The following is a 57,671-nucleotide window of genomic DNA, read 5'->3' on the forward strand; positions in this document are numbered from 1 at the left end:
GCCCGCAGCCCGCAGCCCGCAGCCCGCAGCCCGCAGCCCGCAGCCCGCAGCCCGCAGCCCGCAGCCCGCAGCCCGCAGCCCGCAGCCCGCAGCCCCGCCGCGTTCCTACGACGCCACGATCCGCGGTCTCGTCGGCCGACGGCTCACGCCGGCACGACCGGCAACCCGTCGTTCCGCCACGCCTGGAATCCGCCCACCAGATCGGTGGCCCGGTGGAGGCCCAGCCGGTGCAGGGAGTCGACAGCCAGGCTGGAGGCGTAGCCCTCGTCACAGACGACGACGATCCGCAGGTCGTGGTCCGTCGCCTCGGTGACGCGGTGGCTTCCGCGGGGGTCGAGGCGCCACTCCAGTTCGTTGCGTTCGACGACGAGCGCGCCCGGGATCAGCCCGTCCCGCTCGCGCAGGGCCGCGTAACGGATGTCCACCAGCAGCGCGTCACCGTCACGCGCCGCCTCGTGGGCCTCCCGTGGCCCGAGGCGCTCGTAGCCGTCCCGCACCCGCTCCAGCAACTCGTCGATGCCGAGGGGTGGTCGACCCGGGCCCGTGCTGCTCGCGCCGGGTGCCTCCGGCGGCTCGGCGGTCGGTGTCACTGCCAGTCCTTCGGCAGTTCCACCTGCTCCAGCCGCAGCACCTGGCCCGCGCGGGTGTAGCGGCGGATACGCGGCAGAGGCGGGTAGTAGGCGTGGAGGGAGATCGCGTGGCGGTCGGAGGACTCGTTGAGGACCTCGTGCACGTGGTGTCGTCCGAAGGCGCGGCCCTGCCCGGCTGCCAGCCGTCGCTCCCGGTCCACGCCCTCGGTGAGCTCCAGGGTCTTCCAGCCGTCGGTGGGCAGGCGGGCGGCGAGTGAGTACTCCCGCAGTTCACCGGTCGCCGTGAGGAAGGCGCCGACCGAGTCGGCGTGGTCGTGCCAGCCGGTGCCCGTGCCGGGCGGCCACCCGATCAGCCAGGCCTCGCTGCCGCCGGGCCCGTCCAGCCGTAGCCAGGTGCGGCCCTCCGGGTCGAGCGGGAGGGAGTCGATCAGTTCGGTGTCGGCGGCGGTCCGCCGGACGAAGTCGAGCAGCTCGGCCTGCGTGGGGGCGGGACCGGCGGAGGCGGGGGCGGAGGTGGCAGACGCGGCGGGGCCGGGAGAGACAGACATGGAACCGTCCTGAGGAGATTCGCGGGGTCGCGCGTGGCCGAAGGGCGGCACTGCGCGCGAGGGATGGGCGAAGTCAGCAGGACGTACGACACACGCAGCCCGCATAGCGGACGAGGTCCATATGGACCCTCCGCCACAGGTGCGTAGAGGTGTCGGTCACGGTCCGGAGTAGACCACGGCCTTCCGGAATGGTCAACTCCCCGTCACCTTGCGGACACACGCCGACGACGGGCACGGTCAACCCGTCACACTGCGGACGCACGCCGAAGGCGGACCCGGCCGACTCCCCGTGCGCAGGAAGGCGACGGCGCGGGCGCCCCGCACCGTCCCCGACATCCTGCGCGCACCTCCAGCGACCGCAGGCACCACACCCACCGCCTCACCGTCCCCGCTCCCACCGCGGAGCTCAATGCGACCCGGCACGCTCCTCCGCTCCCGTGGCCGCGTCGGCGCCGCCGCCCACCGCAGCCTCGGCGGCCGTGTACAGGTCGGCCGGGCGTACTCCGGTCAGGGCCGTGACGAGATGGCCGTCGGGGCGGACCAGGAGCACCGTGTGGGCGCTCGCGCCCGGGTAACTGTCGGCGACGAGGAGTTCCGCGGTGTGCGGCAGCGCGGCCACCGCGGCGACCAGGCGGGGCATGATGCCGGCGCTCATCCAGTGTTTGCGCTCCCACACGCCCGTGCCCGGCGCGACGAGCACCACGAGCAGTGCGCCGCGCCCCAGCCGGTCCCGCAGCCGTACGAGTGTGCCGTCCTCCGCCGTCACCGGCACGTCGGTGACCTGCGCGCCGGGCGGCGTGCCGACCGGAGCCTCCCCGTCGAGGGGCGGGGCGGCGAGGGGGGAGGCGGCGTACGTGCCGGGCGCGCCCAGGGCGCCGCGCCCGAGGTGACCGTCGGTGAGCAGCGTGTCGTGGCCGCGGGCGGCGCCGGGGACGAACGAGCGCAGGCCTCCCGGGCCGCCCCGCAGTATGGGCAGCGACTGGTCGGCCGCGCGCAGCCGGGCGGCGACGGCGCCGCGCCGCTCCTCCTGGTAGCTGTCGAGGAGGGTTTCGTTCGGGCCGTGGTGCCAGGCCAGGGCCAGTTTCCAGCCGAGGTTGTCGGCGTCCTTGAGGCCCTCGTCGAGGCCGTGCGTGCCGAGCGCGCCGAGGAGGTGCGCCGCGTCCCCGGCGAGGAGGACGCGCCCGACCCGCCAGCGCCGGGCCAGCCGGTGGTGGACGGTGTGCACCCCGGTGTCGAGCAGTTCGTACGGCGGTGTGGTGCCGCCCGACCAGCCGGCCAGGGTCTCCCGGATGCGGGACACCAGCAGCTCGGGCGTGACGAGGTCCTTGCCCGGGGGGAGCAGCCAGTCCAGTCGCCACACCCCGCCGGGCAGCGGGCGGGCGGTGATCTCGCCGGCGGCAGGGCCGGTCATGCGCCATGGTGGGAGGCAGTGCAGCAGGGCCCGGCCGGGCCAGGGGAGTTCGGTGCGCAGCGCGGCGACGGCGTGCCGCTCGACCGCCGTACGGCCCGGGAAGCGGATGTCCTGGAGTTTGCGGACGGTCGAGCGGGGGCCGTCGCAGCCGACCACGTAACTGCCGCGCCACCAGGTGCCGTTGGGGCCGCGGGTGTGGACCGTGACGCCGGACGTCTCCTGCTCCACGCCGTCGACCCTGCTGTCCACGGCGATCCGCACCCGTGGCTCGCGGGCGAGGGCGGCGCGCAGGGCGCCGCTCAGCACGTGCTGTGCGAGGTGCAGTGGGGCGGGCTCGTCCTCGTCGAAAAGGACCTCGCGCATCACCTGCCTGCGCCGCATCGACCGCCATCCGGCCCAATGGGTGCCGGCCCGCGCGAAGGGCACCCCGGTGAGCCGTTCCAGCAGGGCGACGGTTTCCTCGCGCAGGACGACGGTGCGCGCCAGGCGCGGTTCGTCCGCTCCGGGGCCTTCGTCCAGAACGACGCAGGGCACGTCCTGACGCGCCAGCGCCAGGGCGAGCGTGAGCCCGACGGGCCCCGCTCCGACCACGATCACCGGGTCCACGGCGCGGCGCCCCCTGCCCGCAGTCGTGACCTGAGAGACGTAAGTGAACAGGACATTGGAGCAGGGTGCACGATCACAGAACGTATGCAACCCATTGCCGCTGCTTGCGTCAAGTGACGGAGGCAGCGGCGATCACGCCACTGCCTCCGTGCGGGTCACCAGGGGTTGAAGGGACGTCAGGGACGCCTGTCGGTCTTCTGCGGGGCGCCGATCTCGGCGGTGTTCAGCTCATCGACCTCGTCCGCGCCGAGAACCGCGCCCGTGCTCCGCTTGCTGCGGCGCAGCACGCCCTCCAGCCAGGAGGCGAAGGAGGTGAGCATGAAGTTGAGCACGATGAAGATGATCGCGACGACGATGAAGCTCGGGATGACGTTGGCGTAGTTGGCCGCCAGCGTGCTGCGCGCGTTCAGCAACTCGGTGAAGCTGAAGAACACTCCACCGAGGGCGGTGTCCTTCACGATGACCACGAGCTGGCTGACGATGGCCGGCAGCATGGCGGTGACGGCCTGCGGCAGCAGGATGGTCCGCATCGTCTGGCCCCTGCGCAGACCGATGGCGTACGCCGCCTCGGCCTGGCCCCTGGGCAGCGAGAGAATGCCGGCCCGGACGACCTCGGCGAGCACCGACGCGTTGTACAGCACCAGGCCGGTGACCACCGCGTAGAGGGGCCGGTCCTCACTGGAGACGTTCGAGTACCGGTTGTAGAGCTCGGCGGCGAACAGCATCATCATCAGCACCGGAATGGCGCGGAAGAACTCGACCACGACGCCGGCCGGCGCCCGCATCCAGCGGTGGTCGGAGAGGCGGGCGATGCCCAGCGCCGCGCCCAGCGGCAGCGCGATGACCACGGAGAGCGCCGCGGCCTTGAGGGTGTTGCCGAGCCCCGGCAGCAGGTACGTCGTCCAGGCCTGGGAGGTCGTGAACGGCTCCCACAGGGACCACGTCAGCTGGTTCTTCTCGTCCATGGTGCGCCAGATCCACCACAGGAACAGGGCGAGCAGGACGAAGAAGACGACCGAGACGAGCAGGTTGCGCCGCTTGGCGCGGGGGCCCGGTGTGTCGTAAAGGACGGAACTCATCGCTTCACCGCCAGTCGCTTGCTGAGCCAGCCGAAGAACAGGCCCGTGGGAAGGGTCAGCACCACGAAACCGAGGGCGAAGATCGCAGCGATCGGCACTACCTGAGCCTCGTTCTCGAGCATCACCTTCATCAGGGCCGCGGCTTCGGCGACGCTGATGGCGGAGGCGACGGTGGTGTTCTTGGTGAGGGCGATCAGCACATTGGCCAGCGGGCCGATGACCGACCGGAAAGCCTGCGGGAGCACGATCAGCTTCAGGGTCTGGGTGAAGTTCAGCCCGATCGCGCGGGCCGCCTCGGCCTGGCCGAGGGGCACCGTGTTGATGCCGGAACGGATCGCCTCACACACGAACGCCGCGTGGTAGACGGACAGCCCGAAGATGGCGAGACGGAAACCCTGGGCGTCGAAGTTGCCCTCCGCGCCCAGCGTCATGCCGAAGATGTCGGCGAGGCCGAGCGAGGCGAAGACGATGATGACCGTCAGGGGGATGTTCCGGACGAGGTTCACGTAGGCGGTGCCGAAGCCGCGCATCAGCGGGACCGGACTGACCCGCATGGCGGCCAGCACCGTGCCCAGGATCAGGGAGCCGATCGCGGAGAGGACGGTGAGTTTCACCGTCATCCAGAACGCCGCCAGAACGTCGTAGCCTTCAAGAAAGTCGAACACGATCTCCCCCGCTTCCGGGTGTGTGGCGTAGTGAAGGGTGTGGCGCGCCGCCGCCGCGGGGAGGCGTGGACGGCGGCGCACCCGCGGAACCCTGCGTTACCTGCCGGATTCCTGCTTCAGCGGAGTTCCGCGACTACTGGACGATCTGGCCGATCTTCGGCGCGGGCTCGTTCTTGTAGTTCGCCGGGCCGAAGTTGGCCTTGACGGCCTTCTCCCACGAACCGTCGGAGACCATTTTCTCCAGCGCCTTGTTGATCTTGTCGACGGTCGCGGAGTCGCCCTTCTTGACACCGATGCCGTAGTTCTCGTTGCTCAGCTTGAGGCCGGCGAGCTTGAACTGACCCTTGTACTTGTCCTGGGAGGCGAAGCCCGCGAGGATCGAGTCGTCCGTGGTCAGCGCGTCCACGGAGCCGGCCTGCAGGCCGGCGATGCACTCGGAGTAGCCGGGCAGCTGCTTGAGCTGGGCCTTCGGGGCGATGGTGTTCTTGACGTTCTGCGCCGAGGTGGAACCGGTCACCGAACACAGCTTCTTGCCGTTGAGGTCGGTGCCCTTGCTGATGTCCGAGTCCTTCTTGACCAGCAGGTCCTGGTGGGCCAGCAGGTACGGGCCGGCGAAGTCGACCTTCGCCTTGCGCTCGTCGGTGATCGAGTACGTGGCGGCGATGAACTTCACGTCCCCGCGGGCCAGCGCGGTCTCACGGTCGGCGCTCTTGGTCTCGACCCACTCGATCTGGTCCGGCTTGTAACCGAGTTGCTTGGCGACGTACGTGGCGACGTCCACGTCGAAGCCGGAGAAGGAACCGTCCGGCTCCTTCAGACCCAGACCGGGCTGGTCGTACTTGATGCCGACCTTGATCTTGTCGCCGCCGCCCGAGCCACTGGCGCTGTCCTTGTCGTCGCCGCCGCACGCGGTGGCGGTCAGGACGAGCGTGAGCGCCACGGCCGAAGCGGCGGTGATCCTGCGGAGCTTCATGGTGGAGATCCTTCGATGTGAGTAACGGATGCGGGCCGTCCGTGCCGGTACGGCGCGGTGATCAGTCGTACAGGGTCCTGATCAGTGGTGCAGGATCTTCGACAGGAAATCCTTGGCGCGATCGCTGCGCGGATTGCTGAAGAACTGGTCGGGCGCAGCCTCCTCGACAATCCGGCCGTCCGCCATGAACACCACGCGGTTTGCCGCCGATCGTGCGAAACCCATCTCGTGGGTGACGACGATCATGGTCATGCCGTCGCGGGCGAGCTGCTGCATGACCTCCAGGACCTCGTTGATCATCTCAGGGTCGAGGGCCGAGGTCGGCTCGTCGAAGAGCATCACCTTCGGGTCCATGGCCAGGGCCCGGGCGATGGCGACGCGCTGCTGCTGGCCGCCGGAGAGCTGCGCCGGGTACTTGTCGGCCTGAGTGGCCACGCCGACCCGGTCGAGCAGCTGACGCGCCTTCTCCTCGGCCGTCTTCCGGTCGGCCCTGCGGACCTTGATCTGACCCAGCATCACGTTCTCGAGCACGGTCTTGTGCGCGAAGAGGTTGAAGGACTGGAAGACCATGCCGACGTCGGCGCGCAGCCGGGCCAGTGCCTTGCCCTCCTGCGGCAGCGGATTGCCGTCGATCGCGATCGTGCCGGAGTCGATGGTCTCCAGGCGGTTGATGGTGCGGCACAGCGTGGACTTACCGGACCCGGAGGGTCCGATGACCACGACGACCTCGCCGCGGGCGATTGTCAGGTCGATGTCCTGGAGTACGTGCAACGCGCCGAAGTGCTTGTTGACGCTCTTCAGGACGACCAGTTCGCCGGTTGCGGCCACGTCTTCCTTGGCCACCGATACTTCGGTCATCGCTCTCAGGCTCCGTCCCCTCGGTTTCGGAGGACAGTAGTGACCTTCGCCACCAGCGTCATTACATCTGAGGTGAATCTGAGGATCACGATCCGATAGCAATCAAACGCGTGTCGTACCGTGGGCGAGCAGGGTGCGTTCCGGCCCCGTAACAGTGGGGATCCGCAACCCGCGACCCTCTTGACGCCGCCCTCGACCATCGGCGTGACTTCATGGGACGCACGCGCGCGTGCCCGTGCTGTTCCGCGCTGCCGGACAGCACGTATACCCGCCGAAATGGTACGGCCGATGAACCGAGAGGGGCCTGGATGAGACTGCTGCTCGTCGAGGACGACAATCATGTCGCCGCAGCGCTGTCCGCGATCCTGGCCCGGCACGGCTTCGACGTCACGCACGCGCGCAGTGGCGAGGAAGCCCTCCGGGCCCTGGTCCCCGAGAGCGACGGCTTCGGTGTCGTCCTCCTCGACCTCGGCCTGCCCGACCAGGACGGTTACGAGGTGTGCAGCAAGATCCGCAAGCGCACCGCCACTCCCGTGATCATGGTGACCGCGCGCGCCGACGTCCGCTCCCGCATCCACGGCCTGAATCTCGGCGCCGACGACTACGTCGTGAAGCCCTACGACACCGGCGAGCTCCTCGCCCGCATCCACGCGGTGAGCCGGCGCACCACGCAGGAGGACAGCTCCGGTGGCGTCGAGACGGCCCTGCGGCTCGGGCCCGTGCGCATCGAGCTGCCGACCCGGCAGGTCACCGTGGACGGCACGGTCGTCCAGCTCACCCGCAAGGAGTTCGACCTGCTCGCGCTGCTCGCGCAGCGGCCCGGCGTCGTCTTCCGCCGCGAGCAGATCATCAGCGAGGTGTGGCGGACCAGCTGGGAGGGGACCGGCCGCACGCTGGAGGTGCACGTCGCGTCCCTGCGGTCCAAGTTGGGCATACCGGCGCTCATCGAGACCGTACGCGGCGTGGGCTACCGGCTCGCCGCCCCGGCGTCGTAGCGGGCCGGGGTGCGCACACGTCTCCTGCCGCTGCTGATCGTCCTGATGGCGGCCGTCCTACTGGCCCTCGGCGTCCCGCTGGCCGCCGGCGTGGCCGCGGCCGAGCAGCAGAGCGTCGTCGTCGACCGGATCGACGACACCGCGCGCTTCGCGGCCCTCGCCCAGTTCGTCGCCGACGACCCCACGGCCAAGGACGAACGCCTGGAGACCCTCCGGCGCGAACTGCGCAGCTATTACCGGGTCTACGGCATCCGGGCCGGCGTCTTCTACGGATCCCGCACGCCCATGGCGCACGCCCCGGGCACGTGGCGCCTGCCCCGCTCCGGGCAGGTGCACGACGCCTTCGGGGAGGCGCTGCTCAGCCGCCGCAGCCACGACCAGGAGCAGATCTGGCCCTGGCAGCGCCACAACCTCGTCGTCGCCTCGCCCGTCATCCGGGACGGCGACGTCGTCGCGGTCGTCATCCTCGAGTCGCCCACCGACCGCATGCGGTCGCGCACCCTGCACGGCTGGCTGATCGTCGGCGCGGGCGAGATCACCGCGATGCTGCTGGCGGTCGGCGCGGCGCTGCGGCTGACCGGCTGGGTCCTCAGGCCCGTACGCATCCTCGACGCCACCACCCACGACATAGCCACCGGGCGTCTGAAGTCACGGGTCGCGGCCACCGGAGGGCCCCCGGAACTCCGGCGCCTGGCCCGGTCGTTCAACGAGATGGCGGACCACGTCGAGAACGTGCTGGAGCAGCAGCGCGCCTTCGTCGCCGACGCCTCCCACCAACTGCGCAACCCGCTCTCGGCCCTGCTGCTGCGCATCGAGCTGCTCGCGCTGGAACTGCCGAAGGACAACGCGGAGATCGCCTCCGTACAGGCCGAGGGCAGGCGGCTGGCGCGGGTCCTGGACGACCTGCTCGACCTGGCGCTCGCCGAGCACTCCAAGATCGAGCTGACGCTCACCGACATCGGCGCCCTGACCGCCGAGCGCGTCGCCGCCTGGGCGCCGAGCGCGGAGGCCAAGGGCGTACGGCTGGTGGGCGACTGCCCGGCCACCACCGCCTGGGTCGACCCCGTCACCCTGTCCAGCGCGCTGGACGCGGTCATCGACAACGCGGTCAAGTTCACGCCGGGCGGTGAGAGCGTGCGGGTCACCGTCTCCTCCGCCGCCGGGAACTCCAGCGTCGTCGTCGCCGACCACGGACCCGGCCTGACCGACGACGAACTCGGCCGCGTCGGCGACCGCTTCTGGCGCAGCGGCCGGCACCAGAACGTGAAGGGCTCCGGCCTCGGACTGTCCATCTCCCGCGCCCTGCTCGCGGCGGGCGGCGGCACCATCACCTACGACCACCACGAGCCGCACGGCCTGGAAGTGACACTGACGGTGCCACGGACGGGACCGGTGCCGTGACCCCCTGCGGAGGGCCGGCTACGGCTTGACCGAGCGGTAGTAGCGGCGGGCGCCCTTGTGCAGGGTCAGCGGGTCCGTGTAGATCGCGGTCCGCAGGTCCACGAGCTGCGCGGAGTGGACGGACTCACCGATGACGTCCCGGCTCTGGAGCACGGTCCGGGTCACCCACTCCACGAGCCGGGGGTCGAGGTCCGCGCGCGTGATCAGCACGTTGGACACGGCGATCGTCGGCACCGACGTGCCGGTCGGGATGACGGCATACGCCGAATCCGGGATGTTCCGCGCGCGGTAGTAGCGGGTGGCGCCGCCCTGCCGGTGCAGTTTCGCGACCAGGTCGTCCTCGATCGGCACGAACCGCAGCGCGGACCGTTCGGCCAGCGCGTTCACGCCGTCCGTGGGCAGCCCGCCCGACCAGAAGAAGGCGTCGATGCTCTTGCCGAGCCGCTTCGGGCCGGTGTCGATGCCGTCGGCCTCGGGTGAGATGTCCTTCTCCGAGTCGATGCCCGCCGCGCGCAGCACCCGGTCGGCGATCAGACGCACGCCCGAGCCGGGCGGCCCGATCGACACCCGCCGGCCCTTCAGGTCCGATACCGAGTGGATGTCCGAGTCCGGCGCCACCACGAGCTGCACGTAGTCGTCGTAGAGCCGGGCCACGCCACGCAGTGCGCCGGCGCCCTCCCGGCCGGACAGCCGGTACGTCTCCACCGCGTCGGCCGCCGCGATCGCGAAGCCGGCCTGCCCGAGCGCCACCCGCTTCACGTTCTCCTGCGAACCGGCGCTGGTCAGCAGCCGTACGTCCAGGTCCGGCATGTCCTCGTCGAGCTTCTCCTTCAGCAGCTTGCCGTACTTCTGGTAGACCCCCGCCTTCGTGCCGGTGCTCAGCGTCGTCCTCCCGCTCGGCGGTGCCTCGCCCAGCGGCAGCAGCCACCACAGCAGCAGTCCGAGCGCGACGACACCGGCCGCGGCGGCCCGGAGGGCCCGGCGGCCGGAGGGACGGGACACGACAGGTGACATGCGCGCGATCCTGCCAGCCGGGACGCGGTGGAGACCAGCACGGGACGCCACCCCAGACGGACGAGACCCGAAGAGTCCGGAAACGAACCCCCGGGCCCCGCCCTGGACGAGCCCCCGGCCGAGCCTCGGTGAAGCCCTTCACCCGGCCCCGGTCCGGGTTGTCCACAGGCGGCCGGACCACGTCCACGGACGGCCTACTCTTGTCTGCATGAGCAGCATCGACCGGAGCCAGTCAGTGGGCGGCACACGCACGTACGAGGTCCGCACCTACGGGTGCCAGATGAACGTCCACGACTCAGAGCGATTGGCCGGTCTGCTGGAGGACGCGGGCTACGTCCCCGCCCCCGAGGGCTCCCACGGCGAGGCCGACGTCGTCGTCTTCAACACGTGCGCCGTACGGGAGAACGCCGACAACAAGCTGTACGGCAACCTCGGCCACCTCGCCCCGAAGAAGGCGCAGCGCCCCGGCATGCAGATCGCGGTCGGCGGCTGCCTGGCGCAGAAGGACCGCGACACCATCGTGAAGCGGGCCCCCTGGGTGGACGTCGTCTTCGGCACCCACAACATCGGCAGGCTGCCCGTCCTGCTGGAGCGCGCCCGCGTGCGGGAAGAGGCGCAGGTCGAGATCGCCGAGTCCCTCGAGGCGTTCCCCTCCACGCTGCCCACCCGGCGCGAGAGTGCCTACGCCGCCTGGGTGTCCATCTCCGTCGGCTGCAACAACACCTGCACGTTCTGCATCGTCCCCGCCCTGCGCGGCAAGGAGAAGGACCGCCGTCCCGGTGACATCCTCGCCGAGGTCGAGGCCCTGGTCGCCGAGGGCGTCAGCGAGATTACGCTCCTCGGCCAGAACGTGAACGCGTACGGCTCGGACATCGGCGACCGCGAGGCCTTCAGCAAGCTGCTGCGCGCCTGCGGCACCATCGACGGGCTGGAGCGTGTCCGCTTCACCTCGCCGCACCCGCGTGACTTCACGGACGACGTGATCGCGGCGATGGCCGAGACGCCGAACGTGATGCCGCAGCTGCACATGCCGCTCCAGTCCGGCTCGGACCCGGTCCTGAAGGCGATGCGGCGCTCCTACCGCCAGGAGCGCTACCTGGGGATCATCGAGAAGGTGCGGGCCGCGATCCCGCACGCGGCGATCACCACCGACATCATCGTGGGCTTCCCCGGCGAGACCGAGGAGGACTTCGAGCAGACCCTGCACGTCGTACGCGAGGCCCGCTTCGCGCAGGCGTACACCTTCCAGTACTCCAAGCGGCCCGGCACGCCCGCCGCCGAGATGGACGGCCAGATCCCCAAGAAGGTCGTCCAGGAGCGGTACGAGCGGCTGGTCGCCCTCCAGGAGGAGATCTCCTGGGAGGAGAACAAGAAGCAGGTCGGCCGCACCCTGGAGCTGATGGTCGCCGAGGGCGAGGGCCGCAAGGACGACGCCACCCACCGTCTCTCCGGCCGCGCCCCCGACGCCCGCCTGGTGCACTTCACCAAGCCCGAGCAGACCGTCCGCCCAGGCGACGTGGTCACCGTCGAGGTCACCTACGCCGCCCCGCACCACCTGCTCGCCGAGGGCGCCGTCCTCGACGTGCGCCCCACGCGCGCGGGCGACGCCTGGGAGAAGCGGAACGCCGCGGAGGCGGCCGGGCCGAAGGGCGTACTGCTCGGGCTGCCCAAGGTGGGCGCACCGGCCCCGTTGCCGGTCGCCACGGGCAGCGGCTGCGGCTGCGACTGAGCCGACCGACCGGTCCCGGGGAGCGCGCTGCCTCCGCTGCGGCGGCCGTGCCCCGCGCCGCGCACGACGGCGGGGCCGGGGTTACGCTGCCGATCATGCTTGTCGCCGCCGCAGTCTGCCCCTGCCCGCCGTTGCTCGTACCCGAGGTCGCCGCGGGCGCCGCTGCCGAGCTGGACGCCGCGCGTGCCGCGTGCTCGGACGCGCTCGGCGTGCTCGCGGCCGCCCGCCCCGAGCGGCTCGTGGTCCTCGGCCCCACCCCGGGCGCCGGGACCGAGAGCTACCCGGAGGGCACCCCGGGCTCGTTCCGGGGCTTCGGCGTGAACCTCGGCGTACGTCTGGGGCGGGGCGACCGGCCGGACAGCGGCCGGGAGTTGCCGGTGTCGCTGGCCGTGGCCGCGTGGCTGCTGGAGCGGTGGCAGGGCCTGCCGGACGTGCCCGTCGAGGGCATCGGCGTGAGCGGGACGGCCGGGACCGAGCGGTGCGTGCGCCGGGGCCGGGACCTCGCCGCGGGTCCCGGGCGGGTCGCGCTGCTCGTCATGGGCGACGGCAGCGCCTGCCGCACGCTCAAGGCGCCCGGGTACTTCGACGAGCGGGCCGAACCCTTCGACGCGGAGATCGCCCGGTCCCTCGGCGCCGCCGACCTCGCCGCGCTCACCGCACTGGACGCCGGCCTCGCCCGCGAGCTGCAGGCCGCGGGCCGGGCGCCCTGGCAGGTCCTGGCCGGCGCTGCCGAGGGCACGCGCCTGGGCGGGGCGCTGCTGTACGAGGACGCGCCGTACGGGGTCGGGTACTTCGTGGCGGCCTGGTCGTAGACCGGACTCCGGCCGAACCTCGGCAGAACCCGGATCGGACCCGACTGGATTCCGGCGACGCCCCGGCGGACCCGTGCCGATTCCGGCGACAAGCCGGGCCTCTGCCGAATGACAACCGGGCAACAGCCGGATCCCGGCCGGGCCGCCGTCGGGTGCCGACCGGGCCCCTCCGGGTTCCGGGACGACGCGGTGGGCGGCGGAGCGTCTTCCGCCCCGGCCGCCCGTCGGTTGCGTCGTACCGGTCGTGTCCGGCGACTCGTCCCGGAGGAGGGCAGGTCAGGAGGTGGGCGGGGGACCGGCCGGCGGCGTCGTGCCGCCCGTGCCGCCCGGCGCGCCCGGTCCGCCGGTGCCGTCCTGCGGGCCCTCGTGGTGGGCGAGCCGGTCCATGGCCTCCTTGGCCTTGCCGGAACCCGACCGGATCCCCTTGCTGTACTTGCCCTTGGTCCGCTCGTCGACGGCTTTCGCGGCCTTGTCGATGCCGCTCTGGATCTTGTCCCCGTGCTGCTGCGCGAGCCCGGAGGCCTTGCCCTTGGCCGGACCCAGCTTGCCCTTCAGGTTCTCCATGAGGCCCATTCGTTCACCTTTCACCGGGACAATAGTGGGCGTAACGCCCGCTTCACTGACTACGCTACCGCCGTCCGGAAAGTGCCGCGCCGTGGAACTCGTACGAGGGTGGGCGCGGAGATTTGCGAGACTGGGGCCGTGAGCAGCGCAGCCCCCGCCCCCCGAGTCATCGCCGTCGTCGGACCCACCGCGGCAGGCAAGTCCGATCTGGCCGTCTTTCTGGCGCAGCGACTGGGAGGCGAGGTCATCAACGCCGACTCCATGCAGCTCTACCGGGGCATGGACATCGGCACCGCCAAACTCACCTCCGAGGAGCGCCGCGGCATACCGCACCACCTGCTGGACATCTGGGACGTGACGGTGACGGCGTCCGTCGCCGAGTACCAGCGGCTCGCCCGGGAGCGGATCGACGCCCTGCTCGCCGAGGGCCGCTGGCCCGTCCTGGTCGGCGGCTCAGGACTGTACGTGCGCGGAACCGTCGACAACCTGGAGTTCCCCGGCACGGACCCCGACGTCCGGGCCCGCCTGGAGGCGGAACTCGTCCTGCGCGGCTCCGGAGCGCTGCACGCCCGGCTGGCCGCCGCCGATCCCGAGGCGGCCCGCGCGATCCTGCCCAGCAACGGCCGCCGCGTCGTCCGCGCCCTCGAAGTGATCGAGATCACCGGCCGCCCCTTCACCGCGAACCTTCCCGGCCACGACGCCGTCTACGACACCCTCCAGATCGGCGTCGACGTGGCGCGAGCGGAGCTCGACGAGCGCATCGCCCGCAGGGTCGACCGGATGTGGGAAACGGGCTTGGTGGACGAGGTGCGCGCACTGGAGGCACTGGGGCTGCGCGAGGGGCGTACGGCGTCCCGCGCCCTCGGCTACCAGCAGGTCCTCGCGGCCTTCGCCGGCCGGTGCACGCTGGAGGAGGCGCGAGCCGAGACCGTCCGTGCCACCAAGCGCTTCGCGCGCCGTCAGGACTCGTGGTTCCGGCGCGACCCGCGGGTGCACTGGCTGAGCGGGGCGGCGGCGGATGTCACGGAACTCCCGCGGCTCGCCCTGTCCCTGGTGGAACGGCCGGTCACAGCCTGATCACGTCATGGCATCGGGACGCCCTGCCCGTCATCCGGGCCTCGGGGGGCGTGCCATCATCGAGCTTCGATCGACCGAGTTGAGCCGAGTTGGGAGGGCGCGTGGCGATGGAGGCCGGCCCTCACGACGCCGCACAGGACACCGGGGACCTCACCCCCGACCAGGGCGAACGTGAGACGGACGCGGTGGCTCTGAGCCCCGACGGACCCGATGACGTCCCCGGCGGAGTGACCGACGACGGGCCCTCCCCCGACGAGCTGTACGCGGCCGTCGACGAGGTCGAGGTGGAGCTGCGCCCCCAGCGCCGGCTGCGGATCTGGCAGCTCGCGCCCATCGTGGCGCTGGCCGCGGTCGGCTCGCTGATGTTCGCCTTCCCGCTCGCCTTCGACTTCGGCGACAGCGGCGCCGTGATCGCCATGCTGGGCCTGCTGATCTGTTCCTGCGCCGCCGGCTGGGGCATGACGGCCGCCCGACGCGTCGGCCACACCTGGCCCGGCCTGCCGCAGCGCGGCTCGGGATGCCGCCCCGACTGGCGGGTCGTCCTCGCGTACGTGGTGGTCGTGGCCGCGGTGATCGTCCTCGCCGTGTGGCGCGTGGCCCGGCTGCGCTGACCGCCGCACCGCCGCCGCCCCCCGCCGCCACGCCGTACGATCGAGGAATGAGCACGCGGAACGATCGAGGAACGGGCGCGCGGATCGCCTTCCTCAAGGGGCACGGCACCGAGAACGACTTCGTGATCGTCCCCGACCCCGAGAACACCGTCGACCTGCCGCCCGTCGCCGTCGCCGCCCTGTGCGACCGCCGCGCGGGTATCGGCGGGGACGGCCTGCTGCACGTGGTGCGGTCCGCCGCGCACCCGGAGGCCAAGGGCATGGCCGCCGAGGCCGAGTGGTTCATGGACTACCGCAACGGCGACGGTTCGGTCGCCGAGATGTGCGGCAACGGGGTGCGCGTGTTCGCGCACTATCTGGTCCGTTCCGGCCACGCCGCCGAGGGGGACCTCGCCGTCGCCACGCGCGGCGGCGTGAAGACCGTGCACGTCGCCAAGGACGGCGACATCACCGTCGGCATGGGCCGGGCCGGCCTCCCGGAGGGCGACGTCACGGTGAGCGTCGGCGGGCGCAGCTGGCCCGCGCGGAACGTGAACATGGGCAACCCGCACGCCGTCGCCTTCGTGGACGACCTCGCGCACGCCGGGGACCTGTACGCGCCGCCCCCGGTCGGCCCCGCCTCCGCCTACCCGGACGGCGTCAACGTGGAGTTCGTGGTCGACCGCGGCCCGCGGCACGTCGCGCTGCGCGTGCACGAGCGGGGATCCGGCGAGACCCGGTCGTGCGGCACGGGCGCGTGCGCGGTCGCCGTGGCCGCCGCCCGCCGCGACGGCACCGATCCGGCCCGGACCGGGACCCCCGTGACGTACACCGTCGACGTCCCCGGCGGCACGCTGGTCATCACCGAACACCCGGACGGCCACATCGAGATGACCGGACCCGCGGTGATCGTCGCCGAAGGCGAGATCGACGCCGAATGGCTGACGCGGGCCGTCGAACACCGGGTCTGACCAGGGCGCCCCGGCCGAGGGGGCGACGCCGGGGCACTGCGGCAATCCGGGCGAACCCGTCCGAACCGCGCCTCCCGGGGCTTCCCTCGAAGGAGTGATCCGTTTCACGCTCGGCGAGAGGCGGTCGGGCGCGGGTGGCGGGCTCGGTAGCATCAAGCACCGGCCCGGACGGGGGACCGACGCCGCCCCCTGAGCCGTTGTCCGCCCTGGGGCACCCCGTCCGCCGGTCCACGCAGCCGGAGGTGCCCATGAACGCGGAGGCCGCGAATCCCGCGAGCCCAGGCCCGGTGACGCCGACCGCAGTCGGCGCCGTCGCACCCACCGCGCCACGCAGAAAGGCCCGCTCCCGCCTTGACCTGCGTCGACTCGGCCGAGCCGCCCTGCTCGGCCCCGCGACCCGCGACCGGCTGCCCGACGCCATCGGCCACGTCGTCGAGGCGCACCGCGCCCACCACCCCGACGCCGATCTCGAACCCCTCCGACGGGCCTACGTCCTGGCCGAGTCCTCGCACCGCGGCCAGATGCGCAAGAGCGGCGAGCCATACATCACACACCCCCTCGCCGTCACCCTGATCCTCGCGGAACTCGGCGCCGAGAGCACGACGTTGACGGCGTCCCTGCTCCACGACACCGTCGAGGACACGGACGTGACGCTCGATCAGGTCGGCGAGCAGTTCGGCGAGGAGGTCCGCTATCTCGTCGACGGTGTCACGAAGCTGGAGAAGGTGGACTACGGCGCCGCCGCCGAACCCGAGACCTTCCGCAAAATGCTCGTCGCCACCGGCAACGACGTCCGCGTCATGTCGATCAAACTCGCCGACCGGCTGCACAACATGCGCACCCTCGGCGTGATGCGCCCCGAGAAACAGGCCCGCATCGCCAAGGTCACCCGCGACGTCCTCATCCCGCTGGCCGAACGGCTCGGCGTACAGGCACTGAAGACCGAACTGGAGGACCTGGTCTTCGCGATCCTGCATCCCGAGGACTACCGGCACACCCGGGACCTGATCGTCTCCAACGCCTCCCGCACCGACGACCCCCTCGCCGGGGCCGCCGAGCAGGTGCGTGCCGTGCTGCGCGAGGCCGGCATCCCCGCCGAAGTCCTCATCCGGCCCCGGCACTTCGTGTCCGTGCACCGCGTCGCCCGCAAACGCGGCCCGCTGCGCGGCGCGGACTTCGGCCGTCTGCTGGTACTGGTCAACGAGGACGCCGACTGCTATGGCGTGCTCGGCGAACTGCACACCTGCCTGACGCCCGTCGTCTCGGAGTTCAAGGACTTCATCGCCGTACCGAAGTTCAACCTGTACCAGTCGCTGCACACCGCCGTCGCGGGCGACGACGGACAGGTCGTCGAAGTCCTCATCCGCACCCACCAGATGCACCGGGTCGCCGAGGCCGGTGTCGTCGCGCTCGGCAACCCGTACGCGCAGCCGCCCTCCGAGGAGCACGACGGCGGGGAGGACGCCGACGGGGAACGCGTCGACCCCACCCGGCCCGGCTGGCTCTCCCGCCTCCTCGACTGGCAGCGGAGCGCGCCCGACCCCGACACCTTCTGGTCCACCCTGCGCGAGGACCTCGCCCAGGACCGCGAGATCACCGTCTTCCGTCCCGACGGCGGCACCCTCGGCCTGCCCGAGGGCGCGACCTGCGTGGACGCGGCCTACGCGCAGTACGGCGAGGACGCGCACGCGTGCATCGGCGCCCGCGTCAACGGCCGCCTCGCGACCCTGAGCACCGTACTGACCGACGGGGACAGCGTGCAGCTCCTCATGGGGCAGGACCCGGCGTCCGAGCCGTCCAGGGAGTGGCTGGAGCACGCCCACACGCCCACCGCGCGCATCGCCATCCAGCGCCGGCTCGCGGCCCGTCCGACAGCCTGCGACACCGAGCCCGAGCCGGAGAGACGGGCCGCCGCGCCCCGGCCCGCGCCCGACGACGCCGAAGTCCTGGCCGCGCGGCCCGCCGCGAGCGCCGTCGTCGACCTGCCGGGCGCGAGCGTCCGGCTCGCCGGGTGCTGTACGCCCGTACCGCCCGACGAGGTCACCGGCTTCGCCGTCCACGGGGGAGCGGTGACCGTGCACCGCACCGGGTGCGCCGCCGTGACCGACATGAAGGACGCGGGACGCGCGGAGGTCGGCGTGAGCTGGGGCGACACCGCGGACTGCCGGGTCACGCTGCTCGCCGAGTCGTTCGTCCGGCCCCACCTGCTCGCCGACCTCACCGAGGCGATGGCGGGCGAAGGCGCCGAGATCGTGTCCGCGACCGTCGAACCGCCCAGCCAGCAGCGCGTGCGGCACACCTACACCGTGCAGCTCCCGGACGCGGCGCGGCTGCCCACCCTGATGCGCGCCATGCGCGACGTCCCCGGCGTCTACGACGTGACCCGGTCCCGACCGCCGACGACGGACGGCTGACGGGTCCGCACAGACGCACAGGGCGGCCATCCGGGTACCCGGCCGAAGGGGCGGTCGCGCGCCGCCCACGTCACGCGCGCGTGCGCTGGTAGCGGTGGGGCATGCTGCTCACCTCCCGGCACCCGTCCGCGCGCTCCCACCGACGGCGGACCTCCGCGGCGCTGCTCGCCTCCGCCGTCACCGTCTGCCTCGTCGCCGCGCACGCCCCGGCCGAACCGCTCGGCATCGGCGACCGCCTCTTCCCGCACCTCGGCAACCCCGGCTACGACGTGGCGTCGTACCACCTGGATCTGACGTATTCCGGCGCCAACGACGAGCCGCTGCAAGCCGTCACCACCATCGACGCCCGGACGACGGACGCGCTGGAGCGCCTGAACCTCGACTTCGAGCACGGCGAGGTGCGGTCCGTCGAGGTCGACGGCGAGCCGGCCGGCTTCACCAGCGCGGGCGAGGACCTCGTCGTCACGCCGCACGACCCGCTGGCCCGGGGCAGCCGGACGCGGATCACGGTGCGGCACACCAGCGACCCCGTGTACGACGCCGGGCGCGAGGGCGGCTGGGTGCGCACCACGGACGGCCTCGCCATGGCCAACCAGGCGGACGTCGCCCACCTGGTCTTCCCGTGCAACGACCACCCCTCCGACAAGGCGATGTTCACCTTCCGGATCACCGCTCCCGAGGGGTACACGGCGGTCGCCAACGGACTGCCGGCCGGCGTCGGCCGCGCGCGGGGGGCGACCACCTGGACGTACCGCACCCGGCACCCCATGGCCACCGAGCTGGCGCAGGTGTCCATCGGCCGCTCCACCGTGCTGCACCGCACCGGCCCGCACGGGCTGCCCCTGCGGGACGTCGTGCCCACCCGGCACCGGAAGGCGCTGGAGCCGTGGCTGGAGAAGACCTCCGGCCAGATCTCCTGGATGGAGGACAAGGTCGGGCGCTACCCCTTCGAGACGTACGGCCTGCTCATGGCGGACGCCTCCACCGGCTTCGAACTCGAGACGCAGACCCTGACGCTGTTCGAGCGCGAGCTGTTCACCGAGCCCGCCTACCCGAAGTGGTACATCGAGTCGATCATGGTGCACGAGCTGTCCCACCAGTGGTTCGGCGACAGCGTCACCCCGCGCACCTGGTCCGACCTGTGGCTCAACGAGGGCCACGCCACCTGGTACGAGGCCCTGTACGCGCAGGAGACGGCGGACCGGCCCCTCGTCGAACGGATGGAGGCCGCGTACGGTGCCTCCGACCGCTGGCGCGCCTCCGGCGGGCCGCCCGCCGCGCCCAAGGAGCCCGACCCCGGGCGGAAGATCAGCATCTTCCGCCCCAACGTGTACGACGGTGCCGCGCTCGTGCTGTACGCGCTGCGGCAGGAGATCGGCACCCGCGCCTTCCAGCGCCTGGAGCGTGCCTGGGTCGCCCGGCACCGGGACCGCACCGCGTCCACGTCCGACTTCGTCCGGCTGGCCTCCCACGTCGCCGGACGCGACCTGAACGGCTTCTTCCAGGGCTGGCTGTACGGCGAGAAGACCCCGCCCATGCCCGGCCACCCCGACTGGAAGAGCACCGCCCCCACCCGCTGACGGCGCGCCCGCACGCGGAGTGACGCGGACCGGGGGAGGTCGCGCACGGTGGGGTGACGCGGCGCTCACGGCCCGAAACGCCGGGGTGATAACACGGTGACGAGACGGGCCGTGCCGTGCGACCATCGTCAGGTCGCCGGCGCGGACGTACCGCGCCCCGCGGACGGCGGGAATTCCCCCCGGTGCCCGTGCGTTGTGACCAGTGAGATTCCCATCGACGTAAGGACCCAATGACCTCCTCTTCTTCCCCTTCCCAGGACAGCAAGCGCTTCGCGCACGACAATCCCGAAAATCTTCGGGCCGATGCCCTGATGGAAGAGGACGTCGCCTGGAGCCACGAGATCGACGGAGAGCGGGACGGCGAGCAGCTCGACCGCTCCGAGCGCGCGGCTCTGCGCCGCGTGGTGGGGCTCTCCACCGAGCTCGAGGACGTCACCGAGGTCGAGTACCGCCAGCTCCGCCTGGAGCGCGTCGTGCTCGTCGGCGTCTGGACCACGGGGACCGCGCGCGACGCGGACAACTCCCTCGCGGAGCTCGCCGCCCTCGCCGAGACCGCCGGAGCCCTCGTGCTCGACGGTGTGATCCAGCGGCGCAGCGAGCCCGACGCCGCGACCTACATCGGTTCCGGCAAGGCCGTCGAGCTGCGCGACATCGTGCTCGAGACCGGCGCGGACACCGTCATCTGCGACGGGGAGCTGAGCCCCGGCCAGCTGATTCACCTCGAGGACGTCGTCAAGGTCAAGGTCATCGACCGTACGGCCCTGATCCTGGACATCTTCGCCCAGCACGCCAAGTCCCGTGAGGGCAAGGCGCAGGTCGCGCTCGCGCAGATGCAGTACATGCTGCCGAGGCTGCGCGGCTGGGGTCAGTCGCTGTCCCGTCAGATGGGCGGCGGCAAGGGCGGCGGCCTCGCCACCCGTGGCCCCGGTGAGACCAAGATCGAGACGGACCGGCGCCGGATCCGCGAGAAGATGGCGAAGATGCGCCGCGAGATCGCGGACATGAAGACCGGCCGCGACATCAAGCGCCAGGAGCGCCGTCGCAACAAGGTCCCCTCGGTCGCCATCGCCGGATACACCAACGCCGGCAAGTCCTCGCTGCTCAACCGCCTCACGGGCGCGGGCGTACTGGTGGAGAACGCGCTGTTCGCCACCCTCGACCCGACCGTGCGCCGGGCCGAGACGCCCAGCGGCCGGCTGTACACGCTGGCTGACACGGTCGGCTTCGTGCGCCATCTGCCGCACCACCTGGTCGAGGCGTTCCGCTCCACGATGGAGGAGGTCGGCGACTCCGACCTGATCCTGCACGTGGTGGACGGTTCGCATCCCGACCCGGAGGAGCAGCTGGCCGCCGTGCGCGAGGTGATCAGGGACGTCGGCGCCACCGGCGTACCCGAGATCGTGGTGATCAACAAGGCGGACGCGGCGGACCCGCTCACGCTCCAGCGGCTGATGCGGATCGAGAAGCGCTCGATCGCGGTGTCGGCCCGCACCGGCCGGGGCATCGGGGAACTCCTCGCCCTGATCGACAGCGAGCTGCCCCGCCCGTCGGTCGAGATCGAGGCCCTCGTGCCGTACACGCACGGCAAGCTGGTGGCGCGCGCCCATGACGAGGGCGAGGTGATCTCCGAGGAGCACACCGCGGAGGGCACCCTGCTCAAGGCGCGGGTGCACGAGGAACTGGCGGCGGACCTCACGCCGTACGTTCCCGCTCCGCTCGCCTGATCCGACACGGCCCACAGGGCCGACGCGAAGAGCCCGCCCCCTGCCGAGCGCAGGAGGCGGGCCCTTCGGTGTGTGCGGTCACTGACCGCCGTAGGTCTTGCTCATGTTCTGGTACAGCGTCTCGGCGTCGCGGCCCAGTTGCGGGCCGGCCAGCCAGGTGTTGTCGGCCGGGCCGATCGACGTGTTCGAGACCAGCTTGGTCGTGCCGCCCACCACCCGGAACCAGCCGCCGCCGGACGAGCCGCCGGTCATGGTGCAGCCGATGCGGTACATCGTCGGCAGGCTGGGGCTCAGCGAGAAACGGCCGGGCCTGTCGAGGCACTTGAACATCCGCAGGCCGTTGTACGGCGGCGCCGCCGGGTAGCCCCAGGCGCCCATCTGCCCGGCCTCGGCGGCCGACGGGGCGGTGAAGTCGACGTCCAGCGCGGCCCCCACGGTCTCCTGGAGGGACTTGGCGCCCTGCTCCGGCTTCACGTGCAGCACGGCGTAGTCGTGCGCGGCGCCCGCGCCGCCCGTGTGCGAACCGCCCTCGATCCAGCCGTTGGAGGTGGAGGCCCAGTCCGCCCACCAGTTGCCGTACGGGGCGATCTCGGACGGGTTGGCGTTGGTCAGGTCCGCCTCGGACTTGCCGAGGTCGTTGTACGCCGGGACGAAGACGATGTTGCGGTACCAGCCGCCGTCGCCGCCGGCGTGCACACAGTGTCCGGCGGTCCACACCAGGTTGGACTTGCCCGGGTGGTTGACGTCCTTGACGACGGTGCCCGAGCAGACCATCGAGCCCTCGGGGCCGTCGAAGAAGACCTTGCCGACGGGGGCGGCGTTGTCGTGGTAGGGCGTCTTCTCGGCGGTGGCCCGGACGGGTGCCGGGTCCGGGTCGGTGACGCCCTGATCGGCGGAGGCGTCCTTCGTGGAGACCGTCTTGTCGGCCTCCTTCGCGGCCTTCATCCGGTCGGGCTTCCACAGCCCCTCGATCACCGGGTTGACGAAGTCCTTGGCCTCACTGAGCCACTTGTCCTTGTCCCAGTTCTTCCAGCCGCCGTCCTTCCACTGGCCGGCGTCGATGCCGTGCTCCTCGAGCCGCTCGGCGAGGCCGGCCGGCAGCCCGGCACCGCCGGACCCGGAGCCCTGCGAGGCGGCGGCGCCGGGCTTGCCGCTCGCCGAGTCCTCCGAGCCCTCGCAGGCGGTCGCGGTGAGCGCCAGGGCCGCGACCAGCCCGGCGGCGGTGAGGACGGAGCGCCGCCCGCGCCGGTCGGCTGCGGACGTACGTGTGGAACGCATCGTGGAATGACCCCCGTTGGAGTGTGCGTGTGCGTGTGCGTGTGCGTGTGCGTGTGTGCGGTGTCGGGTGGTGTGTGGTGGTGGGAACCGGGCGGGTGCCTACTTGTCGGCGAACTTGTCGCTGACCGAGCCGAACACGCCCTTCGCCTCGTCGCCGAGCCGCGGTCCGGCCAGCCAGCCGGCGGTCACCGGGCCGATCGAGGTGTTCGACACCAGCGCCGGCTTGCCGTCCGCGCCGGTGGCGACCCAGCCGCCGCCCGACGAACCGCCGGTCATGGTGCAACCGACGCGGTACATCGTCGGGTCGGAGGCCGCCAGGGACAGCCGGCCCGGCTTGTCCTGGCACTGGTACATCCGCTGGCCGTCGTACGGCGGCGCGGCCGGGTAGCCGGTCGCGGTGATGCCCGTGATCTTCTGGACGGCCGGGGCCGTGAAGTCCACCGGCAGGGCCGAACCGACCGTCTCCTCCAGCGACTTGCCGCCGCTGCCCTTCTCCGGGGTCACGTGGATCACCGCGAAGTCGTACGAGGCGCCCTGGCCGCCGGTCGCGCCGCCCTGCTCGATCCACTGGTCCGAGGTCTGCGCCCAGTCGCCCCACCAGACGCCGTACGGGGCGAGTTCGTCCTTCTTGGCGTCCTGCAGGTCGGCGGCCGACCTGCCCGCGTCGTTGTAGGACGGCACGAAGGCGATGTTGCGGTACCAGCCGCCCTTCTTGCCGGCGTGCACACAGTGGCCGGCCGTCCACACCATGTTGGACTTGCCGGGGTGGGCCGGGTCGGCGACGACGGTCGCGGAGCAGACCATCGTGCCCTCGGGGGCGTCGAAGAAGACCTTGCCCGAGGTGGGCGCCGCGTCGTGGTACGACGGCTGCACCGCCCGCGCCCGCACCGGCGCCGGCTCGGGGTCGGTCACACCCTGGTCGCCGGAGATGTCACCGTCGTCGACGGCCTGGTCCGGCTCCTCCGCGTCCCGCATGCGGTCCGGGTCCCACAGGTCCTCGATGAGGGGATTGACGTAGTCCTGCGCCTCGCGCAGCCAGTCGTCCTTGTCCCAGTTCTTCCAGGCGCCGTTCTTCCACTTGTCGAGATCGATCCCGTGTTCCTTCAGGCGCTCCTGGAGGTCCTGCGGAATCTTGAACCCGCCGTCGTCGCCGGTGGCGGCGGACGCCGCCGCCCCGGCGGCCGCGTCGGCCTCGTCGCCCGACTCGCAGGCCGTGGCGGTCAGCGCGAGCGCCGAGACGAGGGCGAGAGCGCCCAGAACGGGAGAGGTCCGGCGGCGACCGCCGCTTCGCCCGCGTGGCGGCAAGGACGGCCGTGTGGAACGCATGGTGATGACTCCCCCTGATGTGGAACGGAACGGCCCACACACTATGCGGTGGCTGTGGGGGACTTCCGATGGAACGGCAACGGTTCGGCTACAGGGGCGGCTCGCCGGCAGACCCCTTTCGAGGGGCGGCCGGCGCCCGTGCAGGTTCCTGAAGGCCCTTGTGGAGGGGGAGTTACGGATAGGTAGCGTGCTCGGCGCGGCGGCTTTGCAGTCGGCTACAGCTGTGGCACGGCGACACATGGAGGGCAGCATGCACGAGCGGGAATTCCGAACATTCGTGGTAATCGCGGAAACCGGTCGTATGGATGTCGCGGCGCGGAAACTGGGATATTCCCAGCCGGCTGTTTCCTATCAGGTCAAGCGCCTGGAAGAGTCCCTCGGCCTCAGGCTGTTCATCAGGCACCCCAGCGGTGCGCGGCTGACTGGCGCCGGGCGGAACATCCTGCCGTCCGTGCGCGCGGTGCTGCTGCTGATCGACAGCATTCGTGAGGCGCACGGCACCCGGGCAGGGGTGCGGGAGGGCACGGCAGGCGACGTGCTGCCCGTGGTCGTGCAGCGCAGCGCCTGACACCGCCGTACCGGGGAACGAAACCTGCCGGGGAGAGGGGACGAGGGCGTGCCGGGTGAGGCCATGGTGAGGATGGACAGCGGGCGGACGACCGCCACCGCCGCCGTGTACCGGCCGCGCCCCCGGCCGGATGCCGAGCGGGTACTGGTGTGCCTGAGCTACTGCGGCGGCGGCACCGCGCCGTTCCGGAAGTGGGCGGACGCGCTGCCCGACGACACGGAACTGGCACTGATCTGTTATCCGGGCCGCGAGTCCCGGTTCAACACCCCGTTCGCCCCGGACTGGACCGCCCTGCGCGACGACGTGGTGCGGGCCGTCGTGCACGGCCTGGCCGACCGTCCGTACATCCTCTTCGGGCACAGCATGGGCTCGTGGGTGGCCTTCGAGACCGCGGCGGAGCTGGAACGGACGGGTCTGGCCGTGCCGTCGGCGCTCGTCGTCTCCGGCGGCGTGGCACCGGACAGGCGGCGGGAGGGGCACAGCACGCTGCCGCGTTCGGACGACAGCGAGGAAGCCCTCGTAGCGTGGATGCGAGAGCTCGGGCAGTTGTCCCCGGAGTTGGCCGCCGTGCCGGACCTCGTCAGGATCGCGGTGGATGTGCTCCGGGCCGACATCACCGTGTCGGAGTCCTACCGCTTCCGAGCCGGTTCGCGCGTCTCGATGCCGCTGCGGGTGCTGTACGGCACCGAGGACGCGACGCCGTTCGCGGAGGTGGAGCGGCACTGGCGGCCCCTGGCGAACGGTCCGTTCCAGGCTGTCGCGTTGCCCGGCGGGCACTTCTACACTCCCGAGGTGTGGTCCGGACTGCCGCAGTGGTGCATCCCGCCGGTCCCCGGTTCCCCCCGCGGGACGACAGGCGTTTCGCGGTAGGAAACCTGTCCCGTCCGCGTGCCGCCCGGCAGGCACCGGAACCGGACCGCCCCGAAGTGCTGTCACGTCGCCGAGGAGCGAACCATGCGCGTCTGCATCGACCATGACGAACCGACAGCCTCCGGACGACGTGAGCCGACAGCCCGCGCGCACTCGGACGGCGGGGTACGCGGATGAGTTTTCTGATCTTCCTGCTCAGCCTCCCGCTCTGGCTCCTGATCATCTGGCCGCTGGTGGGCGGCGCCCGCCGGGTGCTCGGGGTCCGGGTGCGCACGCCCAGGGCGCTGCTCGGCGCCGCGGTCGGCTGGATGGTCGCCGTGAGGGTCGCCTTCACCGCCCTCCCGGAGATGCGTACCGGCGGGCAGGCCCTGGCGCTCGGCATACCCATCGCGGGCGTCGCCCTGATCGCCACGCTGGTGACGGTTTTCGTCGCCGAGCTGGTGCGGCCCTCCGGAAAGGGGTGGGGCGTACTGGGGTGGGGCGGAGCGCTGAGCCGCCGGCTGGAACGAGGCCGCCGCTACGGGCAGATCACGCACATCGCCGTCCGCCACGGCCTGGGCCCGTACCTCAACGGCGGGCGTGTCCAGCATCCCGGAGGCGTCGAGCGCGATGTACGGCTCGCCCGCTCGCTGCGGCACGCGCTCGAGGAAGGCGGTGTGGTGTTCGTGAAACTCGGACAACTGCTGTCCACCCGCCCGGACCTGCTGTCGCCCGCTTTCATCACGGAACTCAGCCTTCTGCAGAGCCAGGTCGCGCCCGCGGAGAGCCACGAGGTGGAGGCGTTGCTGCGGGCCGAACTCGCCGCGGCCGCCTGGGACGTCGTCGCGGTGGACCCGGTCCCGCTGGGCGCGGCCTCCATCGCCCAGGTACACGGCGCCACGCTGCGCACCGACAGCGGTGAGACGGTCGAGGTCGTCGTCAAGGTGCAGCGGCCCGGCATTCTGCCCCTGCTCGAACGCGACCTGGACATCATCGCCCGGGTGGCCGCCGCGCTGGAACGCCGTGCCGACTGGGCCCGCCGCCTGGGCGTGCTGGAACTGGTCCGCAGCTACGCGGTCGCCCTCCGCGACGAACTGGACTTCCGTATCGAGGCACGGAACATCGCCACGGTCGCCGCCGCCGGGGACGCGACCTCGGACACCGTGCTGCTGCCGTCCGTCCACGAGGAGTTGTGCACCCGACGCGTGCTGGTGATGGAGCGTATGCCCGGTACGCCCCTGGGCTCGGCCTCCCGGCTTCTCGACGACTGCACGGCGGACGACCGGACCACCATGGCCCGCGGCCTGCTCGCCAGTGTGCTGGGCCAGATCACGGAGGGTGGCGTCTTTCACGCCGATCCGCACCCGGGCAACGTGCTGCTGCTCCGCGACTGCCGGCTGGGCCTGCTGGACTTCGGCTCGGTGGGCAGGCTGGACGCCTCGCTGCGTGCCGGACTGCAGCACCTGCTGCTGGCCATCGACCGCGGTGACGCCGCCGGGGCGTGCGACGGCCTGCTGGAGATGGTCGTGCGGACGGACGAGATCGACGAGGTCCGTCTGGAGCGCTCGGTGGGTCAGCTCATCGCCAAGCACTGCACCACGGCGGGGTCCAGCGCCGGCGCGGAGATGTTCTCGGACCTCTTCGCGATGATCAGCGCACACGGGCTCGCGGTACTGCCCGAGATCGCGGCGGTGTTCAGGGCCCTGGCGACACTGGAGGGCACGCTGGGGCTCATCGCGCCGGGCTTCAGTCTCGTCGACGGGGCCCGGTCCATCATGGCGGCGAAGGCCACCGGGCAGTTCGGCCTCCCGCAGGGCGGAGTGGACCTGACCGGGGAACTGATGGCGCTGGTGCCGATGATCCGCCGTCTGCCCCGGCGCGTCGACCGGATCGTGACCGCCGTCGAGCGGGGCCGGCTGTCGGTCAACGTGCGGCTGATGGCGGATGAACGGGACCGGCGGATGATCTACGACATCGTGCACCTGATCGCGCTCGTGTGCGTCGGGGCCACGAGTGGCGTCATGTCGGTGATGCTGCTCGGCACCACCAACGGGCCGCGGGTCAGTTCCGACATCACGCTCTACCAGGTGTTCGGCTACAACCTGCTGGTCATCAGCGCCCTGGTGGGACTGCGCCTGCTGTACGCGGTCTTCCGCGCGCAGTCGCGCTGACTACGCCTCGCCGTACGGGCCCCGGGCGCGCGGGCCCGCACACACGGCGGCGCCGGTCCGTGCGACCGGAGGTGAACCTCCCCCGCACGGACCGGCGCCACCGCCAACGGCTAACTGCCGGCCGCCTCCATCTCCCGCACCAGGCTCAGGGGCCGCATGTCGGTCCAGTGCTCGTTCACGTATTCCAGGCACGCCTCCCGGCTCGCCTGGCCGTGTGCGATGGTCCAGCCCGCCGGTACCTCGGCGAAGACCGGCCACAGCGAGTGCTGACCCTCCTCGTTGACCAGCACGTAGTAGCTGGCGTCCTTGTCCTCGAAGGGGTTGGTGCTCATGTGCTTCTCCATCCTTGGATTCCGCCTGGACGGGGTGGCGTCCAGGGAAGGGGCCGGTGAGTCTCCGCCGTCGGCGGTTCCTCTACGTCATTTCCGCGGGGGTCGTGGTGCGAGGGGCGCGGGCCCGCCGTGCTTCAGAGCCTGACGGGCAGCGCCATCGGCGCCCTCGCGAGCAAGGTGGGCTGGTAGCGCAGCTCGGACGGGCGCACCGCGAGGCGGATGTCGGGGAAGCGTTCGAAGACGCGCCGTATCCCGATCTCCGCCTGCGCCCGCGCCAGATGGCTGCCGATGCAGTTGTGGATGCCGTGGCCGAAGGTGAGGTGGGCCGGCTTGGGCCGGTCGATGTCCAGCTCCTCCGGCCGGTCCGCGAAGGCCTCCGGGTCGTGGTTCGCACTGGCGGGGGAGATCATGACGATCTCGCCCGCCGGGATGGTGGTGCCGCCGATCTCCACGTCCTCCAGGGTCAGCCGCTGGAGGCTGTACAGCATGGGGCTGGAGAAGCGGATCAGCTCGTCGACCACCCGGGGGAGCAGGTCGAGGTCCGCCCGTACCCGGGCGGCCTGCTCGGGGTGGGTCAGCAGTGCGGCGAAGCACCCCGTCATCAGCGCCGTCGTGGTTTCGTTGCCACCGGTCATCAGGGCGAAGGCGGTGGAGAGGATCTCCTTGGGGGACAGCAGTTTGTCGCCCTCGGCGTGCACCATCGCCGAGATCAGGTCGTCGGACGGGTGCCGCGTCTTCTCGGCGATCAGGCCGGCCATGTAGTCGGAGAGTTCCCTGGTGTGCTGCGCCAGGATGCCGGTCGGGTCGGTCGCGTCCACGGTGTGCATCGTCCTGGACCAGATCTGGAACTGCCGCCAGTCCGACGGCGGCACGCCCAGCAGCTGGGCGATCGCGATGATCGGCAGCGGTTCGGTGAGGCCGACGAGCAGGTCCGGCTGCTTCTGCACGGCCAGGTCGTCGAGGAGTTCGTCGACCGCCTTCTCCAGGCCGGGGCGCATGTCGGCGACCCGCCTGGGGGTGAAGGCGAACACCAGCGCCTTGCGCAGCCGGGTGTGCCGGGGCCGGTCCGAGTTGGCCAGGTGGTTGGTGATCTCGTCGGTGGCCTTCAGCTCCTTGCCGATCTGACGGCCGAGCGCCTCGTACAGCTTCTCGATGTCCCGGCTGAGCCGGGGATCGGCGAGGGCGCTGCGGACGTCCTCGTACCGGGTGACCAGCCAGGCCCTCGCTCCGTCCGGCGTCTCCACCAGGGTCACGGGCTCCTCGGCGCGCAGCACGGAGAAGGCCTCGTACGGATTCTGGGTGTACTCGTCGCTGAACATCCAGTACTTCGGAAGCGCTCCGCTGGCTGCCATCCAAGCTCTCCTTTGCCATCGTCCGGAGGGTGTCCGCACCGCCGGCGGGGCACGTCAACGCGGACAGCCTGGCACCGTGGGCGGCGGACGTCAGCGCCGATGTGGAAACTTCGATGCACGTCCGGAATCGAGTGGCAGGTTGCTGCAAAATTCGCGTTCCGGGGTTGTCATCATGCGGCCACAGTGATTCCTCTTGCCCGAGACGGCATGGCTCGATGACGCCGGCACGACTTCTGGCGCTGGTTCGAATTCTTGGTACCGGCCTGGTGGACGCCCGTTCGAGCTGGCTACCCTCGCCGAGGCGCGGGAGCGTCGAATTCAAAAAGGAAATCACCGGGGCGTCGGTAATGCTCGCGACCCCTTTGGTGATGGTCCTTGTCCATTGGTGCGCCGCTCGTTCGGATCGGCGTCGCCCTCACGGAGGAAATAGGGAGCGTCATGACGACTTCTGCCGAGAACCGGACCACGATGATCAAGGAAATCGTCTGCGACATCCTCGAGCTCGAGGAGGACGAGGTCACCGAGACCAGCCTGTTCAAGGAGGACCACGGCGCGGACTCGCTGCGCGCGATCGAGATCCTCGCCTCGCTGGAGAAGCAGTTCGGTGTCGTCATCGACCAGGCCGAGCTGGGCCGCATGGTCAACCTCAAGGGCGTCGAAGAGGTCGTGGCGGAGGCCGCGGAGAAGAAGTAGCCGCAGCGAGCGGTACGGCCACGACACCGATGAATCCGGACGGAGAGACCATGCGTGCAACTGCAACCAGTAACAGGTCGGCACCACCGGCGCACCGTGTGGTCCTGACTGGCTTCGGAGTCTTCTCCAGCATCGGTGTGGGCGCGGCCGAGTTCGCCGACGGGCTGCGGTCCGGGCGCAGCGGAGCGAAGCCGATCACCCGCTTCGACACCGAGGGCTTCGCCCACGCCAACGGGTGCGAAGTGGTCGGTTTCGAACCGACCCGCTGGATCCGCAACCTGGAGGTCGACGAACTCGGCCCGGCCACCCGCTTCTCGGTGGCCGCGGCCAGGATGGCCATCGACCACGCCGGTCTGGACGAGGAGTGGCTGCGCGAGCGCCGCGGCCTGATCTCCATCGGCACCACCGATGGGGAGTCGCACGACCTCGACCGGCTGGTCGAGACCGAAATCCACCACGGACCCGAGAAGATGGACCCCGTCGTGGCCCGGCGGGTGGCGCCCAGCCGGCTTGCCACGGCCGTGGCCCACGAACTGCGGCTGCACGACGTCGAGGCGGTGACCATTCCGACGGCCTGCGCCGCCGGCAACTACGCCATCGGCTACGGCTTCGACGCGGTGCGCAACGGCGAGGTCGAGTTCGCCCTCTGCGGCGGCGCGGACGCGATGTGCCGCAAGACCTTCGCCGGGTTCTACCGGCTCGGCACCATCGCACCGGACTGCTGCCGCCCGTTCGACAAGGACCGCAAGGGCATCCTGACCGGTGAGGGCGCGGGCGTACTGGTCCTGGAGACCCTGGAGTCCGCCCTGCGCCGCGGCGCCACCATCTACGCCGAGATCCTCGGCTACGGGCTCAACTGCGACGCGGCCCACCCGGTCGCGCCCAACCAGGACAGCATCGCCCGCTGTATGGAACTCGCCCTGTCCAACGCCGGGGTGAAGCCGTCGGAGGTCGACCTGGTCTCCGCGCACGGCACCGGTACCAGGGCCAACGACGTCACGGAGACCCGCGCGGTGCGCGACGTCTACGGGGCCCAGCCGCCTCGGACCGTCTCGCTGAAGTCGATGCTCGGCCACTCCATGGGTGCCGCCAGCGCACTGGCGGCCATCGCCTGCGCACTGGCCATCACCAACGACTTCGTGCCGCCGACCATCAACCACCGTGAGACCGACCCCGAGTGCGAGGTCGACTGCGTGCCGAACGAGGCGGTCGAGGCCCAGCTGCGCATCGTGCAGAACAACGGGATGGCCTTCGGCGGCAACAACGCCGTCGTGATTCTTGCCAAGTACGAGGAGCAGGCCCTATGAGCTGGCCCATCGTCGGAATCGGCGCACTCGCGAGCATCGGCCGCGACCCGGAGGAGGTCTTCGACAGCCTGTGCGGCGGGCACAGCGGCCTCGCCCCGCTCCGCGGCTTCGACAAGGAGAAGTTCAAGGCGGGCCACCTCTTCGAGATCGACAACCGCACGGCACCGGGCGCCGATGTCCCGGGCCGGGCCACCGAGTTCCTGCTCGACGCCGTCGGTCAGGCGGCCGCCGACGCCGGGCTGGGCGAGGACCTCGGCGACGTACCGGTGCTGATCGGCACCGGGCTGCGGGAGCTGCGGTCGCTGGAGCTGTGGTGGCGGGACGGCGCCGACTTCGCGGCGGAGCGGATGCACTTCGGTACGGCGCTGCGGGAACGCTTCGGCGCGGTGGACACCCACACCTTCTCCAACGCCTGTTCCGCGTCGCTGTACGCCCTCGCGCTCGCGGTCGACCAACTGGAGTCCGGCGCCGTGGAACACGTGATCGTGGCGGGCGCCGACTCGATCACCGAGAGCATGTTCGGCCTGACGGACGCCTTCCAGCTGGAGCCGCCCGGCAGGCTGCGGCCCTTCGACACCCAGCGCAAGGGCACCATCCTCGGCGAGGGCGCCGGCGCGATCGTGCTGAGCCGCGACCCGGGCGAGCGCAAGGTCTACGGCCGGGTGCGGTCGGTCGGCGTGAACTGCGACGCCCACCACACCACCGCACCGGACCAGGCCGGCATAGCGGCGGCGATCCGGGACGCGCACGCACGCGCCGGTGTGAAGCCGGACGACGTGGACCTGGTCATGCTGCACGGCACCGGCACCCCCCTCAACGACGAGGTCGAGGTGCGGGCGATGCGCGAGGTGTTCGCCGAGCACGAGGGGGTGCCGCTGGTGACCGCGATCAAGTCGATGACCGGGCACACGGCGGGTTCGGCCGGAGTGCTGAGCCTGGTCACGGCGCTGATGGCGATGGCCTCCGGCCGGATCCCGCCGGTCACCGAACTGGACGAGCCCACCGAGGACGTCAGCGCGATGCGGCTCGTGCACACCACCGCGACCAGGGCCGAGGTCCGCCTGGCGCAGGTCAACGGTTTCGGATTCGGCGGACTGAACGCCGTGGCGATAGTGGAGGCGGCCCGATGAGTGAGCTCGCGCCCGTCGTGATCAGCGGCGTCGGACCGGCCCTGCCGGGTGTGACCGGCATGGCGGACCTGGTGACCGGACCGGCCCTGCCCGCGGAGCCGGTGGACCCGGCCGCCGTGCTGGGCAAGCGCGGCCTGAAATACAAGGACCGTGCGACGCAACTCGGTCTGTGCGCGGCCTTCGCCGCGCTGCGCGACGCGGGCCTGCGCGACGCGGACGGCCCGACCGCGGACGGCACCGGCACCGGGGTGGTGGTGGCCTCCAACTACGGCAACGTCGACACGATCTGCCGGGTCGTCACCACCATCGCGGCCGAGACGACCCGCGGCACCAGCCCGATGGACAGCCCCAACGCCTCCAGCAACATCATCGCCTCCGAGATCGCCATCCGGTACAAGCTGGGCGGGCCGAACCTGACCGTCTGCAACGGTGACGCCTCGGGCCTGGACGCCCTGCGCTGGGCCGCGAGCATGCTGAGCGCCGGGCGGGCCGAGCAGATCCTGGTCGTCGGGGTCGAGCCGGACAACGAGATGGTGCGCAAGCTGGTCGGCGCCGACCGGATGGTCGACGGAGCGGTCGCACTGGTCCTCGAGCGGGAGGAGACCGCCCGCGAACGCGGCACGCGGGCCCGCGCCCGGTTCGGCGGCTTCTCCCGCACCGGCACCGTCGAGGTCGGCGTCCGCCGGCTGGAGGCGTTCGGTGCGGGCACCCCGACCGGCTGGTACCTGCCCGAGGCGGCCAGTGACCTGGACATCTCCGCACACCTCCTCGCCGGCGTCCCCCGGCACGGGATGCCCGACGCCTGGGGAACGCTCTCCGGCGCGCTGGGCGTGATCCAGAGCGCCGCGGCCGTCGGCCGCTTCGACGCGGGGGACCGGGGCCCGGTCCACGTCATGGCCGGCCGCGACGACGACGGGATCGCCGGAGCCGTGCTGTGTGCTCCAGGGGACGCAGAGTGACGAGTCAACAGTCCGCGCCCGGCGCCCCTGTCACCGGGCCCGCGTGCGTGGTGCACCACCGGGGGCCCTCGGGCGGACCCCGGGCGCTGCTGCTGCACGGCCTGGCCAACGGCCCCTCCGTCTGGGAGCCGCTGGCCGCCGCCGGAGCCGCGGGCCTCGACCTCTGGGTCGCGGACCTGCCCTGGGGCAGTGCGCACCCCCCCGACTGGGCCTACCAGCCGGACGCCACCCGCACGGTCGCCGAGGCGCTGAAGCAGGTACCCGGCGGCGCCGGCGTCGTCGTGGCGCACTCGTTCTCCGCGGTCCTCCTGATGGAACTCCTCAGCGACGAACTCGCCCGGGGCGGGGACCCGTTCGGGTGCTACGGCATCGACGCCCTGGTGTTCGCGTCACCGTTCTACCGGCGTTCCCCGGAGACCTTCGAGTACGGCATCGTCGGGGAACTCCTGGACAACTTCCGCCACACCATGGACGAGGGCATCCGGGTGATGGCCGGGCCGCGGCTCGACGCCTCCCTCCGGCACGACATGGCGCAGCGGGTCTGCGAACGCGTCGGCCCGTACGGCTACATGAGCTTCTTCCGCAGCTACTTGCGCACCCCCTGGCTGCGCACGGACCTGTTCACCGTGCCCGCACTCGTGATCGGCGGCGAACAGGACTTCATCGCCCCGCCCGACGAGGGCCTGGCACTCACCGCCGACCTCCCCGACGCCCGCTGCCGGTTCGTACCCGGCGCCGGGCACTTCCCCATGGTGGAGCAGGCGGACGCCTTCGCCGCCGCGCTCGGCGAATTCCTCGGCTCCATCAGCCGAACCGCACCAGCCGCACTCGACCAAGCGCTCGACCACCAAGGAGCCTGAGCACGATGACGTCACCCGTCACCACCACGCCCGAGCCGACCGAGCAGTCCATCAGCGACTTCTTCGACGTCACCAGCAACGTCACGCTGCGGCCCTCCTACGAGGGCGGGAACATCAGCACGACGATCGGCTTCAAGTGCGTGCACTACCTGATCGAGGCGGCCGTGCTGGAGCACTTCCGCGCCGCCGGCCTCGGTGCCACGAACCTCTACGTGGAGCACGGCGTCGGCCTCGACGTGGTCTCCGTCAACACCCGGCTGCACACCGTCCTCACCCTGGACGACGCCGTCGAGGTCGAGGTCGTGCCGGTCACCAAGGACACCGACGACCGGCTGAAGTTCAAGATCACCGCGACCGTGCCGCGCGAGGAGGGCCCGCGCAAGGCGGTCACCACCACCTTCAAGGTCGCCCTGCGCTCCATCGACCACGTCGAGAACGTGAAGCCGCTGCCCGAGCGGCTGCGCCGCTTCGTGGTGCCCCGGCTGGGCACCGCGACGCCGCGGGAGATCAGCGCCGTCCCGGTGGACAACATCAACCTGTCCGAGCAGCGCGGCATCACCAGCCGCTCCGGCGACCCGGTGCTGGCCGAGATCATCGGCGACGACAACGCCTTCGGCTGGAAGTGGCGGGTGCCCTACTTCTACTGCCACTTCACGAGCCACATGCAGATGTCCGGCTTCCTGCGGCAGATGGAGGAGGTGCTGCACCTGTTCGTCGCGGACCGGGGCATCGCCATCCACCGCATGCTGGACGAGCGGAACTGGATCCCGGTGGTCACCAAGTGCGACCTCGAGATCACCGAGGAGGTCCGCATCGAGGACGAGCTGTACACCGTCTTCACGATCGAGGACATCTTCAAGGGCATCCTCTTCACCGCCCGCATGGACTGCCACGTCGTCCGTGACGGCCGTCTGGTCCAGGTCGCGACCGGCCACATCACCCACGGCTACGTCACCAAGGAGTCGCCGGAGAAGGACTGGTCCCTGTGCACCTTCGACGAGGAGGTCATGGCCGCGCTGAGCGGCAAGCACCTCGCCGGCAACTGACCGGACCCGACCCGAAGGAGTAGTTGTCATGAGCAGCGACACCGTGAGCGCTGTCCGCGGGCCGGTGATCACCGCCTGGTCGGCAGTGTCCCCGTTCGGGATCGGCCGTTCGGCACTCGTCGACGGCATGCACGGAGGCGGCGAGACGGCCGCCCCGATCGACCCGGAGCAGTGGCAGGTGCCCGACGAGCGGGCCAGGCTGGTGCCCGGCTTCAGCCCGCGCGAGGCCCTGGGCCGCAAAGGCACCCGGTCCATGGACCGGGTCACCGGCCTCGCGGTGAGCGCCGTCGGTGCGCTGCTCGACGACGCCGACCGCAACCGTCATGTCGCCACCGGCGAGCGCGGAGCCATCGTGCTCGGCACCACCACCGGCAGCGCGCAGAGCATGATGGACTTCACGCGGGACTCCCTCACCGGAGCCCAGCCGTACTTCGTCGACCCGGCGCAGATGCCGAACACGGTGATGAACTGCGCGGCCGGCCAGTGCGCGATCTGGCACCAGATCAAGGGCCCCAACGCCACCATCGCAGGGGGCCGCCTGGCCGGTCTGCTGGCACTGAACTACGCCCGCCGGCTCCTGGGGGCCGACCGGGCGAAGGCGGTGCTGTGCGGCTCGGCGGAGGAGTACTCCAACGAGCGCGCCTGGCTCGAATGGCACACCCGCGGCGCCGAGGAGAACCCGGCGCTGCTCGGCGAGGGCGCCGGGATGCTCCTGCTGGAGCCCTCCGAGGACGTCGACGACCCGCACGTGCTGGCCGAGGTGCTCGCCGTGGAGAGCGGCGTCTTCGGTGACGGCGCGCTGCCCACGGTGCTGGAGGCCTGCCTGCGCCGTGCCATGGGCCGCGCCGGCGTCGACCCGTCGGAGGTCTGGGTGGCGAGCCCCTGCTCGGCCGCCGACACCCTCGGCGAGCAGGAACGCACCGTGCTGACCGGGATGTTCGGCGCCGACGCCCTCGAACCTCTCGCCAACACCGCGCTGTTCGGGGAGGCCTCGGCCGCGTCGGTCAGCCTGCAGATCGCCTCCGTGCTCGCGCTCGCCGAGCGCAGGACGGACGTCGCCGGGCGCGTCGCGGTCATCACCGCGGTCGAGCGCGACGGCGGGGCCGGCTGCGCACTGCTGCGGCTGCGTTGAGCACATCCCAGCCGGACCGAATCGAACGGAGACATACGTAGCGATGACGACACAGCCCCTTGCCGAGCCGGACAAGGAAGAACTGCGCCGGACGCTGGCCGACGTGATCGACGTCGAACCGGCCGACATCGGCGAGACCACCGACTTCGTGGACGACCTGGAGGTCGACTCGCTGCTCCTGCTGGAGCTGGTCGTGGTGCTGGAGAAGAAGTACGGGGTCAAGTTCAGCGAGGACGAGATGCGTACGGCGCGCACGCTCCGCGACGCGCACGCGCTGCTGGTGAGCAAGTCGGCGGTGTCGGCATGACGGTCGCGCCCCCCGGGGCGGTGGGCGCGGTCTCCCGCGCCCTGCGGCCCTCTCCGGTGGACGCGGAGGTCGAGGTGGTGTCCGTCGAGCGCTCCGGTGAGGGCGGCGCCCTCACCGCGGTGACCACCATCGGGATCGACAGGACGGAGCCGGTCTTCGCGGGCCACTACCCCGACTTCCCGATCTTCCCCGGGGTCTGCATCGTCGAGTGCGTCCAGCGCAGTGTGCTCGCGGTGGCCGAGCGTTCCGGCATGCCCGAACCGCGGTTGCTCGCGGTGGAGTCGACGCGCTTCCTCGGTGCCGTCTACCCGGGTGACCTGCTCACCGTCCGTCTGAGCCTGAGCGACCACGACGGCGGTCTGCGGTGCCGGGCCAAGGCCTCCACCGAGCGGGGCGACGCCGCGTCCGTGCGGCTGCGCATGTCCGGGGAGGTCGCCGCGTGACACCCCTTCAGGACGTGCACGAGCTGCTTCCGCACCGTTTCCCCATGCTGCTCGTGGACCGGGTGCTCGATCTGGTGCCCGGAGAGAGCGTCACCGCGGTCAAGGCGATCACCCGCAACGAGCAGTGCTACCGGAAGGCCGGCGCGCACACGGCCGCGACCGTACTCGAGTACCCGCAGGCCCTGCTGATCGAGTCGTGGGGCCAGACCGCGGGCATCCTGGCGACCTGGCGCTCACCGGACGAGGAGAGTGCCGGCGAGACCGGCAAGGTGATGCTGCTCGGCGGACTCACCGGGATCACGTTCCATCGGCCGGTCCTGCCGGGCGACGTGCTCCACCATCGGGCCCGGGTCTTCCACGCCCTGTCCGACACCGTCATTTTCGAGGGCGAGACCCTGTGCGACGGCGAGGTGGTGATGTCGGTCGAGCGGATGGTGATGGCGTTCCGCCCCGCCGAGCAACTGCTGCCGTCCGCAGGCTGAGCGAGGAAGGAAGAGGGTCCGATGACACACGACGCGAAGCGGGTCGCCCTGGTCAGCGGAGGCTCCCGGGGCATAGGCCGGGCCGTGGTGAAGCGGCTCGCGGCCGAGGGCCACGACATCAGCTTCTGCTACCAGTCCAACGGCGAGGCCGCGATCTCCCTGGAGAAGGAACTCGGCGAACTCGGCGTCCAGGTGCTGGCCCGGAAGGTCGACGTGGCAGACGCCGACTCGGTGCGCGCCTGGGTGGCGGAGACGCAGGAGACCCTCGGCACGGTGGACGTCGCCGTCACCGCGGCCGGTATCACCCGGGACAACCCGCTGCTGATGATGACCGACGAGCAGTGGAGCGAGGTGCGCTCCGTCAACCTCGACGGCGTCTACAACGTCTGCCGCTCGGTGGTGTTCGAGATGATGAAGCGCCGCTCCGGCTCGCTCGTCCTGATCTCGTCGGTGGCGGGCGTCTACGGCCACGCCACGCAGTCCAACTACGCCGCGACCAAGGCCGGCATCATCGGCTTCGGCAAGTCCCTGGCCAAGGAGATCGGCCGCTACGGGATCCGGTCCAACGTGGTCGCCCCGGGCTTCATCGAGACCGACATGACCTCGGTCCTCGGCGACAAGATCCGCGACGAGATGCTGAAGTCCATCCCCCTGAAACGCTTCGGTGCCGCCGAGGAGGTCGCCGACCTGGTGTCCTTCCTCGCCTCCGAGCGCGCCGGCTACATCACCGGCAGCGTCTTCCAGATCGACGGCGGCATCACCATCTGACACCGGCCCCCACCACACGAGGACACACCGCCATGGCCAAGAAGCCGCCGCGCTGGTACTTCTCCCTGCGCAGCCCCTACTCCTGGTTCGCCTACCGGGACCTGATGAAGCACCACCCCGACGTGCTGGATGCCGTGCAGTGGATCCCGTTCTGGGAGCCGGACGCGCGGACCGAGGAACTGCTGGCATCGGCCGGGGTGACCCTGCCGCTGGTGCCGATGGCACGGGAGAAGAACTTCTACATCCTCCAGGACGCCCGCCGGCTGGCAGAGGACCGCGGACTCGACGTCACCTGGCCCATCGACCGCGAACCGGTGTGGGAGGTGTCCCACCTGGCGTACCTCCTGGCCGAGGACGCGGGCAAGGGCCGGGAGTTCGTCGACCGGGTCTACCAGGCCCGCTGGCAGGAGTCGAAGAACATCTCCGACCCGGCCGTGATCGGCGAGATCGCCGCCGGCCTCGGCCTGGACGCGGACCGGGCCGCCGGCGCGGTCGACGACGCGGACCTGCGGGCCCGCGGCGTGGAGATCCTCGCCGCCTCGGCGAAGGACGGCCTGTTCGGCGTGCCGTTCTTCATCCACGGCCACGACAAGTTCTGGGGCGTGGACCGCGTCGAGGCGTTCGTCGCCGCTCTGCGGGGCGTGCCGCGCGGCACCACCGGTCCCTCCGAGGCCGAACTGGCCGCCCTGCCCGACATGGCCGCGGTCCAGGGCGACGCCGGCCACGCCGGCGGCTGCGGCTGAGCCGCGGCCCCCGGGCCCCGACAGACGACAGGCGAGAGGCAACGATGAACGACGAGCACCGGCGTCCGGCCGACTGGGACGCGATCGTGGTGGGCAGCGGCATGGGCGGAATGACCTGTGCCGCCTACCTGGCCGTGACCGGTCACCGGGTGCTGGTGCTCGAACAGGCCGGCGTGCTGGGCGGCAACAGCCATGTGTTCCGCCGCCGTTCGGCCTACGAGTTCGACGCCGGTGTGCACTACATCGGTGACTGCGGACCCGACGGGGTGCTCCCCGCGATCCTGCGCGGGCTCGCCCTGGACGACCGGGTCGTCTTCCGCGACATGGACCCCGACGGGTTCGACGAGGTCGTTCTGCCGGGCCTGCGGATGCTCGTGCCCACCGGCTGGGACCGCTACCTGGACCGCCTGACCGGCGTCCTCCCGCAGGACAAGGAGGGGCTGCGGGAGTTCGTCGAGGTGTGTTCGTCGGTCGGCGGGGAGATGCGCTGGACACTGCTGTCCGCGGCCGGCGTCGATCCGGCGGAGATCCTGCGGCGCACCCCCACGGCGATGGCCTGGGGACGGCGCACGCTGCACGACCTGTTCGAGCACTGCCGGCTGTCCGCCGAGGCGCGCACGGTGCTGGCCGCCCAGGCCCTCAACTACGGCATCGGGCCCCGGGAAGCCACGGTCGGCATGCACGCCAGCGTCATGGACCACTACCTGCGGGGCGCCGCGTATCCCGTCGGCGGGGGGCAGATGCTGTCCGCCTCGCTGGCGGAGGCCGTCACCGGGCACGGCGGCACGGTGCGGACCCGGCAGCGCGTGGAGCGCGTCCTGGTCGAGGACGGCCGCACGCGCGGGGTGGTGCTGGACACCGGTGAGGAACTGCACGCGCCGATCGTGGTGTCCAACGCCGACTACCCGCGCACCGTGCTCGAACTGGTGGGAGAGGAGCACCTGGCGCCCTCCGTGGTGAAGCGGGCCCGCACCGCGGTGATGGGCCACCCCCTGGTGGTGCTGTACGTCGGGCTGGACCGGGAACTGCCGGGCCGCAGCGGCGCGAACCTCTGGTGGCACGGCAACGCCGACATCGAGGAGGCGTTCCGTGGTCTGGCCGAGGGCCGTTTCGACGCCCCCGAGTCGGTCTTCATCTCCTTCGCGTCGTCCAAGGACCCGGACACCGCGGCCATCCGCCCTCCGGGGCACGCCAACTTCCAGGTGATGGCCCTGTGCCCGCGCTCGCTGGACGCCTGGGGCACGGCCGCCGCCTCGCCGCACGGCGAGGGCTACCGGCGCGACCCGGCGTACCTGGCGGAGAAGCAGAGGGTCACGGAGGCCATGCTGGCGACGGCGGAGCGGGCGCTCGGCCCCTTCCGCGCGCACATCACGCACCTGGAGCTGGCGACACCGGCCACCCAGCGCCGCTACACCCGATCCACGGGAGGCTCGCCGTTCGGCCTCGCGAGCTGGGGCGGCAAGGGCGCCAGGCCGGACACCCGCACGAGTGTGAAGGGCCTGTACGTGGTGGGTCAGAGCACCCGGTACGGCAGTGGCATCACCGGCGCCGCCGTGAGCGGCATCGCCTGTGCCGGGCAGATCCTCGACCGCCCCCTCCTGCCGGAGGTGCACGCGGGCGCGGTGCTGGGGGAGCGCCGGCTGCTTCCCGAGCGCGGCGCCGGCTGGGACCCGCTGCACGCCAGCGGCGGCCGTGCGCCGCGCGGCGGTGACACGACCTAGGTCCGCGCGAGGAGCCGTTCCGCCGGAAGCCCGACGGCTTCCGGCGGTCGGCTTATTGAGGCTTCTTATAAGAACGTTCCGGCGCCGCAGGGTGCTTGATAACGTCCGAGCGGCGAGGCGGGGTCCGCTCGTGCTCCCGGTCCAGACGCGCCCCATCGGAATTCCTGCGGGACTTCTTCACCATTTTCTGATTCAACAGGAGTGAATAGTCGTGCCACAATCCGGTGATGTCCGACTCCCCCTGACGCCGGCCCAATCCGGTATTTGGTACGCACAGCGGATCGACTCCTCCCACACCATCTACAACATCGCCGAATACCTGGACATTCACGGTCCCGTCGACCCGGTCCGTTTCGAAAGCGCGCTTCACCGGGTGGTCGGCGAAACCGACGCACTGCGCGTGCGATTCGTGGAGAACGGTGAAACCCCCGAGCAGGTGGTCCTCCCCGCGGTCCGGTTCCCGGTCCACGTCCTCGATCTCTCCGGCGAGCCCGATCCGGTCGGCAGCGCGCGGTCCTGGATGGACGAGGACAACACCCGTCCGATCGACCTGTTCGGCGACGGCCTGTTCACCTTCGCCCTGCTGCGCATCGCCGAGGACCGGTGGATGTGGTACCACCGCGTCCACCACATCCTGCTGGACGGCGCCGGTTTCGCGATGCTCGCGCCCCGGGTGGCGGAGGTCTACTCGGCGCTGATGGCCGACGAACCCGTGCCGGACACCCCGTTCGGGCCGCTGCGTGAACTGGTGGAGGCCGAGCAGGACTACGTCACCTCCGAGGTGCACGCCGCCGACCGCGCCTTCTGGACCGAGCGGCTGGCCGGCGTGGAGCCCGCCGTCAGCGTCTGCGGCGGCCGGCAGCACCTGCCCCGCAAGGTGATCCGTCGCAGCGAGGCGCTCGGTGCCGCCGAGGTCGAGGCCGTCCGCGACATCGCGCGCGAGCTCGGCATCGGCTGGCCGGCCGTGGTGGTCGCCGCTCTCGCCCTCTACGTGCAGCGCCTCACCGGAACCGAAGAGGTCGTCATCGGCCTGCCGGCCGCCGCCCGGCCGGGACGCAGCCTGCGGACGGTTCCCGGCAGCGTCTCGAACCTGCTCCCGCTGCGACTGCGCGTCAGGCCCGACATGAGCGTCCGTGACCTGCTCGCCGCCGTCTCCGCCGAGATGCGCGAGGCCGTGCGCCACCAGAGGTACCGGCACGAGGACATCCGGCGCGACCTGCGACTGGGTCCCGAGCAACACCTGGTCGGGCCGCACGTGAACCTGGTGCTGTTCGACTACCGCCTGGAGTTCGCCGGCCACGCCTCCAGCGCGCACAATCTTCCCAACGGCCCGATCACCGACTTCGCGGTCCTGGTGGACACCCGCTCCACCGGCGGCGGGCTGCGCTTCGACTTCGACGCCAACGCGGCGCTGTACGACGAGGACTCCCTCGCCTCGCACCAGGGCCGCTTCCTCGACCTGCTCTCCCGGCTGTGCGCCGGCGACCCCGCGACGCCGGTCGGGCGGCTGGACACCGCCACCGCCGCCGACCGCGCCCGGGTACTCGCGCGCCCCGCCGCCGGACCGGGGACGACCGCGACGCTGCCGGAGCTGTTCGAGCGGGTGGCCGCCGAACACCCGGACCGCACCGCGGTGGTGCTCGACGGCGCCCACCACAGCTACCGGGAGATCAACGCGCGCGCGAACCGGCTGGCCCGGCTGCTGATCGCCCGGGGCGCCGGCCCCGAGCGCTTCGTGGCGCTGGCGCTGCCGCGCTCCGTGGACATGGTGGTCGCGCTCGTGGCGACCCTGAAGGCCGGCGCCGCCTACCTGCCGCTCGACCCGGCCTACCCGGCCGACCGGCTCGCCTACATGCTGGCCGACGCCGCCCCGGGTCTGCTGCTCACCGACACGGCGAGCGCCGCGGGCCTCCCGGAGACCGGCACCGCCGTGCCGCTGCTGCTGGACGATCCCGGTACGGTCGCCGAACTGGCCCGCCAGGAGGACGGCGACGTCAGCGCCGCCGAGCGCGCCGTCCCGCTCGACCCCCGGCACCCCGCGTACATGATCTACACGTCCGGGTCCACCGGCCGGCCCAAGGGCGTCGTCGTGCCGCACCACAACGTGGTCCGGCTGTTCACCGCCACGCAGGAGTGGTTCCACTTCGGGGCCGACGACGTGTGGACGCTGTTCCACTCCTACGCCTTCGACTTCTCGGTGTGGGAGCTGTGGGGTCCGCTGCTGCACGGCGGCAGGCTGGTCGTCGTACCCCACGACGTGAGCCGCTCGCCGGAGGAGTTCCTGCGGCTGCTGGCCCGCGAGCGCGTCACGGTGCTCAACCAGACGCCTTCCGCCTTCTACCAGCTCATGCAGGCCGACCAGGAGAACCCCGAGGCCGCGGCCGGGCTGGCGCTGCGCCGTGTCGTCTTCGGCGGTGAGTCGCTGGACCTGTGGCGGCTGGAGCGCTGGTACGGCAGGCACGCGGACGACGCCCCCGTCCTGGTCAACATGTACGGCATCACCGAGACCACGGTGCACGTCAGCCACCGGGCGCTGGACGCCACGAGCGTGGGCGCCGAGAGCGGCAGCGTCATCGGCTCCCCGATCCCCGACCTCGGGGTCTACCTGCTCGACGACGCCCTGCGCCCGGTCCCGCCGGGAGTGGCCGCGGAGATGTACGTCTCCGGCGAGGGACTCGCCCGCGGCTACCACGGACGCCCGGACCTGACCTCCCACCGCTTCGTCGCCGACCCGTTCGGCGCGCCCGGCAGCAGGATGTACCGCACCGGCGACGTGGCGCGCTTCACGGCCGACGGCGAACTGGAGTTCGTCGGACGCGCCGACCACCAGGTCAAGATCCGCGGTTTCCGGATCGAGCTGGGCGAGATCGAGGCCGTGGTCGAGGGCCTCGCCGGGGTCGCCCGGGCCGCGGTCGTCGTGCGCGAGGACCAGCCCGGTGACAAGCGGCTGGTCGCCTACGTCACCCCGGCCGGCGACCGCGACGGCGTCGATGCCGCCGCCCTGCGCGAGAGTGCCGCCGCCGCGCTGCCCGAGTACATGGTGCCGTCGGCGTTCGTGGTGCTGCCCGCCCTGCCGATCACCGCCAACGGCAAGCTGGACCGCAAGGCCCTGCCGGAGCCGGAGTTCGTGGCGGGCTCGGCCGGACGCGCCCCGCGCACGCCGGCCGAGGAGGTCCTGTGCGGCCTGTTCGCCGAGGCCCTCGGTGTCCCCGGCGTCACCATCGACGACAACTTCTTCGACGTGGGCGGCCACTCCCTGCTGGCCACCCGGCTGGTCAGCAGGATCCGCTCGGTCTTCGGCATCGAGCTGCAGATCCGCACGCTGTTCGAAGCGCCGACCGTCGCCGCGGTGGCCGAGCGCGTCACCTGCGCCGAGAGCGCCCGCTCCGGAATCTCCCCCATGCCCCGCCCGGCGGAGATCCCCCTGTCGTACGCCCAGAACCGGCTGTGGTTCGTCGACCGGCTCGAGGGGCCCAGCTCCGCCTACAACATCCCGCTGGTGATGCGCCTTTCCGGACCGCTGGACCACGACGCGCTGCTCGCGGCGTTCGCCGACCTGCTGGCGAGGCACGAGAGCCTGCGCACCGTCTTCCCCGACGTGAAGGGCATCCCGAGCCAGGTCGTCCTCGACCCCGAGACGCGCCCAATCGAACTGCCCGTCGCCACGATCAGCGACGAGGACCTGCCCGCGGCGCTCGCCAGCTGCGCGGGCGGGGCGTTCGACCTGGCCACCGAACTGCCGCTGCACGTGGACCTGTTCCGGCTCGGCGAGGAGGAGCACGTGCTCTCCGTGGTGGTGCACCACATCGCCGCGGACGGATGGTCGCTGGGCGTACTGGCCCAGGACCTGTCCACGGCGTACACCGCCCGCAGCCAGGGCGCCGAGCCCGACTGGCAGCCGCTGGCCGTGCAGTACCCCGACTACACCCTGTGGCAGCGCGACGTCCTCGGTGACGACCGCGACCCCTACAGCACCATGGCGCGGCAGCTCGCCTTCTGGCGCTCCGAACTGGCCGGACTGCCGGAGGAGACCACGCTGCCCACCGACCGGCCGCGACCGGCCGAGCCGGACTACCAGTCCGACGTGGTGGAGCTGCGCCTGCCCGCCGAACTGCACCGCGACCTGTCCCGACTGGCCCGCCAGTCCGGCAGCACGCTCTTCATGGTCCTCCAGGCGGGCCTGGCCTCGCTGCTGTCGACGCTCGGCGCCGGCACCGACGTGGTGCTGGGCAGCCCGATCGCCGGCCGCACCGACGAGGCCCTGGACCGCATGGTCGGCTTCTTCGTCAACACGCTCGTCCTGCGCACCGACGTCTCCGGCGACCCGACGTTCCGCGAACTGCTCGGCCGGGTGCGCGAGTCGGACCTGGCGGCCTACGCCAACCAGGACGTGCCGTTCGAGCGGCTGGTCGAGGTCCTCAACCCCGAGCGCTCGCTGGCCCGCCACCCGCTGTGCCAGGTGCTGTTCTCCCTGCAGAAGAAGCTCGACCCCACCCTGGACTTCCCCGGTCTGAAGGCGGTCGCCGAGCCCGGCGTGCGCACCATGGCCAAGTTCGACCTGTCCTTCGAGTTCGGCGAGTGCGCCGACGACACGGGCAGCCCCACCGGCATCGACGCCGTCGTCGAATACCGGAAGGACCTCTTCGACCGCTCGACGGTCCAAGCGCTCGCCGACCGCCTGGTACGTCTCCTGCAGGCCGTCGTCACCGACCCCGATCTGCCGGTACGCGCGGTCGACGTGCTGTCGCCCGCCGAGCGGCGGCGCCTTCTGGAGACCTGGAACGACACCGCCTGCGACCTGCCCTCGGGCACCCTCGTCGACCTGCTGGAGCGGACCGCGGCCCACACCCCGGACGCGGTCGCGGTCTGCGACGGACCACGCACCCTGACCTACCGCGAACTGCACGAGTCGGCCAGCCGGCTGGCGCACGAGCTGATCGCCCGCGGCGCCGGCCCCGAGCGGGTCGTCGCCCTCGGCATGCAGCGCTCCGCGGAACTGATCGTCGCCCTGCTGGCGGTGCTCAAGTCCGGCGCGGCCTACCTCCCCGTCGACCCCGCCTACCCCACCGAGCGCGTCGCGCTGCTGCTGTCCGACGCCCGCCCGGTGCTGCTGGTGAGCACCTCCGGCGTGCTCGCCGGATGGCCCGAGGAAGCCGTCGCCGGAGTGCCGGCGCTGGTCCTGGACGACACCGCGACGGCCGCGTCGATCGCCTCCCGCCCCGCGACCGGCCCCGCGGACGCCGACCGCACCGCGCCGCTGCGCCCGGACAACGCCGCCTACGTCATCTACACCTCCGGTTCGACCGGAACCCCGAAGGGCGTCGTGGTGGCCCACCGCAACGCCGCCAACCTGGTCGGCTGGGCCGGCCGGGAGCTCGGCGCCCCCGCCCTCACCCACACCCTGGCCTCCACCTCCCTCAACTTCGACGTGTCGGTCTTCGAGATCTTCGGGCCGCTGACCGTCGGCGGCCGCATCGACGTCGTACGCGACCTGCTGGCGCTGGCCGAGCAGCCGGAGGGCTGGTCGGGCGACCTGATCAGCGCCGTACCGTCCCTGCTGGCCCAGCTGATCGGCCAGGACACCGTGCCCGCCACGGCCGACCTGGTGGTACTCGCCGGTGAGGCGCTCACCGGGCGGGCCGTCGCGGACATCCGCACCGCCATGCCCAAGGCGCGCATCGCCAACTTCTACGGCCCGACCGAGGCCACGGTCTACGCCACCGCGTGGTGGGCCGGCGACGGCCCCGCCGAGCCCCTGATCGGCCGTCCCGTCGCCAACACCCAGGTGTACGTGCTGGACGCCTGGCTGCGGCCGGTGCCCGCCGGTGTCGCGGGCGAGCTGTACCTGGCGGGCGCGGGCCTGGCCCGTGGCTACCTGGACCGTCCGGAACTGACCGCGCAGCGGTTCGTGGCCAGCCCCTTCGGCGCACCCGGCTCCCGCCTGTACCGCACCGGCGACGTGGTGCGGTGGACGGCCGACGGGCAACTGGCCTACGTCGGGCGCGCCGACGAGCAGGTGAAGGTCCGCGGCTTCCGCATCGAGACCGGCGAGATCGAGTCGGTACTCGCCGACGACCCCGCGGTGGCGCAGGCAGTGGTGATCGCCCGGGAGGACCGGCACCACCACAAGCAACTGGTCGCCTACGTCGTACCGGCGGGCGGCGCGGAGATCGACGCCGACCGCCTGCGCGAGCAGGTGGCCACCACCCTGCCCAGCTACATGATGCCGGCGGCCTTCGTCGTCCTGCGCAAGCTGCCGCTCAACCCCAACGGCAAGCTCGACCGCGCCGCCCTGCCCTCCCCGCAGTTCGCCGGCGACCGCGCCGGACGCCTGCCCCGCACCCCGCAGGAGCAGGTCCTCTGCGGCCTCTACGCGGAGATCCTCGAGCTCTCCTCGGTCGGCATCGACGACAGCTTCTTCGACCTCGGCGGACACTCGCTGATCGCCAACCGGCTGATCATCCGCATCCAGTCGGTGCTCGGCGTCGACCTCACGGTGCGCGACCTGTTCGAGGCGCCCACCGTCGCCCGGCTGGCGGAGCTGATAGAGCGGGCCGGCACCGCCCGGCCACGGGTGACCCCGGTGGAGCGCCCCGAGCGGGTGCCGGTGTCGTTCACCCAGCAGCGGCTGTGGTTCCTCCACCGCCTGGAAGGCCCGAGCCCGACCTACAACCTCGGCGTCTCCCTGCGCTTCACCGGCCAGGTCGACCGGGCCGCCCTCTACGAGGCGCTGCACGACGTGACGGTCCGGCACGAGAGCCTGCGCACGGTCTTCCGCGACGTCGACGGCGTGCCCGTCCAGTCCATCGTGCCCGCGGACGAGGCCCGCCCGAAGATCTCGGTGACCGAGCTCACCGAGCCCGAACTGGACACCACGCTCACGGCGGCCGCCCGCCGCGGATTCGACCTGGAGAACGAACTGCCCATCCGGGCCGAGCTGTTCGTGCTCAGCCCCACCGAGCAGGTGTTCCTCATCCTGGTGCACCACATCGTGGCCGACGGCTGGTCGTACGCCACCCTGGTCAGCGACTTCTCCACCGCCTACGCCGCGCGCCGGGCGGCCCACGCCCCCGAGTGGGCGCCCCTGCCGGTGCAGTACGCCGACTACGCGCTGTGGCAGCGCGAGGTCCTCGGCGGCCTCGACGACCCCGACAGCGTCCTGGCGCGGCAGATGGACTACTGGACGTCGGCTCTGGCCGGCCTGCCGGACCAGCTGGAACTGCAGACCGACCGGCCCCGCCCGGCCGCCCCCAGCCACGGCGGCGGATTCGTCCCCATCACCGTCGGCCCCGAGGTCCACGCCCGGCTGCTGGAGATCGCCCGCTCCAGCGGTGTCAGCCTGTTCATGCTGATGCAGGCCGCACTGGCCGCGCTGCTCAACCGGATGGGCGCCGGCGAGGACGTCCCGATCGGCACGTCGGTCGCCGGCCGCAACGACGAGTCGCTGGTCGACCTGATCGGCTTCTTCGTCAACACCCTCGTACTGCGCAACGACCTGAGCGGCGACCCCACCTTCCGCCAGCTCCTGGGCCGCGTCCGCGAGGCCGACCTGTCCGCCTTCGCCCACCAGGACGTGCCCTTCGAACTGCTGGTGGAGACGCTCAAGCCGGAGCGTTCCCTCTCCCGCCACCCGCTCTTCCAGGTCCTGCTCAACTTCGAGAACACCCCCGAGATGGAACTCGACTTCCCCGGCGTGCGCACCCGCCTGCACCCGGTGAACACCGAGGTCGCCAAGTTCGACCTGTCGTTCTCCATGGGCGACCGCTACGCCGACGACGGTGCGCCCGCCGGCATCACCGGGCTCCTCAACTACAGCACCGACCTGTACGACCGGGGCACCGCGGAGGACATCTCCGCCCGGCTCCGCTGCCTGCTGGCGTCGATCGCCGACGACCCGGCACAGCGGGTGAGCGAGTTGGACCTGCTCGACGAGGCCGACCGGAGCCGCATCCTCGCCCTCGGCGTCGGCGAGATACGCGACGAGGTCCCGCCGACGTTCGTCGAGCGGTTCGAGAACCAGGTCGCCCGGACCCCGGACGCCGTCGCCCTGGTCCACCAGGGCACCGAGGTGACCTACCGCGAACTCGACGAGCGGGCCAACCGGCTGGCCCACCACCTGATCGCCCGCGGCGTCGGCGCCGAGGACTGGGTCGCCGTCGCCCTGCCCCGCGCCCCCCAGCTGGTCGTCACCCTGGTCGCCGTCCTCAAGGCGGGCGCCGCCTACCTCCCGCTCGACCCCGACTACCCGGCGCAGCGCATCGAGTACATGATCGGGGACGCCTCGGCCATGCTGCTCATCACCGACGGCGACATCGGCGCCGGCATCCCGGACTTCCCGGACCTGCCGCGGCTGCTGCTCGACGAGCCGGCCACCGTCGAGGCGGTCGCCGCGTGCCCGACGGCCGCCCCCACCGACGCCGACCGCCGCCACCCGGTCCACCCCCACCACTCGGCGTACGTCATCTACACCTCCGGCTCCACCGGGCGGCCCAAGGGCGTCCTGACCGAACAGCACTGTCTGAGCGACTACCTGCGCTGGAGCACCTCGGCCTACCCGAGCACCACGGGCACCGCGATCCTGCACAGCCCGATCTCCTTCGACCTCACGGTGACCGCGCTGTACACCACGCTCAGCGTCGGCGGCCGCGTCGTCCTGGCCACCCTCGACGACAGCGACCCGCGGACGCTGGAGACGCTGACGAAGACGCCGTCCACGTTCCTCAAGGCCACCCCGAGCCACCTCTCGCTGCTGGAGGCGCTGCCCGACCCGTTCTCGCCCAGCCGTGAACTGATGCTCGGCGGCGAACTGCTGCTCGGTGAATCGCTCACCGAATGGCGCACGCGCTTCCCCGAAGCGCACATCTACAACGGCTACGGCCCCACCGAGACCACCGTCAACTGCACCCAGCTCGTCATCAGGGCCGGCGAGCCCGTCGACAGCGGCCCGCTGCCGATCGGCGGCGCGATGCCCAACACCTGGCTGTACGTACTGGACGAGTGCCTGCGGCCGGTGCCCGTGGGCGTGGCCGGAGAACTGTACGTGGCGGGCGAGGGCATCGCCCGCGGCTACCTGCACCGGCCGAAGATGACCTCGGAACGCTTCGTGCCCAACCCGTTCGGCCCGCCCGGCACCCGCATGTACCGCACCGGCGACATCGTCAAGTGGACCTCGGGCGGCGAGCTGTACTTCCTGCGCCGCATCGACGACCAGGTCAAGATCCGCGGCTTCCGGGTCGAGGTCGGCGAGATCGAGAACGCGCTGCTGCGCCGCACCCACGTCGCCAAGGCGGCCGTCGTGATACGCGAGGACGTCCCCGGCGACCTGCGCATCGTCGCCTACCTCGTCCCCGACGGCCCCCTCGACGAGGCCGCGGTCGCCCGCGAGACCGCCGCGGACCTGCCGGACTACATGATGCCGGCCGCCTACGTCGTGCTGGACGAACTCCCGCTCAGCCCCAACGGCAAGGTCGACCGGCGGGCCCTGCCGGAGCCGGACTACTCCGCCACCGACGCGGGCCGCGCGCCGCGCACACCGCAGGAAGAGGTCCTCTGCGGGCTCTTCGCGGAGATCCTGGGCGTCCCCACGGTAGGAGCGGACGACAACTTCTTCGACCTGGGCGGGCACTCCCTGCTGGCCACCCGGCTGGTGAGCCGGGTCCGCTCCGTCTTCGGCACGGAACTGCCCATCCGCGCGCTGTTCGAGACCCCGACCGTGGCGGGCCTGGCCGAAGCACTGCCCGGCGCCCCGCAGGGCCGCTCCACGCTCCTCGGCCGGCAGCGCCCCGCCCACCTGCCGCTGTCCCACGGCCAGATGCGGCTGTGGTTCCTCAACCGCTTCGAGGGCCGCAGCGCCACCTACAACCTGCCGGTCGCGCTCGAGCTCGACGGCCCGGTGGACGCCGCCGCGCTGCGCTCCGCGCTCGCCGACGTCGTCGCCCGCCACGAGGCACTGCGCACGATCTTCCCCGAACGGGACGGCAGCCCCTACCAGGCGGTGCTCGACCCCGCGGTGGCCGCGCCCGAGTTCACCGTCCTCGACGTCACCGCCGGCGACCTCGACGACGCGGTACGGGAGGCCGCCGGACAGGGCTTCGACCTCACCGTCGAACTGCCCGTGCGGGCCACCCTGCTGCGCACCGGAGAGCGGGAGTCGGTCCTCGTCGTGGTCATGCACCACATCGTGGTCGACGGCTGGTCCACCGGCCCCTTCGGCAGGGACCTCGCCGAGGCCTACGGCGCGCGGTGCGCCGGCACCGCCCCCACCTGGACACCGCTGCCGGTGCAGTACCCGGACTACACCCTGTGGCAGCGCTCCGTACTGGGCAGCGAGGACGACCCGGACAGCGTGGCCTCGCGGCAGCTGGCGTACTGGCGCCAGGCCCTGGCCGGCCTGCCCGACGAGCTGACCCTGCCGGTGGACCGGCCGCGCCCCGCGACCCCGTCCTACCGCGGCGGCTGGGCCACCTTCCGGATCGGCCCCGAACTGCACCGGAACCTGGCGGCGCTCGCCCGCCGCAGCGGAACCAGCATGTTCATGGTCCTTCAGGCCGGCATGTCGGTGCTGCTGCACCGCCTCGGCGCGGGCACCGACATCCCGCTCGGCACCCCCATCGCGGGCCGCACCGACGAGGCCCTGGACGATCTGGTGGGCTTCTTCGTCAACAACCTCGTGCTGCGCACCGACCTGTCCGGCGACCCCACCTTCGCCGAACTCCTCGGCCGGGTGCGGGACACCGACCTCGCGGCCTACGCCCACCAGGACGTGCCCTTCGAGCGGCTGGTCGACGCCGTGAACCCCGAGCGCGCCATGGCCCGTCACCCGCTCTTCCAGGTGATGGTCAGCCTGCACAACAACCCCGAGGCCGACTTCGACCTGCCGGGCGTGACGGCACGGCGCCGCCAGCTCGACCTGAACGTCGCCAAGTTCGACCTCAACTGGAACTTGCGCGAGGTGTACGACGCCGACCACGAACCCGCCGGGATCGAGGCCGTCGCCGAGTACAGCGCGGACCTGTTCGACCACGCCACCGTGGTCCGGATGACCGGGCAGTTCACCCACCTCATGGAACAGCTCTGCGCCGAGCCCGACCGCGCCGTCGGCGAGGCCGACGTCCTCACCCCCGACGAGCGCACCCGGCTGTTGCGCGAATGGAACGCCACCGCCGCCGACTTCGGCCCCCGGTCACTGGTGCAGGAGATCGAGGCGGCGGCCGCCCGCTCCCCCGAACGCATCGCGGTCGTCACCGCCGACGGGGAGATCGACTACGCGGAGCTCAACGCCCGGGCGAACCGGCTGGCACACCACCTGGCCGGCCAGGGCGCCCGCCCGGAGGTCCGGATCGCGGTGAGCCTGCCGCGCGGCCTCGACCTGGTGGTGGCGCTCCTCGCGGTGCTCAAGTCCGGCGCCGCCTACATCCCGCTCGACCCGGCCTACCCGGCCGAACGCGTGCGCTACATCCTCGCCGACGGCTCGCCCGCCCTGGTGCTGACGACGTCCGCACTCGCCGGCGACCTGCCCGTGCCCGACGGGGCCGGGGTGATCGCACTGGACGACCCGGCGCTGGCGGAGCGGACCGCGGCCCTGCCCGCCACCGACCCGGCCCCCGCGGCACACGGCGACCACCCCGCCTACGTGATCTACACCTCCGGCTCCACCGGCCGCCCCAAGGGCGTGGTGGTCACCCGCGCGAACATCACCAACTTCGTCCGGGACATGTGCGACAGGCTGCCGGTCACCGAGGCCGACACCCTCGTCGCGGTCACCACCGTCTCCTTCGACATCGCCGGCCTCGAGCTGTACGCGCCGCTGATGGCCGGGGCCCGGCTGGTGGTCGCCGCCACCGAGCAGGTGCGCGACATGGACCAGCTGGCGAAGCTGATCACCGGCACCGGCGCGACCCTGGCCCAGGCGACACCGACGCTGTGGCAGGCGCTGGCGGCCGACCACCCGGAGGCTCTCACCGGTCTGCGGGTCCTGGTCGGCGGAGAGGCCCTGTCCGCGCAGCTCGCCGACCGGCTGCGTGACCTGTCCGTCTCCGTACGCAACATGTACGGCCCGACCGAGACCACGGTGTGGTCCACCACGGCCGCCCTGGAGGAGCGCCCCGGCGCCCCGGTGATCGGCCGGCCGATCGCCAACACCCAGGTGTACGTGCTCGACGCCCGCCTCGCGCCGGTACCCCCCGGCGTCGCGGGCGACCTCTACCTCGCCGGCGACGGCGTGGTCCGCGGCTACCTGGCGCGGCCCGGGCTGAGCGCCGAACGGTTCGTGGCCGACCCCTTCGGCCCGGCCGGTTCCCGGATGTACCGCACCGGCGACGTGGCCCGCTGGAACACCACGGGCGACCTCGAGTTCGTCGGACGCGCCGACGACCAGGTCAAGGTCCGCGGCTTCCGCATCGAACTCGGCGAGATCGAGGCCGTCCTGGCCGCCCACCCGGCGGTGGCCCAGGTCACCGTGGTGGCCCGGGCGGACGGTGACGGCACCACCCGCCTGGTGGCCTACCTGGTCGCACCCGGCGGTCAGGAGGTGCCGGCCGCCGCCGAACTGCGCGAGCACGGGGCGCGCGTCCTGCCCGACTACATGGTCCCGGCCGCGTTCGTCGCCCTCGAAGCCCTGCCGCTCACCCCGAACGGCAAGGTGGACCGCAAGCTGCTGCCCGCCCCGGACTTCACCGCCCTCGTCGGCGACGAGGGACCGCGCACCCCGCACGAGGAAGTGCTCTGCGAGCTGTTCGCCGAGGTCCTCGGCCTGTCCTCGGTGGGTGTACGCGACAGCTTCTTCGACCTCGGCGGCGACAGCATCGTCTCCATCCGGCTGGTCAGCCGCGCCCAGAAGAGGGGCCTGAGGATCAAACCGGAGGACGTGTTCGTCCACCGGACCGTCGAGGGCCTGGCCTCCGTGGCGACCGAGGTCCCCGACACCGTCGTCGAGTCCTCCGGCACCCGCGTCGGCGGGCTCCCCCTCCCGCCGTCCGTGCACGCACTGCGGGAACGCGGCGGCACGGTCACCGGACACCACGAGTCGCTGCTCCTGGACGCCCCCGACGGCCTCGACGCCGACCGGCTCCAGGCCCTGGCGGGCATGCTCACCGACCGGCACGACGCCCTGCGGCTGGTCCTGGGACGCCACGACGACGGCGCCCGGTGGACCCTGGAGGTACGGGCCCCCGGCACGGTCGACGCCGCCCGCCTCGTCACCCGCGTACCCGTCGCCCACCTCGACGCCGACGCGCTGGACGACGCGCTGCGCGCACACGGCGCGACCGTCGCCGCCCAACTCGACCCGCAGGCGGGCGACCTCGCCCGGTTCGTCTGGTTCGACGCCGGCGCCACCGGACGGGGGCGGCTGCTGCTGGTCGTGCACCGGCTGGCCGTGGACGCCGAGTCCTGGCGCCTGCTCCGCGCCGACCTGGACACCTGCTGGCAGGCCCTCGTCTCCGGCGAGACGCCCGCCCCGCGCCCGGACGGCACGTCCTACCGCCGATGGGCCCAGCAACTGCTGGCCGCGGCACAGGACCCGGAGCGCGAGCGGGAACTGGACTGGTGGAGGACGGTCCTCACCGCCCCGGACATCCGGCTCACCGACCGGGCCCCGGACGGCGGCGGCGCTCCGAGCACCCTGGTGTGCACGCTGCCGGCGCAGAAGACCGCACCCCTGCTCGACCGGCTGCCCGCCGCGTTCAACTGCGACGTGGACGACGTGCTGCTCACCGCGTTCGCCCTCGCCCTCGGGCACTGGCGCCGCCGCCACCTGCGAGATTACTTCGGCGGCACCGGCGTCCTGGTGGACCTGGAAGGCGCCGGACGCCAGGCGTTCGCCGAGGGCCAGGACCTCACCCGCACCCTGGGACGGTTCGCCGCCTCCCACCCCGTGCTGCTGGACCCCGGCACCGTCGACTGGACCGAGCTGACCGCCGGGGGCCCGGCCGTCGGCAACGCCATCAAGGCGGTCAAGGAGCAACTGCGCTCGGTGCCGGACGGCGGCGTCGGCTACGGCATGCTGCGCCACCTCAACCCGCGCACCACCCCGGTGCTCGCCGCACTGCCCCGTCCGAGCATCGGCTTCTCCTACCTCGGACGGCTCGACGCCGCGGACGACAGCGCCTGGCCGGTGTCCGCGGGGCCGGCCGCCCGGGACCAGGACTCCGTGCTGCACGACGACGGCCACGCCCTGGAGGTCGCGGCCTCGGTCACCGGCGGGGCGGACGGACCGTGCCTGGCCGCGGCCTGCACCTGGCCCGGTGAACTCTTCGGCGAGGCGGCCGTGCGCGAACTGGTCGATGACTGGTTCCGCGCGCTGGAAGCCCTCGTCACCCACTCCGAGGCCGCGGACGCCGGCGGGCACACCCCGTCCGACCTCTCCCTGGTCGGCCTCGACCAGGACGAAATCGACGTGCTGGAAGCTGACGGAAGGTACTTCTCCTCATGACGAAGCCGGGATTCCAGGACGTCCTGCCGCTCTCGCCGCTGCAGGAAGGCTTGCTCTTCCACACCGTCTACCACGAGCGCTCGCTGGACATCTACACGGCGAGGATCTGCCTGGACCTGGAGGGCGAGCTGGACGCCGCGGCGATGCGGGCGTCGGTCGCCGGCCTGCTGCACCGGCACCCCAACCTGCGGGCCGCCTTCCGGTACGAGCGGCTCAGCAGGCCGGTGCAGGTGATCCCGCGCGAGGTCGCCCTGCCCTGGCAGGAGTTCGACCTGCGCGATCTGCCCGAGGAGCAGCAGGCGGACCGGCTGGAGGAGCACACGGCCGCCGAGTCGGAGCGCACCTTCGACCTGACCTCGCCACCGTTGCTGCACTTCACGCTCGTCCACCACGGCGAGAACAGCCACCGCCTGATCCTGGCGCACCACCACATCCTGCTGGACGGCTGGTCGGTGGGCCGGCTGATGACGGACCTGTTCACCCTCTACGCCGCCGGCGGCGACGTGTCGGCCCTGCCGCCCGTCACGCCCTACCGCGACTATCTCGCCTGGCTGGCCAAGCAGGACCGCCCCGCCTCGGAGGAGGCGTGGCGGACGGTGCTGGCCGGCGTCGAGGAGCCGACCCGGCTGGTGGCCGACGACCTCGAGCGCACCCCGGTGGCACCCGAACGCCTGCTGGTGGAGGTCCCCGCCGAACTGAGCCGCGCCCTGACCGAGACGGCCCGCAAGCACGACCTCACCGTGAACACGGTCTTCCAGAGTGCCTGGGCGATCGTCCTGGGCCGTCTCACCGGCCGCAGCGACGTGGTCTTCGGCGGCACCGTCTCCGGCCGCCCCGCGGAGATCGACGGCGTGGAGAGCATGGTCGGCCTGTTCATCAACACCCTGCCGGTGCGGGTACGGCTCGACCCCGCCGAGCCGGTGGGCGACATGCTGGCCCGCTTCCAGCAGCAGCAGGCCGGGCTGATGTCGCACCAGCACCTGAACCTGCCCGACATCCACGCCCTGGCAGGGGCGTCGGGTGAACTCTTCGACACCATCACCGTCACCGAGAACTACCCCTTCGACGAGAAGGGCTTCCGCGAGATCGCCGGCCTGACCATCGTCGGTGCGCACGGCGCGGACGCCAACCACTACCCGCTCAGCGTCGCCGCCCTGCCCGGCGAGACGCTGCGGTTCCGCTTCGGCTACCGGCCGGACGTCTTCACCCCCGCCGACGTCGAGGCGATCGGCGCGCGGCTGGTGCGCGTCCTGGAAACGGTCGTCCGCGAGCCGGGCCGCCCCGTCGGCGCCCTGGACGTCCTCGCCGACGACGAACGCGAAGACCTGCTGCGCACCCGCAACGCCACGGGTGGGGAGCGTCCGCGGACGTTGCCGGAGCTGTTCGCGGAGCGGGTCGCGGCCGCGCCGGGGGACCCGGCGGTCCTGTTCGAGGACGTCACGCTGTCCTACGCGGAGCTGGACGGCCGGGCGAACCGGCTGGCGCATGTTCTCGCTGAGGCGGGTGTGGGGCCGGAGCAGTTCGTGGCTCTGGCGCTGCCACGGTCGGTGGAGCTGGCGGTGGCGGTGCTCGCGGTGCACAAGGCGGGTGCCGCGTATCTACCGGTGGACCCGGAGTATCCGGCCGAGCGGATCGCGTACATGTTCGCCGACGCCGCGCCGGGTGTGGTTCTGACCACTTCCGCGATCGCCGGGACGCTGCCGGACGGCGAGCAGGTGCGGATCGTGCTGGACGACCCGGGCACGCTGGCTCGTGTCGAGGCTGCCCCGGTGGACCGGGCGCCCGTGGTGGCCCTTTCCGTGGATCACCCCGCTTACCTGATCTACACGTCGGGTTCCACAGGAAAGCCCAAGGGTGTCGTGGTTTCGCACCGGGGTGTGTCGAGCCTGGTGGCCGCGCAGGTGGAGCGGTTCGGGGTCGGTCCGGGCAGCCGGGTGCTGCAGTTCGCGTCGATCAGTTTCGATGCGGCGTTCTGGGAGCTGGTGATGGGTCTGCTGACCGGTGCGGCGCTGGTGCTGGCGCCGGCCGACCGGCTCAATCCGGGTCTGCCGTTGGCGGAGCTGTTCGTGGAGAAGGGTGTCACCCACGCGACGATTCCGCCGGCCGCGTTGGCGGTGCTCGAGGAGAACGCGCTGCCGGAGGGCATCACTTTGGTGGTCGCGGGTGAGGCGA

The 57,671-nt window shown here is 71.9% G+C and carries 42 protein-coding genes (1 of these 42 cut by a window edge); 28 read left to right on the top strand and 14 right to left on the bottom strand.

The window, feature by feature from the left end; genetic code table 11:
- Nucleotides 1–143: 143 nt before the first annotated feature.
- The 8 genes from ABZ354_RS20380 to ABZ354_RS20415 form a co-directional block, all read right to left on the bottom strand.
- Nucleotides 144–518 (bottom strand): rhodanese-like domain-containing protein, encoded by a 375-nt coding sequence (locus ABZ354_RS20380; RefSeq protein WP_358658709.1) that lies wholly within the window; start codon nt 516–518, stop codon nt 144–146.
- A 68-nt stretch (nt 519–586) separates the two neighbouring features.
- Entirely contained in the window at nt 587–1,138 is a 552-nt protein-coding gene (locus tag ABZ354_RS20385; RefSeq protein ID WP_358658611.1) for a cysteine dioxygenase, read from the bottom strand.
- 73 nt (nt 1,139–1,211) lie between these two features.
- Nucleotides 1,212–1,400 carry a putative leader peptide gene (locus ABZ354_RS20390; protein ID WP_358658613.1) on the bottom strand — a complete coding sequence of 63 codons (189 nt, stop codon included), beginning with the start codon at nt 1,398–1,400 and terminating at the stop codon, nt 1,212–1,214.
- 144 nt (nt 1,401–1,544) lie between these two features.
- A complete protein-coding gene (locus tag ABZ354_RS20395) occupies nt 1,545–3,155 on the bottom strand; it encodes an FAD-dependent monooxygenase (RefSeq protein WP_358658614.1) in 1,611 nt (536 codons plus the stop codon).
- 176 nt (nt 3,156–3,331) lie between these two features.
- On the bottom strand, nt 3,332–4,234 hold the full coding sequence (locus ABZ354_RS20400) for an amino acid ABC transporter permease (RefSeq protein ID WP_358658616.1): 903 nt from the start codon (nt 4,232–4,234) through the stop codon (nt 3,332–3,334).
- Nucleotides 4,231–4,899, bottom strand: a complete 669-nt coding sequence (locus ABZ354_RS20405; protein WP_358658618.1) for an amino acid ABC transporter permease — start codon at nt 4,897–4,899, stop codon at nt 4,231–4,233. Before ABZ354_RS20405 ends, ABZ354_RS20400 begins: the two co-directional genes overlap by 4 nt.
- A 133-nt stretch (nt 4,900–5,032) precedes the next feature.
- Nucleotides 5,033–5,872 carry a glutamate ABC transporter substrate-binding protein gene (locus tag ABZ354_RS20410; RefSeq protein ID WP_358658620.1) on the bottom strand — a complete coding sequence of 280 codons (840 nt, stop codon included), beginning with the start codon at nt 5,870–5,872 and terminating at the stop codon, nt 5,033–5,035.
- Between the two features lie 81 nt (nt 5,873–5,953).
- Nucleotides 5,954–6,730: an amino acid ABC transporter ATP-binding protein gene (locus tag ABZ354_RS20415; RefSeq protein ID WP_358658622.1), complete on the bottom strand. Its 777-nt coding sequence runs from the start codon at nt 6,728–6,730 to the stop codon at nt 5,954–5,956.
- Nucleotides 6,731–7,038: 308 nt separating this feature from the next.
- Here ABZ354_RS20415 and ABZ354_RS20420 point away from each other — a divergent pair, with 308 nt between their 5' ends.
- Both ABZ354_RS20420 and ABZ354_RS20425 read left to right on the top strand, forming a co-directional pair.
- Nucleotides 7,039–7,725, top strand: coding sequence for a response regulator transcription factor (locus ABZ354_RS20420; RefSeq protein WP_358658623.1), 687 nt, complete (start codon nt 7,039–7,041; stop codon nt 7,723–7,725).
- 9 nt (nt 7,726–7,734) lie between these two features.
- Nucleotides 7,735–9,126, top strand: a complete 1,392-nt coding sequence (locus ABZ354_RS20425) for an ATP-binding protein (RefSeq protein WP_358658625.1) — start codon at nt 7,735–7,737, stop codon at nt 9,124–9,126.
- An 18-nt stretch (nt 9,127–9,144) separates the two neighbouring features.
- Here ABZ354_RS20425 and ABZ354_RS20430 read toward each other — a convergent pair whose 3' ends face one another.
- Nucleotides 9,145–10,140 carry a TAXI family TRAP transporter solute-binding subunit gene (locus ABZ354_RS20430; protein ID WP_358658627.1) on the bottom strand — a complete coding sequence of 332 codons (996 nt, stop codon included), beginning with the start codon at nt 10,138–10,140 and terminating at the stop codon, nt 9,145–9,147.
- A gap of 208 nt (nt 10,141–10,348) precedes the next feature.
- Between ABZ354_RS20430 and miaB the strand changes: the two genes are divergently transcribed.
- Nucleotides 10,349–11,869: a tRNA (N6-isopentenyl adenosine(37)-C2)-methylthiotransferase MiaB gene (miaB, locus tag ABZ354_RS20435; RefSeq protein ID WP_358658629.1), complete on the top strand. Its 1,521-nt coding sequence runs from the start codon at nt 10,349–10,351 to the stop codon at nt 11,867–11,869.
- A 95-nt stretch (nt 11,870–11,964) separates the two neighbouring features.
- A complete protein-coding gene (locus tag ABZ354_RS20440) occupies nt 11,965–12,681 on the top strand; it encodes a class III extradiol dioxygenase subunit B-like domain-containing protein (protein ID WP_358658631.1) in 717 nt (238 codons plus the stop codon).
- A 276-nt stretch (nt 12,682–12,957) separates the two neighbouring features.
- On the opposite strand, the gene ABZ354_RS20445 is transcribed toward ABZ354_RS20440, so the two are convergent.
- The gene (locus ABZ354_RS20445; protein WP_358658711.1) at nt 12,958–13,254 is read right to left on the bottom strand and encodes an antitoxin; all 297 of its coding nucleotides are present in this window, start codon (nt 13,252–13,254) and stop codon (nt 12,958–12,960) included.
- A gap of 129 nt (nt 13,255–13,383) precedes the next feature.
- On the opposite strand from ABZ354_RS20445, the gene miaA reads away from it, so the two are divergent.
- From miaA to hflX, 6 genes are all read left to right on the top strand, one after another.
- Nucleotides 13,384–14,322 carry a tRNA (adenosine(37)-N6)-dimethylallyltransferase MiaA gene (miaA, locus tag ABZ354_RS20450; protein ID WP_358658633.1) on the top strand — a complete coding sequence of 313 codons (939 nt, stop codon included), beginning with the start codon at nt 13,384–13,386 and terminating at the stop codon, nt 14,320–14,322.
- Nucleotides 14,323–14,429: 107 nt separating this feature from the next.
- Entirely contained in the window at nt 14,430–14,933 is a 504-nt protein-coding gene (locus ABZ354_RS20455) for a hypothetical protein (protein ID WP_358658712.1), read from the top strand.
- A gap of 47 nt (nt 14,934–14,980) precedes the next feature.
- Nucleotides 14,981–15,883, top strand: a complete 903-nt coding sequence (dapF, locus tag ABZ354_RS20460) for a diaminopimelate epimerase (RefSeq protein ID WP_358658635.1) — start codon at nt 14,981–14,983, stop codon at nt 15,881–15,883.
- A 248-nt stretch (nt 15,884–16,131) separates the two neighbouring features.
- Entirely contained in the window at nt 16,132–18,297 is a 2,166-nt protein-coding gene (locus ABZ354_RS20465; protein WP_358658637.1) for an HD domain-containing protein, read from the top strand.
- Between the two features lie 101 nt (nt 18,298–18,398).
- On the top strand, nt 18,399–19,877 hold the full coding sequence (locus ABZ354_RS20470; protein ID WP_358658639.1) for a M1 family metallopeptidase: 1,479 nt from the start codon (nt 18,399–18,401) through the stop codon (nt 19,875–19,877).
- Nucleotides 19,878–20,107: 230 nt separating this feature from the next.
- Nucleotides 20,108–21,601, top strand: coding sequence for a GTPase HflX (gene hflX / locus ABZ354_RS20475; RefSeq protein ID WP_358658641.1), 1,494 nt, complete (start codon nt 20,108–20,110; stop codon nt 21,599–21,601).
- A 78-nt stretch (nt 21,602–21,679) separates the two neighbouring features.
- On the opposite strand, the gene ABZ354_RS20480 is transcribed toward hflX, so the two are convergent.
- Together ABZ354_RS20480 and ABZ354_RS20485 are read right to left on the bottom strand one after the other, a co-directional pair.
- Nucleotides 21,680–22,879, bottom strand: a complete 1,200-nt coding sequence (locus ABZ354_RS20480) for a hypothetical protein (protein WP_358658643.1) — start codon at nt 22,877–22,879, stop codon at nt 21,680–21,682.
- Nucleotides 22,880–22,978: 99 nt separating this feature from the next.
- Nucleotides 22,979–24,205 (bottom strand): hypothetical protein, encoded by a 1,227-nt coding sequence (locus ABZ354_RS20485; protein ID WP_358658645.1) that lies wholly within the window; start codon nt 24,203–24,205, stop codon nt 22,979–22,981.
- Between the two features lie 250 nt (nt 24,206–24,455).
- Here ABZ354_RS20485 and ABZ354_RS20490 point away from each other — a divergent pair, with 250 nt between their 5' ends.
- The 3 genes from ABZ354_RS20490 (at nt 24,456) to ABZ354_RS20500 (ending at nt 27,793) form a co-directional block, all read left to right on the top strand.
- Entirely contained in the window at nt 24,456–24,773 is a 318-nt protein-coding gene (locus ABZ354_RS20490) for a LysR family transcriptional regulator (RefSeq protein ID WP_358658647.1), read from the top strand.
- A gap of 63 nt (nt 24,774–24,836) precedes the next feature.
- Entirely contained in the window at nt 24,837–25,643 is an 807-nt protein-coding gene (locus ABZ354_RS20495; RefSeq protein ID WP_358658649.1) for an alpha/beta fold hydrolase, read from the top strand.
- Nucleotides 25,644–25,816: 173 nt separating this feature from the next.
- Entirely contained in the window at nt 25,817–27,793 is a 1,977-nt protein-coding gene (locus ABZ354_RS20500; RefSeq protein ID WP_358658651.1) for an AarF/UbiB family protein, read from the top strand.
- Nucleotides 27,794–27,903: 110 nt separating this feature from the next.
- Here ABZ354_RS20500 and ABZ354_RS20505 read toward each other — a convergent pair whose 3' ends face one another.
- Both ABZ354_RS20505 and ABZ354_RS20510 read right to left on the bottom strand, forming a co-directional pair.
- Entirely contained in the window at nt 27,904–28,125 is a 222-nt protein-coding gene (locus tag ABZ354_RS20505) for an MbtH family protein (protein ID WP_358658653.1), read from the bottom strand.
- Nucleotides 28,126–28,259: 134 nt separating this feature from the next.
- Nucleotides 28,260–29,477: a cytochrome P450 gene (locus ABZ354_RS20510; protein ID WP_358658655.1), complete on the bottom strand. Its 1,218-nt coding sequence runs from the start codon at nt 29,475–29,477 to the stop codon at nt 28,260–28,262.
- 438 nt (nt 29,478–29,915) lie between these two features.
- Here ABZ354_RS20510 and ABZ354_RS20515 point away from each other — a divergent pair, with 438 nt between their 5' ends.
- From ABZ354_RS20515 to ABZ354_RS20585, 15 genes are all read left to right on the top strand, one after another.
- Nucleotides 29,916–30,170 carry an acyl carrier protein gene (locus ABZ354_RS20515; RefSeq protein ID WP_358658657.1) on the top strand — a complete coding sequence of 85 codons (255 nt, stop codon included), beginning with the start codon at nt 29,916–29,918 and terminating at the stop codon, nt 30,168–30,170.
- 50 nt (nt 30,171–30,220) lie between these two features.
- Nucleotides 30,221–31,477 carry a beta-ketoacyl-[acyl-carrier-protein] synthase family protein gene (locus tag ABZ354_RS20520; protein WP_358658659.1) on the top strand — a complete coding sequence of 419 codons (1,257 nt, stop codon included), beginning with the start codon at nt 30,221–30,223 and terminating at the stop codon, nt 31,475–31,477.
- Nucleotides 31,474–32,607 carry a beta-ketoacyl synthase N-terminal-like domain-containing protein gene (locus ABZ354_RS20525; protein WP_358658661.1) on the top strand — a complete coding sequence of 378 codons (1,134 nt, stop codon included), beginning with the start codon at nt 31,474–31,476 and terminating at the stop codon, nt 32,605–32,607. Before ABZ354_RS20520 ends, ABZ354_RS20525 begins: the two co-directional genes overlap by 4 nt.
- Nucleotides 32,604–33,566: a beta-ketoacyl synthase N-terminal-like domain-containing protein gene (locus ABZ354_RS20530; RefSeq protein ID WP_358658663.1), complete on the top strand. Its 963-nt coding sequence runs from the start codon at nt 32,604–32,606 to the stop codon at nt 33,564–33,566. The genes ABZ354_RS20525 and ABZ354_RS20530 overlap by 4 nt, the downstream gene beginning before the upstream one ends.
- A complete protein-coding gene (locus ABZ354_RS20535) occupies nt 33,563–34,426 on the top strand; it encodes an alpha/beta hydrolase (RefSeq protein WP_358658665.1) in 864 nt (287 codons plus the stop codon). The genes ABZ354_RS20530 and ABZ354_RS20535 overlap by 4 nt, the downstream gene beginning before the upstream one ends.
- A gap of 5 nt (nt 34,427–34,431) precedes the next feature.
- On the top strand, nt 34,432–35,472 hold the full coding sequence (locus ABZ354_RS20540; RefSeq protein ID WP_358658667.1) for a thioesterase family protein: 1,041 nt from the start codon (nt 34,432–34,434) through the stop codon (nt 35,470–35,472).
- A 28-nt stretch (nt 35,473–35,500) separates the two neighbouring features.
- On the top strand, nt 35,501–36,604 hold the full coding sequence (locus ABZ354_RS20545; RefSeq protein WP_358658669.1) for a beta-ketoacyl synthase N-terminal-like domain-containing protein: 1,104 nt from the start codon (nt 35,501–35,503) through the stop codon (nt 36,602–36,604).
- A 43-nt stretch (nt 36,605–36,647) separates the two neighbouring features.
- Complete coding sequence (locus tag ABZ354_RS20550) at nt 36,648–36,911, top strand: phosphopantetheine-binding protein (protein WP_358658671.1); 264 nt, start codon at nt 36,648–36,650, stop codon at nt 36,909–36,911.
- A complete protein-coding gene (locus ABZ354_RS20555) occupies nt 36,908–37,354 on the top strand; it encodes a hypothetical protein (RefSeq protein WP_358658672.1) in 447 nt (148 codons plus the stop codon). The genes ABZ354_RS20550 and ABZ354_RS20555 overlap by 4 nt, the downstream gene beginning before the upstream one ends.
- The gene (locus tag ABZ354_RS20560; RefSeq protein WP_358658674.1) at nt 37,351–37,836 is read left to right on the top strand and encodes a beta-hydroxyacyl-ACP dehydratase; all 486 of its coding nucleotides are present in this window, start codon (nt 37,351–37,353) and stop codon (nt 37,834–37,836) included. Before ABZ354_RS20555 ends, ABZ354_RS20560 begins: the two co-directional genes overlap by 4 nt.
- A 21-nt stretch (nt 37,837–37,857) precedes the next feature.
- A complete protein-coding gene (gene fabG / locus ABZ354_RS20565) occupies nt 37,858–38,604 on the top strand; it encodes a 3-oxoacyl-[acyl-carrier-protein] reductase (RefSeq protein ID WP_358658676.1) in 747 nt (248 codons plus the stop codon).
- A gap of 32 nt (nt 38,605–38,636) precedes the next feature.
- Nucleotides 38,637–39,347 (top strand): DsbA family protein, encoded by a 711-nt coding sequence (locus ABZ354_RS20570; RefSeq protein WP_358658678.1) that lies wholly within the window; start codon nt 38,637–38,639, stop codon nt 39,345–39,347.
- A 44-nt stretch (nt 39,348–39,391) separates the two neighbouring features.
- Nucleotides 39,392–41,068 (top strand): NAD(P)/FAD-dependent oxidoreductase, encoded by a 1,677-nt coding sequence (locus tag ABZ354_RS20575; RefSeq protein WP_358658679.1) that lies wholly within the window; start codon nt 39,392–39,394, stop codon nt 41,066–41,068.
- Between the two features lie 211 nt (nt 41,069–41,279).
- Nucleotides 41,280–55,499, top strand: a complete 14,220-nt coding sequence (locus ABZ354_RS20580) for a non-ribosomal peptide synthase/polyketide synthase (protein WP_358658681.1) — start codon at nt 41,280–41,282, stop codon at nt 55,497–55,499.
- Nucleotides 55,496–57,671: the start of an amino acid adenylation domain-containing protein gene (locus ABZ354_RS20585; RefSeq protein WP_358658683.1), read on the top strand. 11,990 nt of this gene lie beyond the right edge of the window; the window shows 2,176 of its 14,166 coding nt (coding positions 1–2,176); the start codon lies at nt 55,496–55,498; its stop codon lies off the right edge, out of view. Before ABZ354_RS20580 ends, ABZ354_RS20585 begins: the two co-directional genes overlap by 4 nt.

This window comes from Streptomyces sp. NPDC005925, from assembly GCF_040638805.1.
In the GTDB taxonomy this organism is placed as follows: domain Bacteria; phylum Actinomycetota; class Actinomycetes; order Streptomycetales; family Streptomycetaceae; genus Streptomyces.

Coding starts and splice junctions, on each gene's coding strand:
- ABZ354_RS20550 (WP_358658671.1), top strand. CDS start 36,648: ATGACGACACAGCCCCTTGCCGAGCCGGACAAGGAAGAACTGCGCCGG.
- ABZ354_RS20500 (WP_358658651.1), top strand. CDS start 25,817: ATGAGTTTTCTGATCTTCCTGCTCAGCCTCCCGCTCTGGCTCCTGATC.
- ABZ354_RS20530 (WP_358658663.1), top strand. CDS start 32,604: ATGAGTGAGCTCGCGCCCGTCGTGATCAGCGGCGTCGGACCGGCCCTG.
- ABZ354_RS20385 (WP_358658611.1), bottom strand. CDS start 1,138: ATGTCTGTCTCTCCCGGCCCCGCCGCGTCTGCCACCTCCGCCCCCGCC.
- ABZ354_RS20555 (WP_358658672.1), top strand. CDS start 36,908: ATGACGGTCGCGCCCCCCGGGGCGGTGGGCGCGGTCTCCCGCGCCCTG.
- ABZ354_RS20510 (WP_358658655.1), bottom strand. CDS start 29,477: ATGGCAGCCAGCGGAGCGCTTCCGAAGTACTGGATGTTCAGCGACGAG.
- hflX (WP_358658641.1), top strand. CDS start 20,108: ATGACCTCCTCTTCTTCCCCTTCCCAGGACAGCAAGCGCTTCGCGCAC.
- ABZ354_RS20430 (WP_358658627.1), bottom strand. CDS start 10,140: ATGTCACCTGTCGTGTCCCGTCCCTCCGGCCGCCGGGCCCTCCGGGCC.
- fabG (WP_358658676.1), top strand. CDS start 37,858: ATGACACACGACGCGAAGCGGGTCGCCCTGGTCAGCGGAGGCTCCCGG.
- ABZ354_RS20480 (WP_358658643.1), bottom strand. CDS start 22,879: ATGCGTTCCACACGTACGTCCGCAGCCGACCGGCGCGGGCGGCGCTCC.
- ABZ354_RS20485 (WP_358658645.1), bottom strand. CDS start 24,205: ATGCGTTCCACACGGCCGTCCTTGCCGCCACGCGGGCGAAGCGGCGGT.
- ABZ354_RS20545 (WP_358658669.1), top strand. CDS start 35,501: ATGAGCAGCGACACCGTGAGCGCTGTCCGCGGGCCGGTGATCACCGCC.
- ABZ354_RS20465 (WP_358658637.1), top strand. CDS start 16,132: ATGAACGCGGAGGCCGCGAATCCCGCGAGCCCAGGCCCGGTGACGCCG.
- ABZ354_RS20410 (WP_358658620.1), bottom strand. CDS start 5,872: ATGAAGCTCCGCAGGATCACCGCCGCTTCGGCCGTGGCGCTCACGCTC.
- ABZ354_RS20515 (WP_358658657.1), top strand. CDS start 29,916: ATGACGACTTCTGCCGAGAACCGGACCACGATGATCAAGGAAATCGTC.
- dapF (WP_358658635.1), top strand. CDS start 14,981: ATGAGCACGCGGAACGATCGAGGAACGGGCGCGCGGATCGCCTTCCTC.
- ABZ354_RS20505 (WP_358658653.1), bottom strand. CDS start 28,125: ATGAGCACCAACCCCTTCGAGGACAAGGACGCCAGCTACTACGTGCTG.
- ABZ354_RS20520 (WP_358658659.1), top strand. CDS start 30,221: ATGCGTGCAACTGCAACCAGTAACAGGTCGGCACCACCGGCGCACCGT.
- ABZ354_RS20495 (WP_358658649.1), top strand. CDS start 24,837: ATGGTGAGGATGGACAGCGGGCGGACGACCGCCACCGCCGCCGTGTAC.
- ABZ354_RS20445 (WP_358658711.1), bottom strand. CDS start 13,254: ATGGGCCTCATGGAGAACCTGAAGGGCAAGCTGGGTCCGGCCAAGGGC.
- miaB (WP_358658629.1), top strand. CDS start 10,349: ATGAGCAGCATCGACCGGAGCCAGTCAGTGGGCGGCACACGCACGTAC.
- ABZ354_RS20455 (WP_358658712.1), top strand. CDS start 14,430: ATGGAGGCCGGCCCTCACGACGCCGCACAGGACACCGGGGACCTCACC.
- ABZ354_RS20470 (WP_358658639.1), top strand. CDS start 18,399: ATGCTGCTCACCTCCCGGCACCCGTCCGCGCGCTCCCACCGACGGCGG.
- ABZ354_RS20440 (WP_358658631.1), top strand. CDS start 11,965: ATGCTTGTCGCCGCCGCAGTCTGCCCCTGCCCGCCGTTGCTCGTACCC.
- ABZ354_RS20420 (WP_358658623.1), top strand. CDS start 7,039: ATGAGACTGCTGCTCGTCGAGGACGACAATCATGTCGCCGCAGCGCTG.
- ABZ354_RS20525 (WP_358658661.1), top strand. CDS start 31,474: ATGAGCTGGCCCATCGTCGGAATCGGCGCACTCGCGAGCATCGGCCGC.
- ABZ354_RS20570 (WP_358658678.1), top strand. CDS start 38,637: ATGGCCAAGAAGCCGCCGCGCTGGTACTTCTCCCTGCGCAGCCCCTAC.
- ABZ354_RS20490 (WP_358658647.1), top strand. CDS start 24,456: ATGCACGAGCGGGAATTCCGAACATTCGTGGTAATCGCGGAAACCGGT.
- ABZ354_RS20540 (WP_358658667.1), top strand. CDS start 34,432: ATGACGTCACCCGTCACCACCACGCCCGAGCCGACCGAGCAGTCCATC.
- ABZ354_RS20415 (WP_358658622.1), bottom strand. CDS start 6,730: ATGACCGAAGTATCGGTGGCCAAGGAAGACGTGGCCGCAACCGGCGAA.
- ABZ354_RS20575 (WP_358658679.1), top strand. CDS start 39,392: ATGAACGACGAGCACCGGCGTCCGGCCGACTGGGACGCGATCGTGGTG.
- ABZ354_RS20400 (WP_358658616.1), bottom strand. CDS start 4,234: ATGAGTTCCGTCCTTTACGACACACCGGGCCCCCGCGCCAAGCGGCGC.